Source organism: Streptomyces sp. NPDC055966 (assembly GCF_042269865.1).
GTDB lineage: Bacteria > Actinomycetota > Actinomycetes > Streptomycetales > Streptomycetaceae > Streptomyces.
In genome coordinates, this window is sequence record NZ_JBHJYK010000038.1 from 1 (window position 1) to 55,640 (window position 55,640).

The 55,640-nt window shown below is 71.2% G+C and carries 40 protein-coding genes and 2 pseudogenes; 22 read left to right on the forward strand and 20 right to left on the reverse strand.

Annotated elements, in window-relative coordinates:
- Window positions 1–981 precede the first annotated feature (981 nt).
- The gene (locus tag ACFC8N_RS45365) at window positions 982–2,115 is read right to left on the reverse strand and encodes a nitric oxide synthase oxygenase (RefSeq protein WP_376295513.1); all 1,134 of its coding nucleotides are present in this window, start codon (window positions 2,113–2,115) and stop codon (window positions 982–984) included.
- Window positions 2,116–2,223: 108 nt separating this feature from the next.
- Entirely contained in the window at window positions 2,224–3,366 is a 1,143-nt protein-coding gene (locus ACFC8N_RS45370; RefSeq protein WP_356037634.1) for a globin domain-containing protein, read from the reverse strand.
- Between the two features lie 1,112 nt (window positions 3,367–4,478).
- On the opposite strand from ACFC8N_RS45370, the gene ACFC8N_RS45375 reads away from it, so the two are divergent.
- From ACFC8N_RS45375 to ACFC8N_RS45415, 9 genes are all read left to right on the forward strand, one after another.
- The gene (locus tag ACFC8N_RS45375; RefSeq protein ID WP_376295514.1) at window positions 4,479–5,567 is read left to right on the forward strand and encodes a hypothetical protein; all 1,089 of its coding nucleotides are present in this window, start codon (window positions 4,479–4,481) and stop codon (window positions 5,565–5,567) included.
- Between the two features lie 89 nt (window positions 5,568–5,656).
- Window positions 5,657–6,466 (forward strand): alpha/beta hydrolase, encoded by an 810-nt coding sequence (locus tag ACFC8N_RS45380; protein WP_376295557.1) that lies wholly within the window; start codon window positions 5,657–5,659, stop codon window positions 6,464–6,466.
- A 936-nt stretch (window positions 6,467–7,402) separates the two neighbouring features.
- A complete protein-coding gene (locus ACFC8N_RS45385) occupies window positions 7,403–9,169 on the forward strand; it encodes an asparagine synthetase B family protein (RefSeq protein WP_376295515.1) in 1,767 nt (588 codons plus the stop codon).
- A 205-nt stretch (window positions 9,170–9,374) separates the two neighbouring features.
- Window positions 9,375–11,180 carry an acyl-CoA dehydrogenase family protein gene (locus tag ACFC8N_RS45390; RefSeq protein WP_376295517.1) on the forward strand — a complete coding sequence of 602 codons (1,806 nt, stop codon included), beginning with the start codon at window positions 9,375–9,377 and terminating at the stop codon, window positions 11,178–11,180.
- Window positions 11,177–20,644, forward strand: coding sequence for an amino acid adenylation domain-containing protein (locus ACFC8N_RS45395; RefSeq protein ID WP_376295518.1), 9,468 nt, complete (start codon window positions 11,177–11,179; stop codon window positions 20,642–20,644). Before ACFC8N_RS45390 ends, ACFC8N_RS45395 begins: the two co-directional genes overlap by 4 nt.
- Window positions 20,645–20,646: 2 nt before the next feature.
- Window positions 20,647–21,948 carry an MFS transporter gene (locus tag ACFC8N_RS45400; protein WP_376295520.1) on the forward strand — a complete coding sequence of 434 codons (1,302 nt, stop codon included), beginning with the start codon at window positions 20,647–20,649 and terminating at the stop codon, window positions 21,946–21,948.
- The gene (locus tag ACFC8N_RS45405) at window positions 21,945–24,986 is read left to right on the forward strand and encodes a type I polyketide synthase (RefSeq protein ID WP_376295521.1); all 3,042 of its coding nucleotides are present in this window, start codon (window positions 21,945–21,947) and stop codon (window positions 24,984–24,986) included. Before ACFC8N_RS45400 ends, ACFC8N_RS45405 begins: the two co-directional genes overlap by 4 nt.
- Window positions 24,983–25,738 (forward strand): alpha/beta fold hydrolase, encoded by a 756-nt coding sequence (locus ACFC8N_RS45410; protein ID WP_356037649.1) that lies wholly within the window; start codon window positions 24,983–24,985, stop codon window positions 25,736–25,738. Before ACFC8N_RS45405 ends, ACFC8N_RS45410 begins: the two co-directional genes overlap by 4 nt.
- Window positions 25,739–26,142: 404 nt before the next feature.
- Complete coding sequence (locus ACFC8N_RS45415) at window positions 26,143–27,729, forward strand: Na+/H+ antiporter (RefSeq protein WP_376295523.1); 1,587 nt, start codon at window positions 26,143–26,145, stop codon at window positions 27,727–27,729.
- Between the two features lie 120 nt (window positions 27,730–27,849).
- On the opposite strand, the gene ACFC8N_RS45420 is transcribed toward ACFC8N_RS45415, so the two are convergent.
- Together ACFC8N_RS45420 and ACFC8N_RS45425 are read right to left on the reverse strand one after the other, a co-directional pair.
- Window positions 27,850–28,470 (reverse strand): DinB family protein, encoded by a 621-nt coding sequence (locus ACFC8N_RS45420; protein WP_376295525.1) that lies wholly within the window; start codon window positions 28,468–28,470, stop codon window positions 27,850–27,852.
- A 97-nt stretch (window positions 28,471–28,567) separates the two neighbouring features.
- Window positions 28,568–28,732, reverse strand: a pseudogene (locus ACFC8N_RS45425) (transposase); the annotation flags it as partial.
- Between ACFC8N_RS45425 and ACFC8N_RS45430 the strand changes: the two are divergent.
- Together ACFC8N_RS45430 and ACFC8N_RS45435 are read left to right on the forward strand one after the other, a co-directional pair.
- On the forward strand, window positions 28,674–28,976 hold the full coding sequence (locus tag ACFC8N_RS45430; protein WP_376295559.1) for a hypothetical protein: 303 nt from the start codon (window positions 28,674–28,676) through the stop codon (window positions 28,974–28,976). The pseudogene ACFC8N_RS45425 and the gene ACFC8N_RS45430 overlap by 59 nt on opposite strands.
- Window positions 28,977–29,113: 137 nt before the next feature.
- Window positions 29,114–29,260 carry a hypothetical protein gene (locus ACFC8N_RS45435; protein ID WP_376295526.1) on the forward strand — a complete coding sequence of 49 codons (147 nt, stop codon included), beginning with the start codon at window positions 29,114–29,116 and terminating at the stop codon, window positions 29,258–29,260.
- Here the strand turns inward: ACFC8N_RS45435 and ACFC8N_RS45440 are convergent.
- Together ACFC8N_RS45440 and ACFC8N_RS45445 are read right to left on the reverse strand one after the other, a co-directional pair.
- Window positions 29,242–29,631, reverse strand: a complete 390-nt coding sequence (locus tag ACFC8N_RS45440; RefSeq protein WP_376295527.1) for a hypothetical protein — start codon at window positions 29,629–29,631, stop codon at window positions 29,242–29,244. The two genes, ACFC8N_RS45435 and ACFC8N_RS45440, sit on opposite strands and share 19 nt — an antisense overlap.
- A 228-nt stretch (window positions 29,632–29,859) precedes the next feature.
- Entirely contained in the window at window positions 29,860–30,405 is a 546-nt protein-coding gene (locus ACFC8N_RS45445; protein WP_356040098.1) for a hypothetical protein, read from the reverse strand.
- 702 nt (window positions 30,406–31,107) lie between these two features.
- Between ACFC8N_RS45445 and ACFC8N_RS45450 the strand changes: the two genes are divergently transcribed.
- From ACFC8N_RS45450 to ACFC8N_RS45460, 3 genes are read left to right on the forward strand one after another with little or no spacing between them, the layout of a single operon-like run.
- Window positions 31,108–32,292 carry a sensor histidine kinase gene (locus ACFC8N_RS45450; RefSeq protein ID WP_376295529.1) on the forward strand — a complete coding sequence of 395 codons (1,185 nt, stop codon included), beginning with the start codon at window positions 31,108–31,110 and terminating at the stop codon, window positions 32,290–32,292.
- A complete protein-coding gene (locus ACFC8N_RS45455) occupies window positions 32,289–32,969 on the forward strand; it encodes a response regulator transcription factor (protein WP_356040093.1) in 681 nt (226 codons plus the stop codon). Before ACFC8N_RS45450 ends, ACFC8N_RS45455 begins: the two co-directional genes overlap by 4 nt.
- The gene (locus ACFC8N_RS45460) at window positions 32,966–33,388 is read left to right on the forward strand and encodes a hypothetical protein (RefSeq protein ID WP_356040090.1); all 423 of its coding nucleotides are present in this window, start codon (window positions 32,966–32,968) and stop codon (window positions 33,386–33,388) included. Before ACFC8N_RS45455 ends, ACFC8N_RS45460 begins: the two co-directional genes overlap by 4 nt.
- Window positions 33,389–33,486: 98 nt before the next feature.
- On the opposite strand, the gene ACFC8N_RS45465 is transcribed toward ACFC8N_RS45460, so the two are convergent.
- Both ACFC8N_RS45465 and ACFC8N_RS45470 read right to left on the reverse strand, forming a co-directional pair.
- Window positions 33,487–33,753, reverse strand: coding sequence for a hypothetical protein (locus tag ACFC8N_RS45465; RefSeq protein WP_376295532.1), 267 nt, complete (start codon window positions 33,751–33,753; stop codon window positions 33,487–33,489).
- 183 nt (window positions 33,754–33,936) lie between these two features.
- Window positions 33,937–34,887, reverse strand: coding sequence for a LysR family transcriptional regulator (locus tag ACFC8N_RS45470; RefSeq protein ID WP_356040084.1), 951 nt, complete (start codon window positions 34,885–34,887; stop codon window positions 33,937–33,939).
- Window positions 34,888–35,004: 117 nt separating this feature from the next.
- Here ACFC8N_RS45470 and ACFC8N_RS45475 point away from each other — a divergent pair, with 117 nt between their 5' ends.
- Window positions 35,005–35,817 carry an inositol monophosphatase family protein gene (locus ACFC8N_RS45475; protein ID WP_376295533.1) on the forward strand — a complete coding sequence of 271 codons (813 nt, stop codon included), beginning with the start codon at window positions 35,005–35,007 and terminating at the stop codon, window positions 35,815–35,817.
- 60 nt (window positions 35,818–35,877) lie between these two features.
- On the forward strand, window positions 35,878–36,525 hold the full coding sequence (locus ACFC8N_RS45480; protein WP_356040079.1) for an NAD(P)-binding domain-containing protein: 648 nt from the start codon (window positions 35,878–35,880) through the stop codon (window positions 36,523–36,525).
- On the opposite strand, the gene ACFC8N_RS45485 is transcribed toward ACFC8N_RS45480, so the two are convergent.
- The gene (locus ACFC8N_RS45485) at window positions 36,515–36,898 is read right to left on the reverse strand and encodes a hypothetical protein (protein ID WP_376295534.1); all 384 of its coding nucleotides are present in this window, start codon (window positions 36,896–36,898) and stop codon (window positions 36,515–36,517) included. The two genes, ACFC8N_RS45480 and ACFC8N_RS45485, sit on opposite strands and share 11 nt — an antisense overlap.
- A 26-nt stretch (window positions 36,899–36,924) precedes the next feature.
- Here ACFC8N_RS45485 and ACFC8N_RS45490 point away from each other — a divergent pair, with 26 nt between their 5' ends.
- Window positions 36,925–37,170: a hypothetical protein gene (locus ACFC8N_RS45490; protein ID WP_376295535.1), complete on the forward strand. Its 246-nt coding sequence runs from the start codon at window positions 36,925–36,927 to the stop codon at window positions 37,168–37,170.
- Window positions 37,171–37,691: 521 nt separating this feature from the next.
- Here the strand turns inward: ACFC8N_RS45490 and ACFC8N_RS45495 are convergent.
- From ACFC8N_RS45495 to ACFC8N_RS45505, 3 genes are all read right to left on the reverse strand, one after another.
- The gene (locus ACFC8N_RS45495; RefSeq protein ID WP_376295536.1) at window positions 37,692–39,389 is read right to left on the reverse strand and encodes an alpha-keto acid decarboxylase family protein; all 1,698 of its coding nucleotides are present in this window, start codon (window positions 39,387–39,389) and stop codon (window positions 37,692–37,694) included.
- 260 nt (window positions 39,390–39,649) lie between these two features.
- Window positions 39,650–39,940: a hypothetical protein gene (locus tag ACFC8N_RS45500; protein WP_376295538.1), complete on the reverse strand. Its 291-nt coding sequence runs from the start codon at window positions 39,938–39,940 to the stop codon at window positions 39,650–39,652.
- 558 nt (window positions 39,941–40,498) lie between these two features.
- Window positions 40,499–41,377 (reverse strand): helix-turn-helix transcriptional regulator, encoded by an 879-nt coding sequence (locus tag ACFC8N_RS45505; RefSeq protein WP_376295539.1) that lies wholly within the window; start codon window positions 41,375–41,377, stop codon window positions 40,499–40,501.
- A gap of 144 nt (window positions 41,378–41,521) precedes the next feature.
- Here ACFC8N_RS45505 and ACFC8N_RS45510 point away from each other — a divergent pair, with 144 nt between their 5' ends.
- The gene (locus ACFC8N_RS45510; RefSeq protein ID WP_376295540.1) at window positions 41,522–42,538 is read left to right on the forward strand and encodes an aldo/keto reductase; all 1,017 of its coding nucleotides are present in this window, start codon (window positions 41,522–41,524) and stop codon (window positions 42,536–42,538) included.
- A 382-nt stretch (window positions 42,539–42,920) separates the two neighbouring features.
- Here ACFC8N_RS45510 and ACFC8N_RS45515 read toward each other — a convergent pair whose 3' ends face one another.
- A complete protein-coding gene (locus ACFC8N_RS45515; RefSeq protein WP_376295541.1) occupies window positions 42,921–43,046 on the reverse strand; it encodes a hypothetical protein in 126 nt (41 codons plus the stop codon).
- 44 nt (window positions 43,047–43,090) lie between these two features.
- Between ACFC8N_RS45515 and ACFC8N_RS45520 the strand changes: the two genes are divergently transcribed.
- On the forward strand, window positions 43,091–43,222 hold the full coding sequence (locus ACFC8N_RS45520; RefSeq protein ID WP_376295543.1) for a hypothetical protein: 132 nt from the start codon (window positions 43,091–43,093) through the stop codon (window positions 43,220–43,222).
- 299 nt (window positions 43,223–43,521) lie between these two features.
- On the opposite strand, the gene ACFC8N_RS45525 is transcribed toward ACFC8N_RS45520, so the two are convergent.
- The 3 genes from ACFC8N_RS45525 to ACFC8N_RS45535 form a co-directional block, all read right to left on the reverse strand.
- The gene (locus ACFC8N_RS45525; protein ID WP_376295544.1) at window positions 43,522–44,193 is read right to left on the reverse strand and encodes an enoyl-CoA hydratase-related protein; all 672 of its coding nucleotides are present in this window, start codon (window positions 44,191–44,193) and stop codon (window positions 43,522–43,524) included.
- A 175-nt stretch (window positions 44,194–44,368) separates the two neighbouring features.
- A complete protein-coding gene (locus tag ACFC8N_RS45530; RefSeq protein WP_376295545.1) occupies window positions 44,369–45,412 on the reverse strand; it encodes a hypothetical protein in 1,044 nt (347 codons plus the stop codon).
- 73 nt (window positions 45,413–45,485) lie between these two features.
- Entirely contained in the window at window positions 45,486–46,502 is a 1,017-nt protein-coding gene (locus tag ACFC8N_RS45535; protein ID WP_376295547.1) for an alcohol dehydrogenase catalytic domain-containing protein, read from the reverse strand.
- Window positions 46,503–46,736: 234 nt separating this feature from the next.
- Here ACFC8N_RS45535 and ACFC8N_RS45540 point away from each other — a divergent pair, with 234 nt between their 5' ends.
- Window positions 46,737–47,309 carry a TetR family transcriptional regulator C-terminal domain-containing protein gene (locus ACFC8N_RS45540; RefSeq protein WP_376295549.1) on the forward strand — a complete coding sequence of 191 codons (573 nt, stop codon included), beginning with the start codon at window positions 46,737–46,739 and terminating at the stop codon, window positions 47,307–47,309.
- Between the two features lie 42 nt (window positions 47,310–47,351).
- Here ACFC8N_RS45540 and ACFC8N_RS45545 read toward each other — a convergent pair whose 3' ends face one another.
- On the reverse strand, window positions 47,352–49,703 hold the full coding sequence (locus ACFC8N_RS45545) for a SpoIIE family protein phosphatase (RefSeq protein WP_376295550.1): 2,352 nt from the start codon (window positions 49,701–49,703) through the stop codon (window positions 47,352–47,354).
- Window positions 49,704–50,092: 389 nt separating this feature from the next.
- Window positions 50,093–50,305: a hypothetical protein gene (locus tag ACFC8N_RS45550; RefSeq protein ID WP_362817040.1), complete on the reverse strand. Its 213-nt coding sequence runs from the start codon at window positions 50,303–50,305 to the stop codon at window positions 50,093–50,095.
- Here ACFC8N_RS45550 and ACFC8N_RS45555 point away from each other — a divergent pair.
- A complete protein-coding gene (locus ACFC8N_RS45555; protein ID WP_376295552.1) occupies window positions 50,304–50,471 on the forward strand; it encodes a hypothetical protein in 168 nt (55 codons plus the stop codon). The two genes, ACFC8N_RS45550 and ACFC8N_RS45555, sit on opposite strands and share 2 nt — an antisense overlap.
- Window positions 50,472–50,772: 301 nt before the next feature.
- Here ACFC8N_RS45555 and ACFC8N_RS45560 read toward each other — a convergent pair whose 3' ends face one another.
- Together ACFC8N_RS45560 and ACFC8N_RS45565 are read right to left on the reverse strand one after the other, a co-directional pair.
- Window positions 50,773–51,330 carry a DinB family protein gene (locus tag ACFC8N_RS45560; RefSeq protein WP_376295554.1) on the reverse strand — a complete coding sequence of 186 codons (558 nt, stop codon included), beginning with the start codon at window positions 51,328–51,330 and terminating at the stop codon, window positions 50,773–50,775.
- 743 nt (window positions 51,331–52,073) lie between these two features.
- Window positions 52,074–54,851, reverse strand: coding sequence for an AAA family ATPase (locus ACFC8N_RS45565; RefSeq protein ID WP_376295556.1), 2,778 nt, complete (start codon window positions 54,849–54,851; stop codon window positions 52,074–52,076).
- Window positions 54,852–55,385: 534 nt separating this feature from the next.
- Between ACFC8N_RS45565 and ACFC8N_RS45570 the strand changes: the two are divergent.
- A pseudogene (locus ACFC8N_RS45570) lies at window positions 55,386–55,640 on the forward strand (hypothetical protein); the annotation flags it as partial.

Sequence of the window (55,640 nt, forward strand, 5' to 3'; positions counted from 1 at the left end):
AGGTGATGCCGGTGACGGCGAGTGCCGCGGCGGCTCCGGCTGTGGCGGTCACCATGGTGGAACGAGCGAGCTTCATGTCGCTTCTCCTGTCTGTTCTCACGGAGATGTCGGCTCGTCAGCCGACTGCGACTAAACGTACTCATGGCTGTCATATCAGTCATATCGGGAGTGTGTGGCAGAGGGCCGATCGGGGTATCTGCAGCCCTGTCTGCCCCTCCGTCGGGATGTCAAGTGACCAGAGAAGGAAGGCAGATTGAATGACTATTAGTCCTTCCGGTTGATCTGCTGACGCTTGCTCACCCCAGGCCCCCCGCGTGTCGCTCTGAAATCCGTGCGTTGAACCGTGTTAATGGAACGGCTGGCCGAAGATGGCCCGGCAGGAGTCGCGCAGTGGCGACGAGTCAGCTGTCGCGCGACGCCGACCGCGAGCCCGCGCCCTGATGGAGTTCACCCGGCATCGAGGCGCTGCACTCCGGCCTGACCGGTCCCGGTGTGACGGAGCGGTGCAGTTGGCGAGTGAGCGGTGCGGTTGGCGGGTCCTAGAGGACCTCAGAGGCGGCGACTCGCGGCCGGCGAGATCGCAGCCAGATTCGCGATCAGCGCGCCATCTATGAGGGATCATGAGGCTGCCGCGGCTGTCCAGCGTCGTGGAACACCGGCTTCTGGTGAACTGTCGAGTCGCACCGGTTGCCGCGGCACGCTGCTTCCGGCGAGGTGTTGGCTCAACGCCTGAGCCGGAGGACGCCTCGTCCCCCGGCGTACACGGTCGCACGTCGCCCTGGCGGCAGAGGACGGCGGCACCCGAATGGATGTCACCGTCGAGCTGTCCGCACGACCTGCGAGGCAGCGAGCTCTTCGTCGATGGCGCCGAGGCTTCCCGTTTCTTCCGCAGCGGGGTGATGGGCTATTCGGCCACCAGCTCTGGCCGTCGCCTGGACGGCATGGAACGGCTGACCAACGCCACCTGGATCAGACGCTCCCTCAGGCCGTGCCGTAGGGGCATCCTGTCGGCACTCCTGTGGTCCGGTGTACGAAGGCCGGCCGCAGGTCGGGATCCTCGGGGTCGTAGTAGTGGTGGAACACCGCGGTCGCGCCTCCGGACAGGGGCGGGACGATCCAGCTCCAGTCGGTCGGTACCGGGCGCCCGTGCCGCCTCTCGCGGTCCACGTGGGCGAGGAACCGCCGCGACTCCGTGTGGTGGTCGGCCATGCTCACCCCCGCCTGCTCGTAGGAATGCAGGACGGCCAGGTTGAGCTCGACCAGGGCGCGGTCGCGCCACAGGGTGCGCTCGTTGCGGGTGTCGAGGCCGAACAGTTCGGCGACGGCGGGCAGCAGGTTGTATCGGTCGGTGTCGGCGAGGTTGCGCGAGCCGATCTCCGTGCCCATGTACCAGCCGTTGAAGGGCGCGGCCGGGTACGTGACCCCGCCGATCTCCAGCGACATGTCGCTGACGGCCGGTACCGAGTACCAGCGCAGACCGAGGTCGGCGAATCCGGGATGGTGCGGATGCGTCAACGGCACCTCCAGCACGGCGTCCTCGGGCACCTCGTAGAACTCCGGGGCCAGGCCGGAAGCGGGCTGGACCAGCAGCGGCAGCACCTCGAAGGGGGTCTCGCCGCCCTTCCAGCCCAAGTCCCTGGCCAGCGCCACCCGGTGGGCACTGCGCGGGTCGTCCGCGTAGCGCACCAACTGCTCACCCAGCAGCCTGGCGGCGGGACGGCCGGGGCGATCGGGGGCGAAGACGCTGATGACCGGCCGGATACGGCCTCCGTTGGTCGCGATCCGCAGATGCTCGAAGCACTCACTGGCGATGTCGTCGGGATGCGTGACGTGCCGCAGGTCCCGCACGATCAGGTTGTTCCAGTAGAGCCGGCCTATGCAGCGCGCCGCGTTGCGCCAGGCCACCCGCGCGCCGAACGCCACCTCCGCCGGAGTGTGTTCGTACGTGCCGAAGCGGTCCACCTGCGCGGTGACCTCCGCGAGCCGTCGGCGCGGATCGCCGTCGCCCGGGTTCTCGGCGGCGTACTGGCGGATGAACACCTCGGCGGCCGCCAGAACGGCCTCCTGCGCCGGTGGGCGGCGCCGAGCTGAATAGGGCGAAGGGGGGAGCTGCACTGGATTGTCTCCTGCTCGGGGTCTGGCACTCATACCGGTCCGGCGGGCGGGCGCGGCAAGCGGGTGGCAGCACGGCCGGGGCCGGGTCGGCCGGGTCGGGCCGGGCGCTCAGTCCTCGGGCGGTTCCCGCAACTGCCGGGGCAGCAACGAGGCCTCAAGCGCGGGCACGTCGAAGGGGTCGAAATGGATCCGCTCCGGCGGGATACCCTGCCGGGCCAGGGTGGCTCTGGCCTGCGTGACCATGTCCACCGGCCCGGAGAGGAACGCCTCGTGCCGGTACCACGGCCCGAACTCCTTCAGCACCCGAGGCAGGGTGCCCTCCAGCCCCGCAATACGCTCGTGCGACACCGCGGCCCGCACCGAGAGCCAGTGGTGCCGCTGGGACATCCTGAGCATGTCGTCCAGGCCGTAGAGCTCCTCAGCGGTCCGCGCGCCGACGAAGACGTCGACGTAGCGCTCTGTCCCGGTGCGGGCCGCGTCCTCGACCAGGGCCTTGATGGGGGCCATGCCCGTCCCGCCGGCCACGCACACCAGGTCCCGCTCGGTGCGCGGGTCGAGCGTCATGTCACCCTGAGTGGGTCCGAGCCGCACCACGTCACCGGGCTTGGCGCTGTAGACCAGGCCCTGACTGACCTGGCCCTGGGCGATCGCACGCACGTGGAAGGTCACGGTGTTGTCCGGTCGCGGTGCGTGCGCGGGCGAGTAGTAGCGCCACGCCTTGGGGTGCCAGGGCGTCTCCACGCTCGCGTACTGGCCTGCCGTGTACGGGTAGGGCGCGTCGGGCCGCACGGTGATCTCCGCGATGCCATGGCCGCGGTGCAGGTGGTGGATGATCTCCGCCTCCCACACCGCGGGCGCCGTGCGGGCGTCCTCCCTCGCGGCGTGCATCATCACCTGCGCGACGACGTCGTATCCGTGCGTCCATGCGGCGGCCAGCTCCGGGCTCCACGCCGGGCCGGCGTAGCGGGCCAGGGAGGTGAGCAGGCACTCGCCCACCGCGGGGTAGTGGCCGTCGAGCGCCCCGAACTTGCGGTGGTCGCGGCCCAGCCTGCCGCAGAACCGGATCAGGTTCTCCGGGTCGTCGACGAGGTCGACGATCTGCAGCAGGCCGCGCAGCAGCCGGTCGCGCTGGACGTCCAGATTGTCGGGGAAGAGCCCGCGCACCTCGGGGTGGCGTGCGAACAGAATGGCGTAGAAATACACCGTCATGTCCGCTGCGTACGGACCGACCACGGCCACGCTCGCGCGCATCAGGGCGATTTCCTCCGCGGTCAGCGGCACGAGGTCGGGCAGCGGACTCGGCGTCGGGGGTGAAGGAGTGGACGGAGGCTCTGCTGATTCCGGTGACTGCGCCGCGGCATCCGCTGCGTCACGGCGTTCTCGCGACGCACGGGAGAATATCACCGGGCGCCTCCCGCTTCATATTGAATCGTCATCACCATGAGGGAAATTCAGTTTCAGGGCAGTGGGGAGCGGGGACCGCCGCTACCAGCGCAATCGGTCGCGGCTGCCGGGGACAGGCCGATGGCCGGCACAGGGTTGCGCTGTGCCGGATGCCCACCCAGCACCCAGAAAGGGTCCGCCATTCGGCTGTGACGCCGTCACGATACGACGCCACGGATCAACTCGGCCGCGCGCGGGCGACTTGGGAACGGACGGGGCGGAACTCCCTGGGGCGTCCTGCCGTTCGGTGGTGATCGGCAGGAACGCATTCACCCTAATGCACAATCTTCACCCGTCAACCGGAGGATAGGCACGACCTCGCCGCCACTCGCGTGCCTTCGCCCCGCAAGCTTGCCTGTAACGCGCGCGTTCGGCGCCGAGCAGGGGGAATTGATGCGGAATCGACCGGAGGAAGCGTGTGGAACCGGCCGGAAACAGACCTCCGGCGCGGCGGACGGGCAACTCCCGGTAATCCTTTCCCATTTCTGCTGGTGAGGCGTCGAGCTCGCCCCGAATTGCCACGTGAAACCAGTCGGTTTCGGTAGCTGCTGCGGATTCACAAGGCATGGCTCATGACAGCGTAATACCAGGTGAATTCAACGAGCTGAACGTGATCTCTGTCGGTAAATCCGGATATCCGGGGCACTTCGTCGGGCTTCGCGAGGCTCGATCACGAGCTCGATCGCGAGCTCGACCGGGTGGTGCGGCGTCGGCTGGGGCAGGGCGCGGCGTGGGTGGGGAGCGCGCAGACGAGGGGCCGGAGCCGTTCGTAGACTGATCGTGGGGTCTCGCCGGTTGAGCTCTGCGGTGATGGGAATGCGGCGAGGTGAAACGGGCGCGGGGAACCACGCCTCCGCCCTGTGTACACGCACCCGCGCACCAAGCTGATCATCCACCTCCTTGAGCGCGAAGATAGGCCCATGGAATACATCGTCGCCGCGGGAGGGGTACTGGTCCTGGCGCTGGTCCTGACCAGCATCCTGCGCACGCTCGTGGTACCCCGAGGCCTCTACTCCGCGCTGGTGTTCCGCCTGTGGTGGACACTGCGCAGACTTCTGCGGCTCAAAGCCCTCCGCGGCGGCTACGACGCGATCGACCGCGCCCAGACCTGGCTCGCCCCGCTGATGCTCATCGGCATGCTCGCCAGCTGGCTCGCCGGTGCGCTCCTCGGCTTCGGCCTCCTGCTGTACTCGCTGTCCCCGCTGTCCTGGACCACCGCGTTCCGGGAGGCCGGGTCCAGCCTGTTCACGCTCGGTTTCGCCAGTGGAGCAAGGCTGAAACTGTCGGTGCTCGACTTCGTCGCCGCAGCCACCGGCCCCGTTCTGATCGCCCTGCAGATCGCCTACCTGCCCACCCTCTACGCCGCCTACAACCGTCGCGAATTGGAGGTCACCCTGCTCCAGGCACGGGCCGGCGAGCCCGCCTGGGGGCCGGAGATCCTCGCCCGGCAGTGGCTGGTCGACACCGAGACCGCCCTGCCGGCGCTGTACCGGGCCTGGGAGCGGCTCGCCGCGGACATGGGCGAGAGCCACTCCACGTACCCCATCTTGCTGACCTTCCGGTCGCCGCGTCCGCACCGCAGCTGGCTGGTCGGGCTTGTCGCGGTGATGGACGCGGCGGCGATGCAGCTGGCGCTGGACCCCCGGCTCGCCCCGCCGGAGGCCCGGCTGGTGCTGCGGGCCGGCTTCACCGCTCTGCGTGACATCGCCCGCGCGCTGCGCATCCCTTTCGACATCGACCCGTCGCCGGATGCGACGATCCGGCTCACCTTCGCCGAGTTCGACGCGGCCGTGGACATGCTGGAGTTGGCCGGCTTCCGGGCCGAACGCCCGCCGAAGGAGGCGTGGCCGCACTTTCAGGGCTGGCGGGTCAACTACGAGGCGATCGCCTATGAGCTGTGCCGCCGCTGCGACGCCGTACCCGCGTTGTGGACCGGCCCCCGCGACTTTCCCGGCGGCCCGATCCCGCCCGCGCGCCCGGCGGACCGACGGCCTCGCGGCCTGGCGTAGGACGGCCGGGACCGCCCCTCGCCACCGGCGGTCCCCGGCCTGTGGCGGGAGGTTCCCAATGGCGGACTGAAGCACCCACTGGCTTCCCCATGGAGAGGCCAGTCCGTGAGACATGGCTGCTAAACCCCTTTGGGAGGGTTCGTGATCTCTCCCAGGTTGGCCCGCGTGATGAGCGAGGTGCCCTACCAGTCACGTCCCGCAGGTTCTGGGTTCACGTGCCCGCCCAGTACGACCCCGCACAGCCGGCGTCGCTGATGGTGTTCCAGGACGGACGGTGGTACCTGGACCCCCAAGGAGAGGTCCGTGGCGCGATCGTCCTGGACAACCTCGTCCATCGCGGCGACATCCCGGTCACCATCGGGGTGTTCGTCGACCCCGGCGTCTTCCCCGACGCCGAGGACCCGAAGAATCGCAACACCGAGTACGACGCGTTCGACGACCGGTACGTCAGTTTCCTCCTGGACGAGATCATCCCCGAGGTCACGCGGCGGTACACGATCGCAGAGGACCCTGATCGGTGGGGCATCTGCGGTGGCAGCAGCGGCGGCAACTGCGCCTTTACGGCAGCGTGGCTGCGCCCGGACACGTTCCGCCGTGTCATCGGGTACCTGTCCAGCTTCACGCAGATGCCAGGTGGCAACCCGTACCCCGAACTGATCCCCGGCGTTCCCCGCAAGCCACTGCGCGTCTTCCTGCAGGCGGGCCATCGTGATCTGCGCTGGAACGAGCCCGAAGCGAACTGGCTCGCCGACAACTTGCGTGTCGCGGCCGCGCTCGCGGAAGCCGGTTACGACTTCCGCCTAGTCCTGGGCGACGGCGGCCACAGCCCCAACCACGGTGGGGTCCTGCTCCCTGATGCCTTGCGCTGGTTGTGGCGGTCGGGTGATCCCCCGGACTAGCCGGTCGGCTGGTTCGGGGCTGCGTCGTAGCGGTGCCGGTCTCGGATCTGGGCTCAAGGCCTCGATGACCCGGTCGATCCCGCGAGCTTGTCGTTCAGGATCCGGACCTCCTGGGCGAGTGTCCGAACGAGCCGGGCGATCACAGCCTCACCTGGGGCGGTTGGTGGACCGGGTGCGGTCACGGACGAGATCGTCGCGGCGGTTCGTCAGGAGCCGGAGCTCGATGACGGCCACGTCGCCGGGCGGCCATGTCCACGGCACCGGGGCTCAGCGGTACGAAGCCGCCCCAGTCGGGATCGATCTGCCAGACATCACCGGCGGGCCCTTCAGGATCAGCCGGATGAAGTTGCCGCAGCCCTGCTCGGCCGGCATGAGCGTGCCCCGGGTCATGGCCGGTACTCCGTCGGCAGATCGATGCCGGTCTCAGTGGCGGCTGTGATGCTGACGACGAAGACGTCGGGAGTGCCACGCCCTTTTACCGGAGTTGGCCTCGGAAGATGGCGATCTGCGTTTGCGGTAGGAAAATTGGAGTAGGAAAACAAGACATCGTGGTGGCGTGAAAGTAAACGGCGGTGGGCCGTTGGGGGATTCCGGGGGCGTGGGCATCCTTGCTGGACAGGGCAGTGGGCGGTGTTTCCCGGGCTTCGGCCCGTCGGTGCTCTCCCGGAGCTTGTCGAGGGTGTTCCCGTTCCGGGACCGGTCGGTGAAATGGATCACAGACGTGCGGCGGCGGCGCTCACTAAGATCACGATTGTCGAACGTTCGGCTCCGGTTCCCTGGCCTCTTCGGTCCCCATGAGACGCCACGCAACTTGAGCCATGTGTTCAAGCGTCGACATCCCTGCACTGCCTGAACGTAAGGAAAAGTGTGTCCGGTATTGCCGGTTGGCTCGATCGACGCCGGGATTTAAGGTCTTTCGGCTTGACGGTCGAGCAGATGGCTTCCGATCTCGTCGTCCGTGGCCGCGCAGGCGGCACAGTATGGCAGGAACGACAAGTCGCCCTGATCCAGAGGGACTCGGCGCAGGCCCCGCAGCCACCGCGGTCCCCGCAGTCCTGGCGGGCCGCGGTCGTCACCGATGACCTCGGTGACACCCTCGCCGTCGCGGTGTGCGACGGACATGTGCTGCCCCCCAGCGACCTCGATTTCCCGACGACCGGTTCGGACATGCCGGTCACCGGTGGCAGCACAGCGGCGCGCGCCGTGCTCAAGGCCTACCTGCGGTGGGGCCGTTCCGCCCCGGCTCATCTGGACGGGACGTTCGCCTTCGCCGTCTGGGACGTCCGCACCGGAGAACTGCTCCTCGGCCGCGACCGGTTGGGTGTGAAGCCCCTGAGCTACGCGCTCACCCCCGAAGGGGTCGTGTTCGCCTCCGACGTGGCCACCGTCGTGCGCCATCCGATGGTGCGGGCCGAGCTCGACGGGGCTGGACTGGGTGCCGTCCTCACGCAGTTGCGCAGCCCCGGTCAGGGCGTACTGCGCAGTGTGCGCGAGGTGCGGGCCGGTCATACCCTCTGCATCGCGGCGGAGGGCCGTACCGAGGAGCCGTACTGGCGCCTGGAGGCCCGCCCCCACGAACTCGACCTCGACAGCACCGTGAAGCACCTCAGGGATCTGCTGGAGGACGCGGTGGCCAGGGTCGAGCCCGGCGAGAGAGCAGCCGTGCTGCTGTCGGGCGGGCTCGACTCCAGCGTGCTGACGGGTCTTGTCGCCTCCGGCGGCCGCAGCGCGCCGCAGACCTTCACCGTCCTGTTCGGCGACACGTCCGCGCCCGTCCCGGACCGGCCGTACGCCGAGGAGGTGGTCCGGCTGTGGGGATGCGACCACCGGGAAGTCGCGGTCCGGCCCGATGAGTTGCTGGACCCGGTGACCCTGGCGGAGGTGCTCGCCGCGAAGGATCAGCCGACACCGTTCGGCGACAAGAACATCACCCCCTATCTCTTCAGCGGGCACGTGGCGCGGCATGCGCGGGTCGTGCTCAGCGGGGAGGGCGCGGACGCGCTGTTCGGGGGCCTGGGCGGTGCCATCGACGAGGGCCGGGTCCTCACCTCCTTCCCGTGGATCGAGCGGTCGCGGCGGTTCGGGATGCCGTACGGCATCGGCACCGGGCTCTTCGACCGAGCGCTCCTGGACGACGTCGACGTCGACGGTCATGTCGACCGCATGTTCCGTGAAGCACTCGACGAGGTTCCCCATCTGCCGGGCGCGGCTCCGGTCGACCGGCTCGCGCGTCAGGTGGACTACCTCACCGTCACCCGGCTGCTGGAGCAGACGGTGCTCCACTCCGAGCGGCTGAGTACCGCGGCCGGCCTGGAGGTGCGGTTCCCCTTCACCGACCACCGCCTGCTCTCCGTACTGTTCAACGTGCCGGCGGCGATGAAGTCCTTCGACGGCAGGGAGAAGAGCCTGCTGCGCACGCTGGGACGGGACGTGGTCCCGCCGTCGGTGCTCACCCGGGCCAAGGTCCCCTACCCGATCACCTACGACCCCCACTACAAGGCCGGACTGGTCGGCAGGCTGCGGGATCTCCTCGACGACACCACCGCGCCCGCACGTCCGCTCGTCGACCTGCCGGCGATCCGTCGTACGACCGAGGACCCGGCACTGCTCGACCGCGGAGGCTGGCTGGGCCGCGCCGATGCCGAGATGGTGCTCCAACTCGACGACTGGATGCGGCGCTTGAACGTACGGGCGCGGGTGTAGCCGGCCGTAGAGGACAGTCGGCGGGCGTCCTGAGCGCCCACGCCCGGCCCCCTTCCTGCCGGAAGTCCCTCCTGCCCGAACCTCTCTTCCCCGAACCCTTCATTCTTCTCCACCTCCCACCGCCACGCTCGCCCACCCCTGCTCACACACAGGGTGACTTGGCATGCCCCAATCACGGGCACCGACCTCGATGTGAGGACCTCCTTTGGCAAGTTCACCGTCAAGGACTACACGGAACGCGACCAGCGACCCGGACCGTGTCAGCTTCCTGGAGGAGCTGTACCAGGGACGATTCCGCTGGGACCTCATCCGGGACTTCCCGGTGCAGGACCCGGCCGACGCGCGGACCGGCGACCGGATGACCGAGGAACTGGACGCCCTGCTGCGCGAGCGCGTCGACGCCGACGACGTGGACGCGCTCGCCGCTCTGCCCGAGGGCCTGCTCGACGAACTGGGCGCTCGCGGCTACTTCGCCCTCCAGGCGGACACGTCCCTGGGCGGACATGCACTCTCGCACTACAACACCTTCCGCATGGTGTCGGCGGCCGCGGCGCACTGCACCCCGGTGGCGCTCTCCCTCGCCATCGAGAACGCGCTCGGCGCCGGGGCCTTCCTGTCCGTCGTCCCGGACGGGCCGCTGCGCGAGCTGCTCGGCGACGTGGTGTGCCGCGGCGCCCGGTCCGCCAGTGCCGACAGCGAGCCCCAGGGCGCGGCGAACCAGCGCCGCTTCACCACCGCGACCCGCATCGACGGCACCGACGACTACCTCCTCAACGGGCGCAAGGTCTTCGTCGGACACGCACCCGTCGCCGAGCTGGTCAGCGTCTCGGCCACCGTCCACGAGGACGGGGCCGACCGGGTGCGGATGTTCTTCGTCCGCACCGACAGCCCCGGCGTGACCAGCGGAGACTGGCACACCTACATGGGCATCAAGGGATTTCCCAACGGCTGGCTGGAGTTCCGGGACGTACGGGTCACCGGCGGGCACATGCTGGTCGAGCGTGACGCCGGGCATGTCGTGCGGACGACGCCCGCGACCGCACGCCTGGTCGGCCGGGGCCGGATGCACCTGATCGCGGCGCCCGCGCTGGCCGTCGCCCGGCTGTCCGTGGGGTGGATGCGGGACTTCGCGTCCCGCCGTGTCATCGACGGGCGGTCGCTGTCGGAGTACGACGAGGTGCGGCGCCGGCTGGCCGACAGCCTGGCCGAGACGTTCACGATCGAGACCATGGCCCAGTGGTGCCTGCTCCCGGACGACCAGGACAGAAACCTCAACCTGCGGTTCGAGCAGAACGCCGTCAAGAACGCGGCCTCACTGCTGGCCTGGGACATCGCCGAGCGCGCCATGTCCCTGCTGGCGGCCGAGGGCTACGAGACGGCGGCGAGCAAGCGACTGCGTGGCGCTCCGCCCGTGCCCGTCGAGCGGTACCTGCGCGATCTGCGCAATCTCCGGATCTCGGGCGGTGTCGACTTCCAGATCGACAACTGGATCGGACGGCTGTCGATCCTGTCGTACTACTACCCGGAACCGGAACACGCCGAGGAACTCCTACGGGACGGCGCGGTGCCCCTCGACACCACGGGCACGGTCCTCACGCCCCGCAATCTGGACCACCTGCACTGGGCGGCCGACCGGACCCGGGACTTCGGGCGCACCTGCCTCGAACTCGCCCGGCGCCACCCCGACCGGGAGGAACTCGCCGCCCAGGAAAGGACGTTGATCCTCCTGGCCGGCACCGCCAGGGAACTGCTCGGCATGTCACTGACCCTGGCCCGCGCCTCCACCCTGTCGGCGTCCGGGGACGACGGCGCCCAGCCGCTGGCCGACATCTTCTGCACCGCGGCCAGGCAGCGGATCGACGATCTGCACCGCCGGCTCCAGTGCCCGCCCGCCCCCGACGTCACCGCGGTCACCACCGCCTGGATGTCCGGAGCCGGATTCGGCTTCCTCACCCCCGACGGCACACCCCGCCCGTCGCACGCTGACCGCACCGAAGAGAGCGCCATATGAACACCCCCGCGCAGTGCGTCCCGCTGTCCGTCGGCCAGGAGGCGATGTGGGTCGCCTGGAAGCTGGACCCCGGGCAGTGGAGCCACATCATCCCCACCCCCTTCCGGGTGCGCGGCACCCTGGACCTCGAACGGCTGCGCCTGGCGGTCGCCGAGGTCGGCGAGGCCTTCCCGCAGCTGCGGGCCCGGGTGCGCACCGGACAGGAGGGATCCGTCCTCGACTGGTCGGACGCACCCGAGATCCCCGTCCGCCGCAGCCGCACCGAACTCGGCCAGGACGCCGCGATCCGCCAGGCCTGGCAGACCCCGTTCGACCTGCGCACCGGACCGCTCGCGCGCGTCGACCTCATCGACGGCCCGGACTACACGGTCCTGCTGATCGCCGTGCACCACCTGGTGTACGACGGCGCCTCCATCCTGCTGCTCCTGGACGCCCTGCGCACCGCCTACCAGGGCGACCCGCTGCCCCGCGAGGACCACGCCCCGGCGCTCGCCGCGTTCGCCGCGCACTCGCGCGAACTGGCCGACGGCCCGTCCGGCGAGGCCCACCGCCTCCACTGGAAGGCGGAACTGGGCGACTTCGGCGGCGATTTCGCGCTGCCGGCCGGCTCGGAGGAGCCGCGGTACACCGTCATCAGCGAGAAGCTGCCGGCCGACCTGGCCGCCGCCCTGCGCACCCGCGCCACCGAGGAAGGCATGTCCTTCGCCACCGTGCTCATGGGCGCCTACTTCGCGCTGCTGAGGCGGCACAGCGGCGCGTCGGACGTGCTGTCGTTCCTGCCGTACCACGGCCGCTGCCTGCCCGAACTGACCGGGCGGGTGGGCTACTTCGTCAACGCGCTGCCCGTGCGGGTACCGGTGCGCGACGACGACACCTACACCGACCTGCTCGGCCGTGTCCGCGCGCGGGTCAAGGAGAGCCTGGCGCACGGCGATCTGCCGCTGCCCGCCATCATGCGGTCCGCGGGACTCACCGGCCCCGACGCCCAACGGCGCACCCATCAGACGGTGTTCCAGTACTGGCACGCCGGACTGCGCGACGGCGTCGACGTCCACGACGTGCGGCTGCGTCACGACGGCGCAGAGGCACGGCTGAGCCTGCTGGACATGGAGAGCACCGCCGGCTTCCGCCTCGCGCTCATGGTCCGCGAGGACAGCTGTGGCACGCACCTGCTGTGGAAGGACCCGGCGGGCTCGCTGGGCGCCTCGGTGGTGCGCGCCATGGCCGACGACTATCTGGCCGTGCTGCGCGCGATGGCGGACAACCCGCGGGCCGGGATCGGCGGCGTGGCGGCAGCGGTGGCCGCCGACGCGGGAGGCACCGCACACGACGGAACCGCACACGACGGAACCGCACACGACGGCGGCGACAGCGACCACTCGCCGGCCGCCACCGGCGTCGAGGACGACGCCCGTCTGACGGTGATGGCCGAGGTCTGGCAGTCCGTGCTCGGCACCGGGGCCGTCGCGCCCGGTGACTCGTTCTTCGAGCTGGGCGGCCACTCCCTGCTCGCCGAGATGCTCGTCGGCGCGGTGCGCGAACGGTTCCCGGCCGCCACCGCGACCATCCGGCTGCTCTTCGACCACCCGCGGCTGGCGGAGTTCACCGCCCACGCGCTGCCCTCACCGGCTCCCGCCGACACCCGCCGTTCGGCCGAGGACCCGTCCGACCAGCCCACTGCGGCCGTCACGGCCACGCCCGCCGCCGGGGAAGCCACCGCCGGCCCGGAGACCTCCGCCGCCGGGGACCCGGTCCAAGGCGTCGGAGACGTCTTCCCGGCCTCCAGCTTCCAGCGCCGTATCTGGCTGGCCCAGCGCGTGGGCGGTGACCAGGCCGCCTACAACGTGCCGCTCGCCTGGCGTGTGGAACACCCGCTGGACGCCGTCGGCGTCGGCCGGGCCCTGGCCGCGACGATCGAGCGCCACGAGATCCTGCGCACCGCGTTCCACGAGGTCGACGGCGATCTCATGCAGACCGTGCGCGCTCCGTGGGCTCCCCGAGTCGAGCGGGTCGACCTCGGTGACCGGCCGGACCCCGAGGCCGCGCTGCAGGACTGGATCCGCACCGCGGCCCACGAGCCCTTCGACCTGGCCTCGGGACGGCTGCTGACCGCCGCGCTGATCGAACTCGGGCCGGCCGGCCAAGTGCTCTTCGTGTGCCTGCACCACCTGCTGTGGGACGGCGAGTGCGAGGACATCCTGCTCAGGGAGCTGGACACCCACTACATCGAGGCGAGCGACCCCGAGGCATCCCGCACCGACGGGGACACCCCGGTCGCGGCCGCAGGGGACGTACACCCGACCTCCGCGCACCAGGAACGCATGTGGTTCGTGGACCGCTTCGAGAACGGCCATCTCTACCCGGGCGCGCCCACCTATCACAACCTCCCGCTCTTCCTGCGCCTGGAGAAGCTGCCGGACCGCGCCGAACTGGCGGACCGGGTCGCGGCCGTCGTACGCGCCCATGAGGCACTGCGTACGGAACTGGTCGAGCTGGACGGCCGGGTCGTGCAGCGGGTGCGGCCCGACGCCACCGTCGTGCCCGAGTGGCTGCGGGCCGCGCCCGGTGACGGGGCCGGGGCCGGGGTCGGCGTCGACGTCCCGGACGTCCTGACGGAATGGGCACGCACGCCGTTCGACCTGTCCGCGGGTCCGCTCCTGCGGATCGCGGTCCGGCCCGACGAGGGTTCCTCCGGGGGCTGGATCGCCCTGTGCGGGCACCAGGCCGTGATCGACCGGGTGTCCCTGGAGACGGTGGCCGGGCAGATCCTGGCCGGGCCGGACGCGCGGGCCCCGCGGCCGACCGGCTACCAGGCGTGGCGCGACGCCGACGACGAGGACACCCGCCGGGCACATCTCGCCGCCCGCGCCGCCGTACTACAGCCGCCCGCCGACCCGCTGCGCCTGCCGGAGCGCCGTACCCGTGACGCCGTCCACGTCTACGAGGAGCGGTCGGTGGCGTTCACCGTGCCCGCCGACGTCGCGCTGGGCCGGGTCGCCGAGCGGCTCGGGGCGCAGGTGGCGGACGTCGCCCTCGCCGCCTTCGCTGCCGTGCTCCAGTGGTACTCCGGCCAGGAGGACATGGTGCTCGGACTGTCCCACGCCGGGCGGCGGGAGCAGGACCGGCATGTCGTCGGACCGCTGAGCAACCTCCTGCCGGTGCGCCTGCGCCCGCAGGCGGACCTCTCGTTCGCCGGACTCGTCGAACGCACCGCGGCCGAGACGGCCCACGCCCGTGCCCATGACCGGGCTCCGTTCGACGAGCTGGTCCGCCTGGTCGACCCGTCGAAGGACATGAGCCGTACGGCACTCTTCGACGTCCTGTACAGCTACCTCCCCGCCGCGGCGGCGCTGCCCGCCCCGGAGGGCACCACGGCACGCCTGGTGGACGCCGCCGGGGGACGCGGCAAGTACGACCTGCACCTGTGCCTGCGGCCGGACGGCGACCACGGCCACCGCGCCCATCTCGTGTACAACGGCCGCTACTTCGACCACGACCAGATCACCGCGATGGCCGCCCACTACGTCACGGCACTGCGCGTGCTGAGCGAGCGGCCCGACTCCGGCGTGGCCGACATCGACCTCCTGTCCGAGGCGGAGCGCCACACCCAACTGCGGGTGTGGAACGCCACCGAGGCCCACTACGACGAGACCCCCGCCCACGACCTCATCCGGCGCCGCGCCGAGGCCAGGCCCGCGGACGTGGCACTGACCGACGGCGCGCACTCGGTCGCCTACGGCGCCCTGCTCACCGACGCACAGGCGGTCGCCCGCGGCCTGCTCGCCGCAGGCGTACGACAGGGAGAACTGGTCGCCCTGCTGTTCCCGAGGGGCGCCGACCAGGTGCGTGCGGTCCTGGGCACCCTGCTGGCCGGAGCCGCCTACCTGCCCATCGACCCCGCCATCCCGGACGAGCGCCGGGAGTTCATCCTCTCGGACTCGGGCGTGCGGCTCGCGCTCGCCCCGTCGCACGCGGCGGACGGACACGGCTTCGACGGGCAGGTGCTCGCCCTGGACGAACTGCTCGATCCGGCGCACCGGGACGACGACGGGACACCGCTGCCGTCGGTCCCCCTCGACTCGCCCGCCTACTGCATCTACACCTCGGGCACCACCGGCCGGCCCAAGGGGGTCGTCCTCACCCACCGCAACCTGGTGCGCCTGCTCGTCAACGACCGGCTTCCGTTCAGCTTCGGACCGCAGGACGTGTGGACGATGTTCCACTCCTACGCCTTCGACTTCTCGGTGTGGGAGCTGTTCGGCGGCCTGGTGCACGGCGGCCGGGTCGTGCTCGTCTCCGAGGACGAGACCCGGGACCCCGGGCTCTTCTTCGACCTGCTCCAGCGCGAACGCGTCACCGTGCTCAACCAGACGCCGAGCGCCTTCCGCAGGCTGCTCGGCCTGCGGCCCTCGGCACCGGGCGGACTCGCCGCGCTGCGCTATGTGATCTTCGGCGGTGAGGCGCTGCGACCGGCGATGCTGACCGAGTGGTCCGAGCGGTTCCCGCACGTGCGGCTGGTCAACATGTACGGCATCACGGAGACCACCGTGCACGCGAGCGTGCGTACCGTCTCCCGTGGCGACATGGAGACGGACACGAGCGTCGTGGGCACGCCGATACCGACCACGCGGCTGTATCTCCTGGACCGGCACACCGGCCGCCGGCTGCTGCCCGTCGGCACGGTCGGTGAGATCTACGTCGGCGGCGACGGTGTCGCGGGCGGCTATCTGGGCCGGCCGGAACTGACCGCCGAGCGCTTCGTGCCCTCGCCGTTCGATGACGGCACCCTGTTCCGCAGCGGCGACCTCGCCGCCCAACTGCCCGACGGCAGCCTGCGGTTCATCGGACGCGCCGACTCCCAGGTCCAGCTGCGGGGTTACCGCATCGAGCCGGGCGAGGTGCAGACATGCCTGTGCGAGCACCCGGACGTCTCCGACGCCGTCGTGTTCGCGGAGGACGACCGGCTGATCGCCGTGGTGCAGAGCGAACAGGGGCTGGGCGCGGGGGAGTTGCGCGGCCATCTGGCACGCCGACTGCCCTCGTACATGCTGCCCTCGCTGTTCCACGTGGTGGCGAGCATCCCGCTCACCGTCAACGGCAAGGTCGACGTGGTGTCGCTGCGGGCGCAGACCGCCGCCCTCGCCGCTCCCGCCCGGCGCGAGCCGCGTGCCGGTACCCAGGCCGTGCTGGCGGCCGTGTGGCGCGAGCTGCTCGAAGTGCCGACGGTGAGCGAGGACGACTCGTTCTTCGGGCTGGGCGGGCACTCCATGCTCGCGGTGCGTCTCATCGGCGAGATCGCCGAGCGGTTCGGCGCGGACCTGCCGATCAAGACGCTGTTCGAGACGCCGCGCCTGGGAGACCTGGCGGACCTGATCGACCGGGCCTCGGGCCGGTCGTCCGCCGACGCCGCCCCGCCCACGCCCGGTGCCACGCCCACTGTGGCACCGGAGGCGACGGCCTCGGCGACTGCCGGTCCCGGAGACCGCTCGGCGGCACCCGGCACGGAGCCCGCATCGCCCGCGAGCGCCTTCCAGCGGCGCATGTGGCTGGCGGAACAGACCGGCCAGGGCTCGCCCGCCAACGTCTTCCTCGGCTGGACCGTCGAAGGCCGGCTGGACCCGGCGGTCCTGGAGGACGCGCTCGCCCGCCTCGTCGCCGGGCACGAGATCCTCCGGACCGCGTTCCGCGCACAGGGTGGCACCGTGCGCCAGGTGGTCCAGGCGCCCTGGCGGCCCAGGATCGAGATGTGCGAGCCCACCGGTGCGGAGGGCCCCGAGGAGACGGCCACGCGCTGGCTCGACGGCGCCGCCGGCCGCCAATTCGACCCGGCTTCGGGCCGGTTGCTGCGAGCGGCCGTCGCCGACTGCGGGCCGTGTGGCCAGGCGTTCATGCTCTGCCTGCACCACCTCGTCGTGGACGGCGAGTCCGTGCCCGTCCTGCTGCGCGAGCTCGAACGCTGCTACCGCGACAGCCTCGCCGGGCTGCCGTCGGAGCCGCCCGCACTCCAGTACCGGGAGCACACCGCCGCCGCCGAGCGCTCCGGAGACCCGCACCGCGCCGCCGACCTGGACTTCTGGGCGGACCGGCTGGCCGGCTGGCCGGCCCGGCTGGACCTGCCCGCGCCGGTGCGGACAGAGGCCGACGGAGCAGTCCGCCTCGCACTCCCCGAAGGGCTGCTGGGCCGACTGCGACCGGTGATGGACGAGCACGGAGCGACCTGGTTCATGCTCATGGCGGCGGCGCTCGCCACCGGCCTGCACCGATGGAGCGGCCTGCCGAGGGTGACCTTCGGCGTTCCCGCGAGCACCCGTGACCGCGGCTCCGCCGACCTGCTCGGCCCCTGCCTCAACCACGTCGTCCTGCGCTCCTCGACAGCGGGCGACGCCCCCGCTCGCGAGACGCTGCGCGCGATGCGCACAGAAGTGCTGGACGCCTTCGAGCACGCCCGCACGCCCTTCGACGACGTACTGGCCCGCCTGCGCCCCGAACCGGCAGCGGACCGGCCGCCGTACGGCGACGTCGTGCTCAACATGAACCTGCGCGGCGACCGGCGCGCCGTGCTGGGCGGCGCTGTACTGCGCCCGGTGTTCGCCGAGTCGCTGTGGTCCCACGAGGCCAAGTTCGGCATCACACTGACCGTGGCCGAACAGGACGGCGAACTGGACGCCGTGCTCTCCCACCGGGGCGACCGCGTGTCCGCCGCCGACGCGGCCCGCCTCGCGGACTCCGTCGCCGCGTTCCTCGTGGAACTCGCCGACGGCCGACGGCCCGCCCGGTACCGGGACTTCGTCCACGCCCAGGAGACGGCCCGCGCCGGCGCCCGGCACGAGACGGATCTCGCGTACTGGAGCGAACACCTCGACGGGGCACCCGCGTACGTGGAACTGCCCGCGCCCGAGGAACCCGCACCGCACGGGGTGGTGGACATACCGATGCCCGCGGGTGTGGGCGAGCGGCTGCGCGCCCTCCACGAGCGGCACGGCATCTCCCCGTTCATGGCGGCGGCGACGGCACTGGGCATCCTGCTGCGCCACCGCACCGGTACGGACGACGTGGTGATCAGCAGCCCGATGACCAACCGCGGTTCGGGCGGCCTCGCAGACGTCTTCGGGCCGTGCCTGAACACCGTGGCGCTGCGCTCCCGGCTGCGGCAGGACGCGACCGTGCGCGAGGCGCTGGAAGCGATGCGGGACACGACGCTGGACGCCTTCGCGCACCGCGAGGTGGCCTTCGAGGACGTCGTCGACCGGATCAACCCGCCCCGCAGGCCGGGCCGTACCCCCTACTGCGACGTCTCGCTGGCGTTCAGCACGGCCGCGGTGCGCCCGCCGACGCTCGGCGGACGCGCCCTGCGCGCGGTCGAACTCGACGGCGGCGACGCGGCGTACACCGGAAAGCTCGGGCTGACCGTCGCGCTCGTCCTCGACGGCGGCGAACTGCGCGGCCGCATGGCCTACCACGGCGGCCTCGTCCGGCGCGACGACGTGGCACAGATGGCCGACACCCTGGCCACGCTGCTGGCCCAACTGCCCGAGAACCTGGACGCCCCGGTCACCGGGCTGGAGCTGATCCCGCACGAGCAGCTCGACCGGATACGCACATGGGAGCAGGGCCCGCTGCCGGGTCCCGCGACCACCGTCCCCGAACTGGTGCTGGAGCAGGCGCGCGTGCGGCCCGACGCGACGGCGATCGACAGCAGCCGGGGGGCGCTCCGCTACGCCGGGCTGGTGGCCCGCGCCCGCTCGCTGGCCGGGACACTGCGCCCGCACCTCCCGGCCGACGAGCCCACGGTCGGGCTGCTCCTGGAGCGCGGCGAGGACTTCGTCGTCGGCATGCTCGCCACCTGGTTCGCCGGGGCCGCGTTCTGCCCGCTCGACCCGTCCTGGCCGGCCGCCCGGCAGGAGTTCGTCCTCGACGACGTCCGGGCCGACGTGCTGCTGACCCGAGCTGGGATCACGCTGCCGTCGACCGGCCGGGCCACGGTCGTCGACGTCACGGACGTGACACCGGCCGAGGCGGCCGAGAACGGTGCCGAGGCTCTTCCCGCATGGTCTCCGCAGGCCACGGCCTACGTCATCTACACCTCCGGCACCACCGGAACCCCCAAGGGCGTCGTCGTCCGCCACGGCGGCCTCGCCAACCTCGTACGGTCGGTGGGCAGCACGCAGGACATCGGCCCCGGGGACCGCTGCACCCACCTGCTGAGCGTCAGCTTCGACTCCTCGCAGATGGAGGTGTGGCAGGCCCTCGCCCATGGCGCCTGCCTGGTCCCGCACGAGGAACCCGTCGCCGCGTCCACGCTCGGTGAGTGGCTGGACCGCAAGGGCGCGACCGTGGCGTTCAGCGCCACCGCGCTGGCCGAGGCCATGTGGAGCACCGGCACCGCCCTTCCGCGCGGGCTGCGCTGGCTGGGCATCGGCGGCGCGGCGCTCTCCCAGCGTCCGCCGGCCGGGCTGCCCTACCGGCTGCTCAACTCCTACGGCCCCACCGAGAACACCGTCGCCGCCTCGGAGCACATCGTCGACGGCTCCGGCACCGCGCCGCTGAACTGCATCGGGCGGCCCATCGCCGGCGTGCGGATGCTCGTCCTCGACGCGGCCGGTCGACGCTGCCCGCTCGGCACCACCGGCGAGATCCACCTGGCCGGTCACAGCCTCGCCGTCGGGTACCTGCGGCGTCCGGAACTGACGGCGGACCGCTTCCGCACGATCGAACTGGACGGCGCGCGGCTGCGGGCCTACCGCACCGGCGACCTCGGCCGCCGCCTGAGCGACGGCACCGTGGAGTATCTGGGCCGGGCGGACCGGCAGCTCAAGCTCCGTGGTTACCGCATCGAGCCGGGCGAGATCGAGCACTTCCTGCTGCGCCGGCCCGAAGTGGCCCAGGCCGCCGTGACCGGCGACCCGCAGCGCACCCCGGCCCTCGTCGCCTATGTGACCCCGCAGGGTGCGCACCGCCCCGACAGCGCCGAACTCCTGCGCCGCGCACGGGCGGAGCTGCCCGCCTTCATGGTGCCGGAGGCCGTCGTCGTACTGCCTGCCCTGCCACTGACCACCAGCGGCAAGGTCGACCACGCCGCGCTGCCCAGGCCCGAGCGCACCGACCTGGTCGGGGCGGCCGGTCACGTCGCACCGGGCAACGACACCGAACGGCGTGTGGCCGCCCTCTGGTCGGAGGTCCTGGGGCTCGCCGCGGTCTCGGTCCACGACAACTTCTTCGACCTCGGCGGCAACTCCCTGGCCCTGGCCAAGCTGCACAGCAGGGTCGTCGCCGCCTTCGCCCGGGAGCTGCCCATCACCGCCCTGTTCGAGCACCCGACCGTCGCCGCGCTGGCGAAGGCACTCGACTCGGCGCGTCGGTCCGGCGAGTCCACCGACGGCATCGCCGAGCCCAGGCGTCCGCAGCGCTCCGGCAGGCAGAACCGGCGCGGCCGGCGCCGTCCCGGTACGAAGGAAGGTGCGTGATCATGACGAACGGGACCACACCGGCCTCCCCGGTCACACCCGCGCCCGGCATCCGGCAGCACCGGACCCTGCGCGTGCTCCTCGTCGCCGAGACCATCTCGATGCTCGGCACCCAGCTCAGCGCGGTCGCCATGCCGTGGCTCGTGCTGCAACTCACCGGATCCGCAGGTGACATGGGGCTGGTCATGGCGGCGCAGCTGGCCGCCATTGCGGTGTTCGGCTTCTTCGGAGCCTCCTGGACCGGACGGCTCGGGCCGCGCACCGTCATGCTCGTCGGGGACACCGTCCGCGGCCCGCTGGTGGCACTGCTGCCGGTGCTGTACTTCCTCGACTGCCTGAACACGGCCACGTTCGTGGTGGTGATGTTCGCGATCGGCGCGTTCTACGCCCCGTACGCCGCGAGCCAACAGGCCATCCTGCCGGGCGTCGTCGGTGAGGACGAGCAACTGCTCGGCCGGGCCAACGCCGCCCTGCAGAGCGCGACCCGGCTCAGCGTGCTGCTGGGCCCCGTGCTCGGCGGCGTCCTCATCTCCCTGCTCGGCGCGCCCACGGTGCTGATCGTGGACGCGGTGTCCTTCGCCTGCTCGGCCGTACTGCTGGGACTGTGCCTGCCGCAGACGCCCACGACCGGGAAGGGCACGGGGCGTCGTTCGCCCGCGGCCGGGTTCCGGCTGCTGATGCGGGACCGGCTGCTGGGCAACTGGTCGGTGGCGCTGGCACTCGGGGAGATGGCCTGGCAGGCGCTGTTCGCGCTGCTGCCGGTGATCGCCGTGACGCGGGAGCACGGCTCCTCCGTCGTGGCGGGCGCCCTGCTGACCGCCTTCGGCGGCGGCGCGCTCGCGGGCACCCTGCTGGCCGGACGGCTGCTGCGCCGGGTGCCCGCCAGGACCCTCGCACTGACCGGTCGCGTGGCGCTGGGCGCCGGCTTCCTCGCACTGCCGCTGCCGTTCGGTGTGCCGGGCCTGTTCTGCCTGCTGGTGTGCGTCGGCTTCCTCAACGGCGTGTCCTCCGCGCCGGTCGCCACCGTCCGGGTGCTGCGCATCCCGGAGGAGCACCGCCCCGAGGCACTCACGGTCGCCACCGCGCTGGCCCTGATCGGCGGCACTGCGGGCTGGGTGCTGTCCGGCACGCTCGCCCAGAAGGCCGGACTGACCCCCGCCTTCTGGGGGCTGGCCGCCCTGCAGCTCACGGCCGCCGCCCTGTTCGTCTTCGGCGCCCTGGGCACCGCGTCCCCGCCCACCGCGCCCTCGACCGATGACCCCGCCGAGGTCACCCGCACCGACCCCGCGAAGGACTCCCGATGACGTACGACCAGCAAGAAGACCAGGAAGACCAGGAAGGCCAGGAACACCTCGTCGCCGTGGTGGGCATGGCGGGCCGGTTCCCCGGCGCCCCGGACGTGGAGCGCTTCTGGGAGAACCTGTGCGCCGCCCGCGAGACGATCTCCGTCCTGCCCGACCGCGCCGACCCGGCACACCCCGACTACGTACCGGCCTACGGCGTGCTCGACGGGGTGGGCGAGTTCGACGCCGCCTACTTCGGGCTGTCGGCGCACGACGCGCTCATCACCGACCCGCAGCAGCGGCTGCTCCTGGAGTGCGCCCATGAAGCACTCGAACGGGCCGGGCACGGCGGCGAGGACCGACCCGTGACGGGCGTCTTCGTCGGAGCCGGGAACAACGGGTACGCGGAGGCGGTCCGCGCCCGCATCGACGAGTTGCCCTTCCTCGACGAATGGCGGCTGCGGCAGGCCACCGCGCCCGACTTCGTCAGCACCCGCATCGCCTACCACCTGGACCTGACCGGGCCGGCCCTGACCGTGCAGACGGCCTGCTCGACCTCCCTGGTGGCGGTGCACCTGGCGGTGCAGGCGCTGCTGAACGGCGAATGCGACCTCGCGCTCGCCGGCGGCGCGAGCGTCGTGCCGCACCTGCCCCGCATGCGCTACACCCCGGGCGGCATCGTCGCGGCCGGCGGCCACTGCCGCGCGTTCGACGCCGACAGCGACGGCACGGTCGGTGCCAGCGCGGTGGGCGTGGTCGTCCTGCGGCCGCTGTCGGACGCGCTGGCGGACGGCGACCACGTGCACGCGGTGATCCGGGGTTCCGCGGTGAACAACGACGGCCGGCACAAGGCGGGCTTCACCGCGCCGAGCGTGGTGGGCCAGGCCGAGGTGATCCGTCTCGCCCACGAGGCCGCCGGCGTCGATCCGGACGAGGTGGGCTATGTGGAGGCGCACGGCACGGGCACCGCGCTCGGCGACCCGATCGAAGTGGCCGCGCTCAGCCGGGCCTTCGGGCCCGGAACCGGCCGTGGTGGCGGCCCCTGCCTGCTCGGTTCGGTGAAGACGAACATCGGTCATGCCGACTCCGCGGCGGGCGTGGTGGGCTTCATCAAGACGGTCCTCAGCGTGGAGCACGGCGTCGTCCCGGCCACGCTGCACTACCGAAAGCCGAACCCGGCCATCGACTTCGCCTCGTCCGCCTTCGAGGTGAGCGGCAGCACGCGCGCGTGGCCGACGGACGGCCCGCGGATCGCCGGAGTCAACGCGCTCGGTGTCGGCGGCACCAACGCACACGTGGTGCTGGAACAGGCGCCACCGCCCGCGGCCTCCACACCCGTCCGCCGCAGGCAACTGCTGGTGGTCTCCGGCCGGACCCCGCAGGCCGCCGACACCGCGGCGAGCCGCCTGGCCGACCACCTGGAAGCGCACCCGACGACGCATCTGGCCGACGCGGCATGGACCCTGCAGTCCGGCCGCGCCCACCACGCCCACCGCAGGTTCGTGGTCGCGGGCGACACGCGGGAAGCGGTGAACGCCCTGCGCGGCCGGGCGGCGGCGACGGGCGTCGGCGCGCCGTCCGACGTCGAACAGGTCTTCCTGTTCCCCGGCCAGGGCGGTCAACACGTCGGCATGACCGCGGAGTTGTACGACGCCGAGCCCGAGTTCCGGCGGCACCTGGACGAGGTGGCCGAGGCGGTCACGGGTCCGCTCGGACTGGACCTGCGGGAGGTCCTCTATCCCGGCACGCAGGCGGAGCGGCCGGCCGCCGCCGAGCGGCTGGCGACCATCGGCGTCGGCCAGCCGGCGGTGTTCGCGGTGCAGTACGCCACCGCACGGCTGCTGATGTCGTGGGGTCTGCGACCGAGCGCCGTCACCGGGCACAGTCTCGGCGCGTACGCCGCGGCCTGCGTCGCCGGGGTGTTCTCACCGGTCGACGCGGCCCGGCTGGTGGCCGAGCGCGGCCGGCTCCTCGCCACCGTGCCCGCGGGCGCGATGGCGGCCGTACGCCTGCCCGAGGCCGAGGTCCAGCCGATGCTCCCGGCCGATGTCACGATCGGCGCGGTGAACGGCCCGGGCCAGTGCACCGTCACCGGACCGGCCGCGTCCATCGCCCGTTTCGCGGAGGAACTGACCGGCCGGGGGATCGAGGCGCGGGTCCTGCGGATCGCCACTGCGGGCCACTCGCCGCTCGTCGACCCGATCGCGCACCGCTTCGCCGAGGCGGTCGAGGCACTGCCCCGCGAGCGGCCGGCCCTGCCGGTGCTCTCGGACACCACCGGCTCCTGGGCGGATCCCGAGGAGATCCGCACCGCCGCCCACTGGGTACGGCACCTGCGCCGGCCCGTACGGTTCGGCGAGGTGCTGGACACCCTCTTCGGCACCCCGGACCGCGTCCTCGTCGACGTCGGCCCGGGCCGCACCCTGGCCACGCTTGCCCGCCAGCACGAGCGCTACGACAGCAAGCAGGCCGTCGTCCACGTCGCCCCGCACCCGGCGGAGGAGACGTCGGAGACGGCGACGCTCCTGTCCGGCGTGGGGGAGTTGTGGGTCCGCGGCGCCCGGCCGGACTTCCCGGCTCTGCACGGCGCCCAGCCACGCCGCCGGGTACCGCTGCCGACCTACCCGTTCGAGCGCCGGAACCACCTGGTGCCGGCACCGCCCGAGCCCGGTACGCCCGCGGTGCCGTCCGAACCCCACGGCCGTCCGGTGCCGCCGCCCGCACCCACCGCGCCGCAGGTGGCCGAGGCACCGCGGACGGAGACCGAGGCGGCGACAGCGGCCGGCCGGCCGTCGCAGCACCCGAGCGTGCTGGACGCCGTACTCGGCGCCTTCACACAGGCGCTCGGCCATCCCGACATCGACCCGCACGAGGGTCTCTTCGACCTCGGCGGTGACTCACTGACCGCGACGAAGCTCGCCGCCTGGGCCGCCGCCTCGTTCCACGTCACCCTCAACGCCGGGGACGTCCTTCGCTCCCAGACCCCGTCGGCGATCGCCGCGCTGCTCCAGGAGCGCGGTGCGGCATCCGATTCCGCCAAGGAGACTTCCGCCTCATGACCGCCACCCCGCCGCTGGGTACGGCCACCCGCCGCAGCCCCTGGCTGACCGGCCGCCCCCTGGCCCAGCCCCCCGAGCGCCACCTGTACTGCTTCCCCCACTCCGGCGGGTTCCCCGGCGAGTTCGTCCGCTGGGGCCAGCAGCTGCCCGGCACCCAGGTGTACGGAGTCTGCCTCCCGGGACGCGGCAGCCGCGCCGCCGAACCACCGCTGACCGACCTGGGCACGGTGGTACGCGAGCTGCTCGACGCCACGCAGTTCACACCGCCCTACGATCTCTTCGGGCACAGTCTCGGCGCGCTGGTCGCCTACGAAGTGACACGGGAACTGGTCGCCCGGGGCCGCCCGCTGCCCGAACGGCTCATCGTGTCGGCGTGCCCCGCACCACACCGACCGCGTCACGCGGCACGGGTGTCCGACAAGACGGACGCCGAGCTGGTCGCGGCCCTCGACGAACGCTACGGCGGCATCCCGCCGCAGATCGCCGCGGACGCCGACCTCATGGCCCTGCTCCTCCCGGTGTTCCGCGCGGACCTCACCCTGCTCGACAACTATCGTCACCAGGCGGGCGAGCCGCTCCCGGTGCCCCTCGACGTGCTCGGCGGGGACACGGACGTCGTCACCGGCGAAGCCCTCACGCAGTGGAAGGAGCACAGCACCGAGTCCGTGACGGTGCGCCGGTTCCCCGGCGGTCACTTCTACTTCCGCGACGATCCGGCACCGCTCCTGAGCGTGCTCGCCCGCCGGACCTGACCGCCGGCCGCTTTCGCTCAGGGACGCCACGGCGAGCGGTGGCCGAACGACCTTCGGTCCGGGTGCGGGGCCAGGGACAGCCGCATCAGATGGATCAGTCGTGCTCGATGTGCCGGCTCCGACACGGCCTCGTGCCCGCTGAAGCGCGGCTGTTCCCGCCCCGGCAGCGGACGGATGACGTCGTCCCGCGCGGACGGACCGGCGTCCCCGGGGACGCCAGCCACCGGGAGAAGCGGTGCCTCGAACCAGATGCCGTGGATTTCGCGATGCGGATGGTTCGAGTGGGCGAGAGCGAACTGCCTGAGCGGCCCGACCATCGGCTGCGTCACCGCGGTATGTCGGTTACGTTGATAAAGCACCTGGTCACAGGGGGACCACAAGATGTAACTCACCGGGGACGCTCCATGACCGGCCTGATCGTCGTCCTGCTGCTGGTGGTCCTGGCCACCGCCGTGGCGACAGGTGCCCGGCGCTGGAGCCTGCCCGCCCCCTCGCTCCTCGTGGTCGCGGGCCTGGTCGTGGGACTGATGCCCTGGGTTCCCGAGGTCCGCCTGCCGCCTCACGTGATCAACGTGCTGGTCCTGCCACCGCTGCTCTACGCCTCGGCCGGGGAGATCTCCGTCCGCGACCTGCGTACCGTGTGGCGGCCCGTGACCGGCCTGGTCTTCGGCCTGGTCCTCGTCTCGGCCGTCGCCGTCGGGTACGTGGCTCATGCGATCACCCCGCTCACCGCCGCGACCGCGTTCATCCTCGGCTCCGTCCTGGCCAGCACCGACCCCGTGGCCGTGACCGCGCTCGGCCGGCGTCTGTCTCTCCCACCGCGTGTGCAGGCCATGGTGCAGGCGGAAAGCCTGTTCAACGACGCCACCTCCCTGGTCCTGTACAAGGTCGCCGTGGCCACCGCGGTGTCCGGCAGCGCCATCAGCGTGCCCGGGACCGCCCTGCAGTTCCTCATCCTGGCAGGCGGAGGAGCCCTCATCGGGGCGGCGCTCGCCGCAGTTGTGACCCTGATCCGCAGACGGACCGACGACCCCATGCTGGAGACCGTCATCGCATTGGTCAGCCCTTACGCCTCCTACGTCATCGCGGAGCAGTCGCACACGTCCGGCGTGACCGCCGTCATCGTGTCGGGGGTCGTCCTCGGCAGCACGCGCCACAAGCTCGGCGACGCCTCCGTCCGCCTCCAGGTCCGCGCCGTCTACGACACCGTGACCTTCCTGCTGGAGAGCGTCGTCTTCGCCCTGATCGGCCTTGAGCTCCCCTCGGCCGTCCGTCATCTCGCGCGCGACGAGCACGGCTGGCCGCTGTGGGTGCCGGTGATCGCCTTCACCCTGCTGGCGATCCGCCTGCTGTGGATCTTCCCGCTGTCCGCCCTGATCCACCACCGGCACGGGCAGGGCGACAACCGCCTGTCGTGGCGGGTCCCGGCCGTCCTGTCCTGGGCGGGCACCCGAGGCGTCATGCCGCTGGCAGCCGCGCTGTCCATCCCGCTGGCCACGCACACGGGGGCGCCGCTGCCGCACCGGGCGCTCATCCTCACGCTCACCACGGGCACCGTCGCGGTCACTCTCGTCTTCCAGGGCTTCACCCTGGCCCCCGTCGTCCGCCGCTCCGGCATCGCACTGGAACCCGAGCACACCGCCCGCGAGGAGGCCCGGACCCGCCGGCACATCGCCCGCGCCGCTCTCGACGAGCTCAAACTGCTCGGCGATCCGGAACACCTCGCCGATCTGGGCACCGCCGCACAGGGCGCGCTCAAACAGGCCCGTCGTCATCTGGAAGCCCGCATCCACCAGGTCGAAGACGCCCACTACAGCGACCCGGACGCCCGCCCCGCCGACGCCTACCGCGAGATACGCCGCACACTCATCGCCATCGAGGCGGCCGAACTCCAGCGCCTCTACCAAGCGAACAAGATCAGCCACGACACCCGGCGCCGGATCCAGTACGAACTCGACCTCGAAGAAGCCAGCCTCCGCCCCCGCGACTGACTGCCGGCTTCAGCAGCCCCCCTCATACGTTGGTGCGGAACCGGACAAGACCTCGGCAGCGGCCACGGCGTCGTACAGCGCGCGGAACAGGATCTGATCACGGCCCCTGCGCATCACGCGCTAAAGATCCGCCGACGCGTTGGCGGAACCGACGCGGTCGGCCCTGGCGACGGCTGCTGCGGCGGCTCGCTCGATCTTCGCGCAGTGGGCTTCCCAGAAGGCCGGATCGTCCTGCGGGAGCGCGTATTCAGCTGTCGTCCCTGTCGAGTTGTCGAGCCGCTCGCGCAGGATGTCGGCGTGTCCGGCGTGCCGGCTGGTCTCGGTGAGCATGTGGACCAGGACGTTGAACAGCTTCACGTCGGGGCGTGGCCACCAGGGCACGTGGCCGGGGGAGTCGATGGCGAGGGCCGTGATCGTCGCGTCCGCGTGCTCCCATACACGACGGTAGCGATCGATGATCTCCTCACGCGTCTCGTGCTCGGTCGCCCACATGTCGGCGCCGCGTTCCCCGGCGTCGTCCCACCGGGGCAGCGGTTCGGCGAACGGCCGGTCGAAGGCTTCGCCGAAGTACCTGGACTCCCAGACCGACAGGTGCTTGACCAGGCCGAGAAGGTTGGTACCCGTGGAGGCCAGAGGGCGGCGGACGTCGTACTCGCCGAGCCCGTCGAGCTTCCAGAGCATCGCTTCGCGCAACACTCGGAGTTCGCCGTGGAGGTAGTCCTTCATCAATGCATCGATCACGGAGCACGAGCCTGCCATGCGGCCCCGACGGGCTCAAGGGCTCCGATCTTGTTCAGCGACCCGGCACGTATGCGGACACCGAAGGTCTTGCACCCTGATGGTCCGTGCCCTTGGGGACTCCGGCTCTGCGGCAGCGGTCCGGCTCGTCCGTCCACTCCCGGGGCAGATGCAACTGCCGGTCCGGCGGACACGATGCCGTGTCGGTGGCGGCATGGACACTGTCCGCGACCTGGCAGTTCGCCCGCTTCCCCACAGCCGCGCAGCCCCGCAGCACTGGGGGCCACCCCGGCATCGCCGCGGACAAGCTGCGATGCACGTTCGCCGCGGCCGGCCGGCAGGTCATCGTCCTCAAGAACGCCACCCGCCACAGGAGTTGTTCGCGCGACCGGACGGGGAGGCACTGCGTGCGAAGCCACGCCGACCTCGGTGTGAGCAGCCATGCCTCCGACGACACGCGCGACGCCTTGTTGTCCGGCACCGTCATGACCAGGTGCCGGTCGCGGTGACGCGCCGGCCGCCGGTTCCGAGCTTGCTGCCGGGGGAGACCGGAGGAGGCTTGCACAGCCGCGCTGGAGAGGATGCTTCCGTCGGCCCGTGGCCTCGGGCAAGTCGGGCGAGAGCCGTCGCGGGAGGGCCGCGCGTCGTGCCGCGCCCGCAGACGGCGGAAGTCCTCGTCCGCCTTCAGCTCGGCGACGAGCCGCGCGGTCCCGGTCTCACGCGGGTCGGCATCCTCGCGCAGGGCCGCGTCGCGGTCTGCGCGGCGATCTCCGGTCATTCCGCGAGCAGTTGACGGACCTCAGAGGAAAGGAACATGTCCCGGGCCAGGTTGTGCCCGGGTTCATACATCGGGGCAAGTGCGCGGGCCCGCTTGTTCACGGCCAGCATGTCGAACCGCCGGTTGCGCACGTACGCCGGGCCGTCCACCCACGTGTCGAGCAGTTGGTGCACGTCCGGGGCGACCTCGGTCTCCGAACGCCGTACGGGATCCAGGGCGGCGAGCGCGCTCATGCATGCCGAGGCGTCGGCGTCCAGCTCCAGCGATTGCCCGAGCGCGTCCCCGGTACCTGCGGTGAGGGATGCCGGTCGACGCCCTGTGCCAGCCGGGTCGTCCCGGCGCCGACCGGAGGCGGGCAGCTCCGCGGTCATCGACGAAGAAGTCACCCAGGAGATGGGTGACGCGGTGTTTCCGCACCGTGTGGATGATCCCCTCACACATCAGCGCCGGCCCTGTCTCGCAATGCCTTGCCCCTGGCCGGGTCTCTCGCATAGGCGATGTCACGCAGGCGCAGTCGCTGGGGCTCCTTGCCTTGGCTCTCGCTCGCGCCTTGTCGGTCGCGCGGAGGGCGGGGACGGTGCCCCGCCGGGGACCGGCGTGTGTGCCGTGCGGCGTCAGGCCGCGTCGTACTGCTGGGTGGGCGCGCTGGTGGTGTCAGTGAGGTGGGCGCGGGTGGCGCGGGTGCCCTTGGCGAGGAGGGCGGTGGTGCGGGCGACCAGCATGCCGATGGCCAGGAAGATCAGCGCGTCGGTGAGGGCGTCGCCGGTGATGCGGTGCGTGAGCATCCAGCGGCCGAGCTGGGCGGGGAAGATGTGCACGGAGGCGTACGCGAACAGCAGCCGGGCGCCGATGACGACGGTCCACAGCGCGGCGTAGGGGGCGCGGCCGGTGGAGAAGGGGGCCTTGTGGTCTTCGTCGTAGCGGACCTTGAGCAGTGCGGCGGCGAGCAGACCGAGCAGCAGGCCGGCGGCCAGGCCGATGATCTCCAGGGTGAGGCCGTTGCCGTGGGTGGCGATGTTCTTGGCGAAGATCGGCACGACCGCCGCGGCGAGCAGGATCGGGCGGGCGAGGCGGAGCCAGGCGATCTTCTTGTAGCCGAGGTCGGCGTGGAGCACGGTGGTCAGGACGGCGAGGTTGACGATCCAGACGCTGGCGTTCATGGCGGGTCCTTCGCGGTGTGGTGGTGCCGGGGACGGGCTGACGTCTTCGACGCTACGAGCGGGGGCGGGGTCGGTTCGTCGGTCTGTGGGTGGGTGCCGGGTGGAGTCCGGGTTGATGCCGCTGAGCTGCGTGAATGCCCTCTCGGTTGGGTGGTGGCGCATACGCGAGCGCCCCTGGGAGCGGATCCCGGGGGCGCTGGGTGTGGTGGTCCGAGGGCGGTCGCTCAACCACGGGAGGTGAGGCGCTTGACGAGACGGACGACGAGGCCGATCAGCATGGCGTTTCTCCCTTCACAGCATGGAAAGTCCGGGACGGGTACGGGCGGGGCGGAGCGGGGATCAGCCGCGGCGCTTGAGTGCCTTGACGAGACGGACGAGGAGACCGATCAGCATTGCTGAACTCGCTTTCGGTGGGCGTTGTTTGGGGTGCCTGACTGGTTTCCACGCTAGGTACGCGGCCGGGGCGGTCGCGTCAGCCTGGTGGTGGAGCGCGGGTGGAGACCGGGTTGACGCCGCCGGTGGTCGCCGGGTGCGTGGACGGCAGGCGCCACCGTCTTTTCCCCGTGCCGGGTGGTGCCCCTGCGGCCCGGCACCAGCACTGATGGCATTGATGCGGGGCGCGGTAGGGTCCGTTTATCGCGTCAGGCCCAACCCGAGCTGTCCGGCCCGGCCGGCGCTCGCCTGCCTGTTCCGGGAGTCCGCATGCCCGCCGCCGTCCCCGCGCTTCGCGACCGGCCTGCCTATCTGTGGGGCATCCGCGTCATGCGGCTCGCCGGTCTGGCGGCCCTGCTCGCCGCCACCGCGCACGCTCATCCACCCGCCGGCTGGCGCGGCCGGGGACTGGCGATCTCCTGCGCGCTGGGAGTGACGGCGGGCGGGTGGCTGCTGTGGATCGCCGCGGAGCACCGGCAGCGACTGCTGACCACGGCGCTCGCCGCGACGGCGCTGGGCGGGGGTGCCCTGGGCGGACTGTCCCCGCACTCGCCCGGCATCGCCGCGGCGCCCGTGGGGGCGATGGTCGCGGCGGCGGCCCTGGCCCCCGAGACATCCATCGCGATCGCCGTGGCCGCGTCACTCGCCCTCGCCGTGACCACCATCGTGGTCGGCGGGGGTACGGCGGTGATGCTCGGCTACCTGGTGCTCATCGGTGCCGGTCTGGGGACGGGCTTCATCCGTCTCGGCTACGTCGAGCGCGCCGACCAGGCCGAAGCCCTGCTGGAACAGACCCGCCGCGCCCAACAGGCCGAGGCCCAGGCCGCCGTCCTGCACGAGCGCACCCGGATCGCCCGCGAGATCCACGACATCCTCGCCCACTCCCTCGGTGCCCTGTCCATGCAACTCGAAGCCGCGCAGGCACTGCTGCAGAAAAGCCCGGCAACCAGCGAGGACCCCGCCCTGGGCAAGGCCCTCGGATGTGTCGGCCGGGCCGGCGACCTCGCCCGCGCGGGGCTGACCGAGACCCGCCGCGCCGTCCATGCCCTGCGCGAGGACAGCGCACTCCTGCCTGAGCTACTGGCCCGCCTGACCACCGGGCCCGAGCAGGACGGCACCGCCCCGGCCGTGCGCCTCCAGGTCCAGGGCACCGTCCGCCGACTGGAGCCGGACGCCACCCTCGCAGTGCTGCGCACCGCACAGGAGGCGGTCACCAACGCGGCCAAACACGCCCCCGGCCAGCCCGTCACGCTCACCCTCGTCTATGCCGAGGACCACACCACGCTCACCGCCGCCAACCCACTGCCCGACGCCGCCGCTCCCCGGCCCCTCGGCGCCAGCGGAGCCGGCTACGGACTGACCGGGCTGCGCGAGCGCGCCCTGCTGGCAGGCGGCACCCTTCACACCGAAGTCATGGACAACACCTGGCGGGTGTGCGTCACAATTCCCAGGTGACCGGTACCACCTCGCCCATTCGAGTCCTCGTCGTCGACGACCAGGCCGCCGTCCGGGAAGGACTGGCGCTGCTGCTGGACACTCTCCCGGGTGTCGAGGTCGTCGGCCAGGCCGAGGACGGCAACGCCGCCGCCGCGCTCGCCCGCGACCTCCAGCCGGACGTGGTGCTCATGGACCTCAACATGCCGCACTGCGACGGCATCGAAGCCACCACCCGCATCCTCGCCGACCGTCCGGACATCCGCGTCGTGGTGCTGACCACCTACGAGGACGACACCTCCATCCTCGGCGCCCTCCAGGCCGGCGCCCTCGGCTACCTGACCAAGGCCGCCACCCGCGCCGACATCGAACGTGCCGTCAAGGCCGCCGCAGCGGGTCAGGCCGTCCTCGACCCCGCCGTACAGCGCACCCTGCTCGCCGCCGCCACCGGCACACCCGCCCCGGCCACACCCGCCGACTCCGCCCCGGACGATCTCACCGCCCGCGAGGCGGACGTACTGCGCCTGATCGCCGAAGGCCGCTCCAACCGGGAGATCGCCCGCCAACTCGTCGTCAGCGAAGCCACCGTCAAGACCCACATCAACCGCATCTTCACCAAGACCGGAAGCCGCGACCGCGCCCAGGCCATCCGCTACGCCTACACCCACGGCTACGCCGAGCCCGGAACGAGCACGTGACCACCCACCCGACGACACCACCGACGACACCCCCGACGCCGACCCGCTCCGGGCTCCCACGCTGGGTCGGACCGCTCTATCTGGCCCTGAGCGCGATCCTTCTGCCCTGGATCGTCTACCTCTCCCTCTCCCTGCCGGGACGCCAGCTCTCCGAGCACTACCGCATGGCCTGGGTCGGCTTCGACGTCTTCCTCCTCGGCCAGCTCGCCCGTACCGGTGCCTACGCCCTGCGTCCCCGCCGGCGCGACCGCGTCCCTCCGCACGCCGCTGCCAGCGCCGCCATGCTCTGCGTCGACGCATGGTTCGACGTCACCACCAGCACCTCGCACGACCTGCCGCTCTCCCTCCTCCTCGCCGCGGCCGTCGAACTCCCCCTCGCCGGCCTGTGCTGGTGGCTCGCCAGCCGCCCCCGCACCTGAGCACCCAGTCCAACGTCCTGCCTCTACGCGCATCGCCGCACAGTGCAGGCACAGCCGCCGATCACGCACTGCGATATTCGCGGCCAAGTGACTGCCCGTCAGCTGGTCGCGAGCGGCGAGCGTGAGGCGGCCGACGGCGCGAGGCCGCGGCGCTCGGGCGGAATCGCGGTCGCGGGCGAGGACAGTACCTGTCGCTGCCCGAGGAGTTCGTCCTGCTCTCGTACCGGAGTTCCGGCACGGTGCACGAGGTCCGGCGGACGGAGACGGGCTGTGCGGTGGCCGAGCTCGGTGAACTCGGCTCCCACACGGCCCCCCCACTGCACCGTGACGCTCTTGTCGAGCACGGTCTGCCGAGCCCCGGACACGACACGATTCTCAGGAGGCCGAGCCACCACCCGAACTCACGCGTCGGCGCTGCTCTGATGGGCCACCTGCGGGCCGTCTGCCACGGCGAGAGCCCGCCGGATGCGCACACGCTGTTGCTGCTCGACCTCGTGAAGGCGCCCAGTCGAGTGAACGGAACGATCCGCGGTTGACCGATCGGGAGTTCATCGGCCCGGCTTGCCGTGGGCTCCCGCCGGCCGGGAGGCGGGCGGCGGTGGCGTGAAGAGTGCCCGGACGGTTTCGGCGGCCAGGTCGCGCAGCCAGGTGTGGGCGCGGTCGTCGTCGTAGCGCTGGTGCCACAGCAGGTACAGCGGGACGTCGGGCAGTTGGAGCGGCAGCGGCAGGGTGATCAGGCCGAGCTGCTCCCGTGCCGTGCGGGTGACCGCCTCGGGAAGGGTGACCACCAGGTCTGTGTCGAGGGCGAGTTGCAGTGCGAGCGCGGCGGTGGGCCCGGCGGCGACGACGTGGCGTTCGTGGCCGAGCGTGGTCAGGGCGTCGTCGATCGGGTCGCGCAGGCGTCCACGGCGCGAGACGGTGAGGTGTTCGGCGGCCGCGTAGCGCTCGACGCTCAGCGGGCCTTCGGTGAGCGGATGTCCGGGACGGACGGCGACGACCAGGTGGTCCCGGCCGACGAGGCGGTGGCGGATGTCGGGGAGCGTCGGCCGGCTGGAGCTCGATTCGAGGTCGACCTCGCCCCGGCGCAGCTCGGGGGTGTCTGTGCCGGGCTCGGCGGGCAGGCGCAGCTGGACGCCGGGGGCCTGGTGGTGGACGGCGGTGATCAGGGCGCTTGCGCAGGCGGCGGTGAGGGCGTCGTGCCAGCGCACCGTGAACACCCGCTCCAGAGCCGACAGATCGAGTTCCGCTTGCTCGGCCAGAAGGTGGTGGGCTTGCTGGACGAGGGCGTGGACTTGGGCTCGCATGGCCAGTGCGCGGGTGGTGGGGACCATGCTGCGGCCGGTGCGGACCAGGATCTGGTCACCGGTGGCCTTGCGGATGCGGCCCAGGGAGCGGCTCATCGCCGGTGCGGTGACATGGAGGCGGGCCGCTGCCCCGGCGACACTGCCCTCCTCCAGCAGCGCGTCCAGGGCCGTGAGCAGGTTCAGATCCAGTTGCATGAGAGTAACTCTACGAGTGAAAAGCATGCACTTGTTGTTAATCATCGGGCCGCCTACCTTCGAAGTGCGGGCGCGGGCCAAGCCGCCCCGTTACCGACCGAACCCCAGGAGCCCGTCATGAGCACAGCCATGCCGTTCGACGCCGACGCGCCGCTCATGTCCGACGTGACCGCCGCGGTGAAGACCGCCGGCCGCACGCTGCGCGACCGTTACACCACGCACGCCCGAGGCGTGAGTCTGAACGAGGTCGTCGACGAGATCCACGCCAACGACGACGCGGTGCTCGACGTGCTGCGCGAACCGCTCCTGCGGGCCCGGCGAGGATCGCACTGGGCCGACGACGAACTGGCCGGAGGCGCGCTCCCGGCCGGGGAATGGTGGGTCGTCGACCCGGCCGAGGGCAACATCAACCACGTCCACGGCATGCCGGACTGGGCCGTCACGGCCACTCTGGTCCGCGACAACCAGCCGGTCCTCACCGTCGTCCACCTGCCGCTGACCGGCGACACCTACACCGCCGTCGCGGGCCACGGCGCCCAGCTCAACGACCGGCCCCTCAAGGTGTCCGCCAAGACCGAGTTGGCCGCCGCACTCGTGGGCACCGGCCAGGCCAAGCCCGGCGAGGACATGGACACCTTCCGCCGCATCGGCGAGTCGGTCACCGCCATGCTCGTCAACGGCCTTGTCGTACGGGTGTCCGTGCCCGCCACGATGCAGCTCATCCACGTCGCCGCCGGACGCATGGACGCCTTCTGGCAGTTCTCCGACGTCCGCTCCGGCCTGGTCGCCGGCGCCCTGCTGGTCCTGGAAGCCGGAGGCACCGTCACCGACCTGGCGGGCGAACCCTGGAGCACCGGCAGCCGCGACTTCCTGGCCGCCGCCCCCGGCATCCACACCCCCGCCCTCACGGTTCTCAAGCCGATCGCCTGACCGCGCAGCGGCCTGCATCCCTCCCTTCGTGCCACCCGACACCGCAAGGAGCATCGCCTCATGACCAGCATCGGCATCCTGGGCGCCGGCCGCGTCGGCGCCAACCTCGCCGGCAAACTCGCCGCGACCGGACACCACGTCGTGCTCGGCCGCCGGAGCCAGAAGGAGGAGACCGCACAGCCCGCCGAAGACGCGGGCCCCCGCGTCTCCTTCGCCGACCAGCGCACCGCTGTCCGCACCGCGGACGTCGTCATCAACGCGACACCCGGCGACAGCACTCTGGACCGTCTCACCGACCTGCGAGCCGAACTCGCCGGAAAGATCCTCGTCGACGTCTCCAACGCCACCCGCGACGCCGACGACGGCCTGCCCGGCGACCTCGTCTACCCCGGCAGCAGCCTCGCCGAGCAACTCCAGGCCGCCCTGCCCGACACCCGCGTGGTCAAGACCCTCAACACCATGCTGTTCATGGTCATGACCGCCCCCGAAACCCTGGCCACCCCGCCGACCGTCTACGTCTCGGGCGACGACGAGGACGCGAAGAAGACCGTCACCGGTCTGCTCGGCGACCTCGGCTGGCAGAGCACATGGATCGAGGACCTCGGCGGCATCACCACGGCCCGCGCCACCGAGGCCATGGTCCTGGTGGTGCCCCACGTCCTGCGCCGGCACGGCTTTGCGCCCTTCGCCGTCTCCCTCACCCGCTGACCTCACCGGGGCCAGGCGGGAAACCGTCCGCGACGTCGTTCGCGCCGCAGACCCAACTCGCCGTCCGTGCGGCAGCCCTGGGCCCCGCCGCCTGCACGCACATGTCGTACGACAACGGCGGTGTTCCGCGCGGGCGAGGTTTCAGCCGCTCCATCGGTCCGCTGGGCAGCTTCGCTGTGGCCGCGAACGTCCAGACCAGGAAGGTGGCGAGCACAGGCGCGGCCGCGGGGTGAACCGCGGCCGCGCCGAAGCCGGTTCGCGCGACTGAGGCAGGGGCGAGCAGGAACAGGAACACCGCCCACACGACTTCCGCCAGGAACGCGAGGGACAGCCAGGTACCCGCAGAGCCGCCCGGCCGGGAGGGGTAGGCCACGCTCCAGCAATCGAGCCAGTACGACGATGAGCAGCAACGTGCCGACGAACAAGCCGAGTTGGCGCAATGGAGCACGCACGGCGGCCCACATCGTGGGGTGGCGGCCGGGAGACGCACTCCAGACGAAGACCGTGAAGACGACCGGCGCGCTGACGATGAGCAGCCACGGTGTGGACTGGAGCGCGCCCCAGCGGTCCGTGATCGAGTCGCGTATGTCCTGCGCCGAGCCGAAGGCCACGACATCCGCGAGTGACACCGCGATCGCCGCGTAGGTTCGGAGCCTCTCGACGCGCGCCACGTCCGGATCGCGCACCGAGTCGGAGCCTGCGCCACGGAGGAACAGGCGCCAGGCGACGCGGCGGGCGCTGCGGGCGAGGCGGTACAGCCCCATCACGGGAGTCAGCAACAGCAGAACCGGTGACAGGAGAAGCAGTACGCCGCCGGGCAGACGGCCGAGGAGCCCGAGCAGCGCGGGCCAGTCCCGGAACTGTTCCGGGCCGCCGGGGCCGGGGGACGGAGGAACGGGCACCCCGTTCTGCGCCCGGGCCGGAAGTGGGCCACTTCCCGGTCGGATGGAGATCAAATTCTGCACACCTCGACCTCGGGCACCGCTATGCCTTCAACGCGTCACCGGCAAGACGCGCGTGCCCTGCGAAGCGGTTCCCGCATGATCGGCCACCCACCGCGTCCGGCGACCTGCGCTTGCGTTTGACGGCTCGGATGATCTGGCGGAGGTCGGCCGCTGTGAGGTTTCCCAGATGCCGCTTCACGAGCGACCGCGCCTGGTTGCGGGTTACAGGAGCTGGGCGCCGTCGCGGTGGTGCGGGCCGCGGGGCCCGTAGTCGACGTCGGCTCCGTGGTTGCTGCTGGCAGCGATCGGGGCGGGGATGTCGTGGGGGTCCATGACCGACTCGATGAAGATCATCTTGTCGTTGGGTGCGCTCATGGCTTTGCGCAGGTCGTCGGGGGTCTTCACGACGAAGGAGCGCGCCGTGGTGTCCGGGCACAGCACCTTGGGCAGTTCCGCGTACGCCCAGGCGGCGATGTCGTTGTAGCGCTCGTCCCGACCGAGGTAGCCGCGCTCGATGGTGTATCCGCCGTTGTTGATCAGCAGAACCACGGGCTTGTGGTCGTGTCGCATGATGGTCGACAGCTCCTGCGCGGCCTCCTGGAAGGAGCCGTCGCCCACGAACAGCAGGTGGCGGCGCTGCGGCGCAGCGGTCAGCGTGCCGAGCAGCGCCCCGACCGAGAAGCCGATGGAACCCCAGTTGACCGAGCCGACGAACGTGCAGCTCTCCGGCAGTTCGACGCCGAACAGCGCGTACGAGGTGCCGTTGTCGACCAGGAGTACGTCGCCGGGCTTGACGTACTCCTGCACCGCCTTCCAGTACGCCGTCTGGGTGAGCTTCGCGGAGCCGTCTGCCGCATGCGGCTTCGGCGCCGCGGGCTTGCGGATGGTGCGCTCGGCGACCGGCGAGACGGCGTCGATGACACCGCGCAGAACGTCCTTGAGGTTCACCGCCTGGAAGTTCGCGACGCCGACGTCGGCCGAGTGGCTGCGCAGGTGGATGGACTCGGCGGGCAGCTTGGCCGAGAAGTCGCCGGTGGTCACCTCGATCGGCCGATAGCCGATGGTCAGCAGGCGCTCGCTGCCCTCGACCGCCTCGATCGTCTCCGGCGCGCTCGCCCTGCCGTTGTAAATGCCCACGTAGTTGGGCAAGGTCTCGTTGATCACCGCCTTGGCAGTGCTGCACGCCGCGATCGGCAGCCTCAGCTTCTCGGCCAGCTCCGTCACCTCCGCCGCGACACCGAACCGGTCGACGTCCAGGTCCACGAGCATCGCCGCCGACTTCGCCCCGGACAGGAAGCTCGCGACCGTGGCGACACAGGAGCGCAGCCGCTCGGGATCGCTCGGCGGCTGCTCAAGTACCAGCGGTTCGGTCGGGACCTCGATCTCCAGGTAGGCGATGTCGGAGGGCACCTCCATGTAGACCGGGAGCTTCTCCCGCCACGCGGTCGAGATCAACCGGTCGATCTCCATCGCCGCATTGCGCGGCGTCAGCCTGACCTGGGCCGCCGTAACCTGCGAGAAGGCGCTGAGGAAACGGTCCCAGGTGCCGTCGGCCATCGTGTGGTGCATGCCCAGATTCCGCTCGATCGACCTGAGCGGGATCGATCCGCAGACGGCGACGACCGGGACGTGCTCGGCGTAGCATCCGGCGACCCCGTTGATCGCGCTCATCGCGCCCACGGCGTTGGTGACCAGGAACGCGCCCATGCCCTTGAGTCGCGCGTATCCGTCAGCCGCGTAGGACGCGTTGAGCTCGTTGCAGTTGCCGACCCACTCCATCGCGCCGCCATCGTGCATCTGCTGGAGCAGTTCGAGGTTGTAGTCACCCGGGACGCCGAACACGTGGCCGATCCCGGCCTCCGCCATGCGGCGGAGCAGGAAGTCGCCGATCGTCATCCGTTTGGTCTGGGACGAAGGCATCGCAGTGGTCTCCTGATCGAAAAGGTCATGATGGGGCTGGCCACGCCCCCCTGGCTCGGATCAGCGGGTACTACTCCGTGACATGTCCTTCAGACAGCCGGCCGATGGCTTTCCCATACTCCCCGCCGTGCCGGACCGACGCGCGCGGACCAATCCGGCCGAGTGAACCGGCTCGTGCGGTCGCACAACACCGTCCAGGCTCATCCGGCCATCTGGTCAGCTTTCGAGGGTGAGGCCGGTGCCGGCGAGGCGAACGTCGATCAGGTGCGGCCGCTGTGACCCGGATCCTGCTTCACGAGCGACCACACTCTGTCCTGCGGACTCAAGGCAGGTGCGTGGCTGGAGAGTTGGAGGACGGTGAGCCAGTCGACGTGCGTGCCGAAGAACGTGCACAGCGGATCAGCCGGGTGCAGGCGCAGGTTGTCCCAGACCAGCACGATCGAGCCACCCAGCTGGATGTGCTCCCGTACCAGCAGATCGCGCGGGTCCCGCCAGCCGATCCCTTTCGGCGGCTCTGACGCCTCCCGGTACTCGCGGACCGGACAGAACAACCGGGACCATTCCCTCGCTTTGGAGCACGTCGTCCGGCCATGGACACCCGACCTGGGCCCCGGCCGCGCCCCCGCACCACCGGCGTACAGCCTCCGCGACCCCAGCTCCTCGCACGCGGCGGGATCATCGACTGCCCGGCCTGATCCTCGAAGACCACCCGGGCGTCGCGCTCCGCCGCGATGATCTCACCCGCGGCCACACCTCCTGCTCCCACACCTCCACCCCTCCCTTGTCGCGCTCGATCGCCCGCCGGGCCGGCTGCTGCCACGACCAACCGCTGCTGCCGCAGCAGCCGCCGGGTGCCCTCCACCGTGTAAGAGACGTGCAACGACCGGCCGATCACCGTCTTGATCCGCGCGAGCGTCCACCACTGATCCGCCCACCCGTGTACCAGCGGCCAGCGCTTCAACTCCTGCTCGAACCGGGCCATCTGCGTCCCGCTCAGCCGCGGCCTACCCGAGTAGCCCTGCGCGGCGCCCCCGGCCGCGCCGCCCTGACGGCACGCACGAGGACTGAGTGTGACGACTATGCGATGCTCGGGCGCCAGGTGTCCGAGCTCAGCCATTCGGCGGAACCTGGGAGTGGCCAGACTGGTGCGCGGGAGCGCTCCAGCTGGCGAGGAGCCTCAGGCGGTCTGCGGAGGGGGAGCCCGGTTCGGCGGTGTAGATGCCGAGGGTCTGGTCGGGGTCGTCGGTGGCGGTGAAGGACTCGTAGCCCAGGACGAGGTCGCCGACGAGGGCGTGGTGGTAGTGCTTGGTGCCGTGAGTGCGCTGGAAGACGTCGTGATCGGCCCACCAGCGGCGGAAGTCGGGGTCGCGGAGGGAGAGTTCACCGACGAGGTCGGCCAGGGCGGGATCGTGAGGGTAGCGTCCGGCGTACAGGCGCAGGGACGCCACCGCTCCGCGGGCGCCGTCCTCCCAGTCGGCGTGGAGCGTGCGCACCTGCTCGTCGAGGAAGATGAGCCGGGCCATGTTGCGTCCGCGTGCGGGCAGTGTCTCGAAGTCGGTATAGAGGGCGCGGGCGAGGTGGTTGCTGGCCAGCACGTCCAGACGCCGCCCCAGGACCAGGACCGGGACGTCCGTGAGCGTGTCCACCAGCAGCCGCAGGCCGGGACGGACACGCTGCGGCGGCAGCGGGCGCGGACGGGAACGGGACGGGCGCGCGATCCGGAAGAGGTGCGCGCGCTCAAGATCGTTCAGTCGAAGGGCGCGCGCGATAGCGGCGAGGACCGCCTCCGAGACGCCGGCGTGGCGCCCGCGCTCAAGGCGGATGTAGTAGTCCACGCTTACGCCGGCGAGCTGGGCGACCTCCTCGCGCCGCAGTCCGGGCACCCGCCGGGTGCCGGGATGCGGCGGCAGGCCCGCCTCCTCGGGGGTGATCTTCGCACGGCGTGAGCGAAGGAATTCCCGTAGCTCCGCATTCAGCTCCTGACCCATGGCACCACGGTAGATCCGGCAGACCCCGGCGCGGAGCCGCGAGGGGGGCCCTGCTGGACCCCTGGTCGGATCAGGCTTCTCACCTCGGCCGACGGCCGTGTTTGGCTGGCAGCACAGCACCACAAATCCAGGAGGCGATCTGCGATGAAGCGCAGGATTCTCGGCGGCACCGGCATGTCGGTGAGTGAGTACGCACTCGGCGCGATGATGTTCGGCGCCATGGGCAACACCGACCACGACATGTGCATCGGCATGATCCACACCGCGCTCGACGCCGGCATCAACCTCATCGACACCGCGGATGTCTACTCCGGCGGGGAGTCGGAGGTGATCGTGGGCAAGGCGCTCAAGGGCCGCCGCGAAGAGGTCGTGCTGGCCACCAAGTTCGGGCTGCCCATGGGAGACGACGCCAACCGGCGCGGCGGCTCGGCCCGCTGGATCCGGCGCGCGGTCGAGGACAGCCTGCGCCGACTGGACACCGACCACATCGACCTCTACCAGATGCACCGCCCGGACCCCGACACCGACATCGACGAAACCCTCGCCACCCTGTCGGACCTGGTCCGTGCGGGGAAGGTCCGGGCCATCGGCGGCTCCTTCTTCGCGCCCGAGGAAACCGTGGAGGCCCAGTGGACGGCCCAGCGCCGCGGCCACCACCGCTTGCGCACCGAGCAGTCCCCGTACTCCATCCTCACCCGCGGCATCGAGAGCCGCGTGCTGCCCACCGCCCAGCGGCACGGCATGGGTGTGCTGACCTTCGGCCCGCTCAACTCCGGCTGGCTCTCCGGCCGCACCGACCCCACCACGGGGCACCGCAACGCAGGGCTCGGGGCGAAGATGTTCGACCTCTCCCAGCCCGGCGTGCAGGCCAAGGCAGACGCCGTCCAGAAGCTCACCGCACTGGCCGCCGAAGCCGGACTGCCGCTCGCCCACCTCGCCGTCGCCTTCGTCCGCTCCCACCCCGCGGTCACTTCCGTACTGATCGGCCCCCGCCGCCCCGAGCAACTCGCCGATCTCCTCACCGGCGCCGACGTGGAACTCGGCGACGACATCCTCGACCAGATCGACGACATCGTTCCGCCCGGCGTCGACGTGAACCCGGACGACTTCTACATCGACCCCACCCCGCCCATCACCGACAAGCGGCTGCGCCGCCGATGACGCAGGGCAGTGCGACTGCTGACGACATGCACCTCGTTGTACCACCGGCCCTGACCAGCAGACACGCCCTTTCCAGAGGAGCCCAGTCGCCTGATCGGTCCCGCCATGACGTCCTGTGCCGGGCAGTCCGCCTATGCAGCGCGCCCGCATGGCGCAGCCTGGCCCGGGCCTTGACCGGCTGCGGGACGTCAGCGCGCAGATCAGGAATGGTTGACCGTTTCAACTGCCCTTCCCGGTCGTCGAACCAGAGGTCGCTGTCCATGGCCAGCTCCCGGATCATCCGCTTGACCAGGGGCCGCGCCGCTCGCAGCCGCTTGTTGTAGCCCGACTGTTGAGGGAGGTAGGGGACCATGCCGGTCAGGTGCTTGCGGGCGAAGCGCAGTCAGCGCGCCTCGGAGCGGTGGCCGAGCAGGGCTTGCGCCACGGCAAGGCGGACGAGCCCGGAGTCGGTCAGCAGCGGCGGCCGTCCCGTCCACCGGGTCCCTCCGATCGCGTCGTCGAATTCCACCTCCAACGCGGTCAAGAGCCGCCTGCGATGCCAACGCCGCGAAAATGTTCGGCCGCTGCGAAGAACGCACTGGCATCACCCCGTTCACGAACCTGGTCACCCAGGTCATGAGCACCGAACCCGATGCCAGCGCCAAGCGCGTCTTCTGGATCGTCGACAACGGCTCCTCCCATTGAGGTAACACGGCTCCGACCGGCTGGCTGCAGCGTTCCCGAACACGGTCATGGACCACACCCCCGTGCACGCCCTGGCTGAACCAAATCGAGATCTACCGGGCTCGACAGCCACACCGTCGGTCACCACGAAGAATCCTCCGTCGCACTGGCAGCGTGATCAACCCCCGAAGGACTTCCAGAGCCGACCACTGTGAAGCAGTTCTGCCGGTCGGCCTCACCGGCGGTGGCGATCACCGGCCGGGAGGTGGCTTGGCCGTCTTCGTGCCCCGCCCGGTCCGGCGACTTCCCCCGGTACGGCGTCAGCCCAGCGGGTTGGTCGTGTCGCGGAGCATGGTGAGGACGGGGGCGTACATGCGCGTCTTGATGGTTCCGAGGCTGTCGCCGGCCTTGCTCGCGTGAGCCTCGGCGAGTTCGAGGGCGGCGGTGCGCAGGGCGTCCTCGTCCACGGCCTGATCGACGATTCCGGCGGCGGCTGCTTCCTGGGCGCCGAAACGACGGGCGGAGACCATGGCGTGCTGGGCCGTCTGCGGGGTCAGCCGGGACTGGATGAGGGCGGACATGCCCGGAGTGAAGGGGATGTTGATCTCTGCCTCGGGCAGGCACCAGAAGCCCCGGTCGGCGCGCATGAGACGGAAGTCGTGGGCCAGGGAGAGCATCGCTCCGGCGGCGAACGTGTGTCCCTGCAGTGCGGCAACGCTGATCAGCGGGAGGGACAGGAACCTCGCGAACAGACCGTGGACCGAATTGACGTAGTCCACGCGCTCGTCGCTGTGTGCGGCGAGCCACTCGAGATCCAGACCGTTGGAGTAGAACTTCCCGGTCGCAGCGGTCACCAGGGCGCGGGGACCTTCCGACTTCTCCACCTCGTCGAGAGCTGCGTCGACCGAGGCGATCCAGTCGGGGTGGAAGCGGTTCTCCCCGTCACCGAGGTCGAGAACGAAGACGGCGTCCTGGCGGTCGAGGGTTGGCATGAGGGCTCCTTGGGGACGTTTCGGTGGGGCAGGGCACATGGGTCGGGTGGAGTTGGGTTCTGCTGGGCCGCACGCCGGTGCCGCAGGCTGGCACCTGCCGGTGGACCGGGCCGGTGGGCGCTGGAGGAACGAGGCGATGCCTCCGGCATGCGTCTCTCCGCCGCCGGAGCGGAGGTCAGCTGAGAAGCGTTCGCCGGGCCCGGTGACGCAGGGTGGCTGCGGCCAGCAGGCCCAGCGCCGAGGTCGCACCGGTGAGGAGGATGGCGGTGAGGGCCGGCACTCCGGGGAGCGCGGACGCGTGGATCCAGCGGATGGTGAAGTTGGTGGATGCCGCCACCGGGAAGCTGAAGATCCACAGGCCCGGATGGAACGCGGGCTGGCGCAGCTCGGGCAGGAGGAAGACGACGAGGAGGACGGTGAAGAGCAGGGTTCCGGCGAAGCCGTAGCCGACGGTGTCGAAGACGCCCTTGTGAGCGGCGGTCCAGGCGATTCCGCCGGTCGCCGGTGGGATGGTCAGGACGGTGAGGGCCGGGCGGGCGGGCCCGGGCAGGGGGCCACCGGTGACGAGGCTGCCGAGGATGACGGTGCCGAAGGCGAGCCAGTACAGCAGCCCCACCGCGAAGGCGGCGTCGGCGACGCCGGGCAGCCTGAGCGTGGAGGCGACGGCACTCGCCACGAAGGGTGCGGAGGAGAGGGGCAGCAGATAGCCCGGGTGCAGGGCGGTGGTGCTCAGGGCACCTGTGAGCCAGTGGGCCAGAAGGCGTGCGGCGAGCAGGGCGGCCACGGTGAGGAACATCGCGTAGACCCAGCGTGCCCCCGTGAGCCCGAAACGGGAGAAGTGGCCCGCGATCAGCATGCCGATGAGGGGGACGTACGCGAGGGCGAAGCCGTCGCCGGGATGACGCATGTCGTGGCGCAGGTTGCGCCACCGGGTCCCGCCATGGCGCAGGTACTGGGCCAGCAGCACCAACCAGATGAGACCGCTGACGGTGAACAGCGCGTCGCTGACCTGCAGAGCGGACGGAAAAGTGGTTGCCGCAGCCTGCCAGGCCCCGCCGAGGCCGGCGGCGCCGAGGGAGACGGACAGCAGCCTGATCCGTGCGGCGCGGGTCGCTTGGGAACCGTAGGCGTCGGAGACGATGTCGGCGGCTGGACGCGCGGGCCCGCTGCCGCGCGGGGCCGTGCTGGTGTGCTCTGTCGTGTCGACCATGTCGGTCATGGGGGAACCTCAGGGGGATTGCCAGGGGCGCGGGCCCGGACTCGCCGGCCCGGCGGCGCAGGTCGTGGCGTGGTCAGGCGTCCATGTTCAGGACGACGCGGAAGCGTGCCTTGCCCGAGAGCATCCGTTCGTAGGCGTCCATGGCCCGGGTGAAGGGCATGGTCTCGGTGGCGGGGCGGATGCCGTGGGCGAGGCTGAAGGCGAGGTTGTCCTCGTTCTGGATCGACGATCCGGTCAGGCTGCCGACGATGCGGCGGGTGCCGAAGATCAGGTCGGCTGTGGCGACCGTCAGCGGGTCGGGGCCGGCGCCGACGACCACCAGCGTGCCGCCCGGGGCCAGCCCGCGGACCAGGGGGTTCATGGACGTACCGCTGGATGCCGTGGCGACGATGACCGAGGCGCCGCCCAGGTCGGCCAGTGCCGTGCCGGGGTCGGTGCCGGTGCTGTCGATGTACTCGTGGGCGCCCAGTTCCCTGGCGAGCTTTTCCTTCTCCTGACCGCGGGCGACGGCGGCCACACGGTGTCCGAGGCTGCGGGCGTACTGCAGGGCCAGGTGACCCAGTCCGCCGATCCCCTGCACGGCGACCAGGGCGCCCGCGGGGGTGGGGGTCTGCTGGAGCGCGGTGAGGGTGGTCAGTCCGGCGCACAGCAGCGGGGCCGCCTCGATGGCCGGCATGCCGTCGGGGACGCGGACCAGTCCGCTCGCGCGGGCGTACGTCACCTCCGCGTATCCGCCGTCGACGGTCGTGCCGGTCTGTTCCTGGTTGCGGCAGTTGACGAAGTCGCCGCGGCGGCACGGTTCGCACTCCCAGCAGTGCCCGTTGAGGAAGCCCACGCCGACGCGGTCGCCGGGCCGCCAGGCCGTGACGCCCGCGCCCACGGCATCGATCACGCCGACGATCTCGTGGCCGGGGACGACGGGGCGTGAGGGGTCGGGGCGCAGTCCTTCCACGGCCAGTACGTCGGAGTGGCAGACACCGCATGCCTCCACCCTGAGGCGGACGTGTCCGGGCTCCGGTTCGACCAGCTCGCGCTCGACGAGCCGGAGCTGGTGGACACCGGTCGCCTCGAATGCTCGGTAGGCGGACATGACGTTTCTCCTCGGTGCTGCCTCTGCCGACACAGGGAGGGCGGGGCTGGGGGCGGGAACCGGCATCCAATATGACCGGTCGCTTCAATATGACCGGTCGCTTTAAAATTAGTCAAGCAGGTCCGGGGACAGAGCCGGGCCACGATGCCGTCGTGGGCGGGAGTCACTCCCCGCGGCCTGGGTTTGACCTGCGGTAAGGCGACCGGACATATTGAACCCGAGGTGGTGGTGAGGATGGCACGCGCGTCCAAGCGCGAGGAGATCGCGCAGGCAGCCCTGGAGCAGTTCCGCACACGGGGCTTCAATGCCACCGGCATCAGCGACATCACGTCGGCTGCCGGGGCTCCCAAGGGCTCGTTCTACAACCACTTCGCCAGCAAGGAGGAGAGCGCTCTCGAAGCACTGAGCCGCTACGCCGCCGGGCTGCGGTTCGACCTGCTCGACACGCCTGGACGCCCCGCGCTGGAGCGGCTGCGGGCGCACTTCGAGTTCCTGGGCGCGGACACGGTCGCCAGCGGCTTCGCCCGCGGATGCCTGGTGGGCAACCTCGGCGCCGAGGTGGCGGACCACTCCGCGGAGATCCGCTCCGCCGTCCAGGGCGGCTTCCAGCGGTGGGCCGCGCACATCCGGCGGGTGCTCACCGAAGCCCACGAGGCAGGTGAGCTGGACGCCGCTCTCGACGTCGAGGAGGCCGCGCTGTTCATCCTCAGCGCCTGGGAGGGCACGCTGATCGCGGCGCGGGCCGACAAGTCCTCCGCTCCCTTCGACGCCTTCTTCCACATGGTCTTCGGCGTCCTCCTGCGGTGATCAGGACCGGCCGCTCCGTACACGATTCGTCGCCGCAGCGGCCTATAGGCGCTGTTGGGGGAGGCATTGCTCGGTCCAGACCGTCTTCGCGTCGTTGGTGTAGCGGATGCCCCAGTTGTGTGCGAGCTGGGCGCAGATGAACAGGCCGCGGCCGCCCTCGTCGACCGACCGTGCGTGGCGCAGCCGCGGGGCGGAGGTGCCGCGGTCCTGGACCTCACAGGTGAGGGCGCGGTCGTGGATGAGGCGCAGCAGTACGGGTGGGGCGCCGTACCGCAGGGCATTGGTGACCAGCTCGCTGACGATTTCCTGTGTGTCGTAGGCGGTGTCCTCGTCCAGGCCCCAGGCCGCGAGTTGGTGCCGGGCGTGCCGCCGTGCGAGGGCAGGGGCGGTGGGCTCCGCGTCCAGCGCCCAGGTGGCTACGCGGTCGGCGGGGAAGGGGCGGGTGCGGGCGAGGAGGAGGACGGCGTCGCCGGGCAGGGTGTCGGCGCGCAGCCGGTACAGGACGTCGTCGCACAGGTCCTGGAGGGGCCGATCGGTGTCGGCGAGCATGCGCCGGAGCGACTGCGGGTCGCTTGTGCCGTCCTCGCCCCGTACGGCGGACAGGAGCGAGGTCGTGTAGAGGGCGAGTACGTCTCCGTCGGCCAGGGCGACGGTGGTGGTGGCGTACGGGGGCCCTTCTCCGACGCCGAGGGCACCACCGGTGGCCGGCTCGACCACTTGGGTGCTGGGACCGGGGCCGACGATGACGGGCGGCGGGTGTCCGGCGGAGGTTATGGCGCACGTGTGAGTGAACGGATCGTAGAGCACACACAGGCAGGTCGCGCTGAGGGGCTGCGTGCGCAGGGGATCGCCCCGAGGCAGCGCCCTGCGCTCGCGCACGAGACGCGCCGTGGCGTCGTCGAGCCGGGCGAGGAGCTCGTCGGGTTCGAGGTCCAGTGCGGCGAGCGAGGCCATGGCGGTCCGCAGCTGCCCCATCGTGACGGCGGTGTGGATGCCGTGCCCTGCGACCTCCCCGACCACCAGGAGCGTTCGGGCGCCGGACAGGGCGCAGGCGTTCGACCAGCCGCCCGCACCCCGTTCGTCGGCCACATGCAGGTTGGCGGTCTCGATCGCGGTCTGCGACGGAGGTGCGGGAGGCAGCAGATGGCGCTGCAGTGCCGCCGCGATGGTGTGCTCGCGGGTGTAGCGGCGGGCGTTGTCGATGCCCAGGGCGGTGTGTGTGGCCAGTTCCAGTGTGAGGGCGAGTTCCTTCTCGTCGAAACCGTCGGATCGCTTGGTGCGATAGAGGCTCAGCAGCCCGAGCACCTTTCCACGCAGTGTCAGTGGTGCGACGAGCAGGGCGTGCGCGCCGGATGCGCGAATTGCCTCGGCCCGCGTCGGATCGGCCGCCAGCCAGGGCGTGTCGGGGCCCAGGGCAATCGTGCGGGGCCTGAGGTCGGCCAGGGCCTGCGCGTACGGGGTCGGGAACGGCAGTGCGCGGACGTCTCCCACCGGATGCGCCCGGGCCTGCCGGTCACCGCCGCTGTTCCCGAAGGCGGCCCGGCGTAGCGGCACATCCCGTCCCAGAGGACTCAGCGGTGGCTCCTCTCCCCGCACCACAGGCTCCACCACTTCCACCACGGCGACATCGGCGAACCCAGGAACCAGCGCGTCGACCAGCCCCTGGCAGGTGGCCACCACATCCAGGGTCTGTCCCACCCGCTCCCGGACGGCATACAGGGCCTGGACTCCGCGGTGTGCCTTCTCCTGACCGGTCACGTCGTGTGCCACGACCACCGCCCCCGGTGCATCGTGCAGGGGCAGCACCGAGACGGTGTGCGTGTGCTGGGGCACGCTCTTCGGTTCAGCCCGCATCACGTGGTCCGTCATCGACGTACCGTCCGTCATGGCCTGGCGCAGGATGTGCGCCAGTTCGCCGGGGGATGAAAGGGGCCACACATCGGGCAGGGGGCGTCCTTGGATCTGCCGTGCGCTCGCGCCGGACAGGGCCTGCGCGGGATCGTTCGCCGACACGACGTGCAGCTCTTCGTCCACCACGAACAGAGCCCCTGCCATGTGGGTGGACACCGCATCGAGCACCGCGCTCTCGATGCCGGGAGCCATCCCGTCCGCAGGTAGGAGGAAGATCCTCCACGTCACCGAACCGTCCTCGCTCAGCACCGGCTGCACGCGCAGGCCACCGTCGGCGACTCCCGCTGCGCCATCACGCAGGGCGTCGTGCCCGCCGCGCTCCGCGGCATCACCGCCCGGTGCGGCGACAGGGCTGACCAGGTCGGTCACCGGCCGCCCGATCACCTCGCCCGCCGGGTGCCCCAGCAACTCCTCCGCCTGGTGGCTCCACGGCACGACCACGCCTTTACCGTCCACGATCATCAGCGGCGTCTCACCGGCCACGGCAACCACCTCCGTCTTCCAGCTTGCCCGGTGGCCAAGGGCTGCGCCGCCGCAGATCGACTCCCAGCTGCGGCTCTGCACGAAGGGCGCTACGAGAGAACCGTTACGACCGCCACCGCCGGACCGCATCGAAGCGCGGGCGCCGACGACACGGGGCTGACCGGCGGATGCTTGCGGCCCACGCCGGTTCCGGCTTGGCTTACGGCGTCCCCAGGATCAGCGCCCGGGTGCGTGACGCCGATGAACCAGTGAACGATGAGAGAGCCGCTCGGCTGATGAGGTCACCGCGGATCGCCCGGCCGCGGCGGAGGCTGCGTCGCCGACGCCGGGCCGCCCCAGCATCGTCAGCCGTGGCGACATGGTCGTCATCAACGACATGAGGTCCGGTCTCATGGGCTGGGTGTCATGCGCAGTTCGACCCAGACGAGTTTGCCGGCGGGTGGCCGGTCCTGGCCATCGGCCTTGAACGCATCGGCGTCAAGATCGCACATACTCTGGGTGCCGACGTCACTGGTTTCAGCCACAGCGAGAACAAGCGGGAGGGCGCCGAGCGGCTCGGCGCGGACCACTTCCACTCCACCGACGACTTTGGTCGGCTCCATGATGGGCGGCAGCCGGGAGGCCCAGGAGATTCTCGACTTCTGCGCGGCCCACGCGCTCGACTCAGGCATCGAGTTGGTCAGTGCAGCGGAGATCAGCGAGGCCTTTAACAGGGGGGTGGAGAACGATGTCCGCTACCGCTCCGTGATCGACGCCTCGACCGTCTGAAGCGGCTTTAGGTTGTACGGCGTGGGGCGAGCGTGCCATCCGTAGGCCGCACCAGCTCGGCGTGCCGTGTCGGTGGGCAGCGGCGGGTCCTGTTCGGAGCCCGCCGCTGCGCCGTGCCCGGCGTGAGGGCCGCTCCCATCCACGCCCTGTCCTGTGACGCCGGTTCACGGCGTGGGCCGAGCTACGCCGTGGGTGTTGTGAGGGATTTGGGGGGACAGGTCGGGTGGAAGCAGGGGAGGTGTCGCGATCCGGCCGTGGTCCTGTTGACGGCCCGCCTGACAGCCCTTCACCGCGCCGTCGGTCAGCCCATGCTCTTGGCGCCGTCCAGGGACTCGCGGATGATGTCGGCGTGGCCGGCGTGCTGAGCGGTCTCGGCGATGATGTGCATCAGCACCCGGCGGGCCGACCACTGCGCGCCGGGCTCGAACCACGGGGCTTTCGGCAACGGCTGCGCGGTCTCCAGGTCGGGCAGAGTGGCGACCAGGTCGTCTGTCCGGCGGGCCACCTCGGCGTAGTCGGCCAGCACACCAGCCAGCGTCTCACCGGGCAGCAGCCGGAACTCGTCGGCCCGCCGGGCCCAGTCGGCCTCGGTCATGGCCGTGAAGTCTCCCAAAGCCGACGGGCCGTTGAGGATGAACTCTCCCCAGTTCCGCTCGACCGCGGCGACGTGCTTGATCAAGCCGCCCAGGCAGAGCTCGCTGGCGGTGGTCCGCAGCCCCGCCTGCTCATCGGTGAGGTCACGGGTGGTGAAGCGCAGGTAGTGCCGGTGCTTGGCCAGCATCTCCAGCAATTCGGCGCGCTCACCGGTGACGGCCGGCTCCCCAGCCAGGTCGCGGGTGGTCAGCTCGTTGGAGGTCATGGTCTCCGCCTTCCGGTGTTCCTGTTCCGTCGGTCAAGGCCCACACTAGGAGCCATTGCGGTCAGATGCTGTCCTAAATTGCCAGTTGCCAAGGACAAAGGACGGACCGCAGTGACGACCAACTCTCGGCACTCGTACTGCCGCAGGCTGCCGCCCGGGCCGAGAAGACAGCTCATCTGGTTGGTCGGCGGCAGGGAACGAGCATCGAGCGATGCCGGGCGACGGACTGTACCGGCCTATCGGCGCCGCATTCTGCATGTCGAAACACGGCCCGCCGCCATCACGCTCTGGTGGGACTGGTGTGATCAATGTCGATGAGAAGCGATGTCACTGCATCGCGAACTCGTCGGCCGGCCGACGTGGCTTTGTAGGGCCCGGCCCCGTTGGCGGAGGTGGGGCTCGGGTCGGTGGGGTGATCGGTCCGCGAGTCTTGATCGCCGCAGGGCGCCGGGAGTGAGGTCGAGACGCGAGTTGCGCAGGGAACGTCCGGCAGCGCAGCTCACTCACCGGTCAGGCCCGCTGCTGCCTGAGTGCACCGACCGCCGAGCCATCACGCACGAACGGCATCTGTGCGTCGCCTTGGACACCTGCACGGACCACGACCGTCGGCTCCGCCCCGCCCCACCCATCCCCGCACCAGCGGCCTCCTCACTCCGTGGCGGCAGGAAAGACAGCCCGGGAGACCCCGCTGCCCGGGATGTCACTCTGTCGCGACCCGGGCGACTTACGTGTGCTGGGCGGTGTCAGTGCCGTAGTTCCCCGGTGTCCGCATGGTGCGGCTCTGCTGTCCGCTCTTCCCACTGCGCAGTGGTGCGCGGTTCATTCGGCCGCAGGCCCGCTGCGGCGATCTCCGCGCGCGCCCGCGCCGCGAGGCCTTCTGCGCCGCACCGATCCGCCACATCAGCACCCTCGAAGAGGAGTTCCGCCGCTCGCTCGGCACGGCCGCAGCGTCTGAGGGCGATGGCGAAGTCAACCAGTGCCTCGGCGTACAGGTACTGGTTCGGGGACTTGCTGAGCGTCTCCACCGCGCGCGCCAGCAGCACGAGGGCGTCCCCGTCCTCGGACACCGCCGCGCTGAAGCGCAACGCCTCACCTTTGGCGGTGGGCGTGCCGTAACGCTCCGCTCGGCGCAGTGACTGCGCTGCGAGAGCGCGGGCGCTCGTGGGCTCGTCCGGGGCGAGGGCGAGGGCGAGGTGTCCCGCCCAGGGACACCAGGTCGGGTTGAGTATGCCCTTGGCCTCCAGTCGTTCCCCAGCGGCGGTGAGTTGGGCGATGGCTTCCTCACGACGGCCACGGGCGAGCAGCAGGCGCCCGTACAGCGCCTGGGGGTCCGGGAAGACCACCGCGTTGGGGTAAGGGGGCGCGAAGTCGTGCATCTCGGCGACGCTCAGCGCTTCCTCGCTGTGGCCGCGGGCCAGCAGGACGTCGAGCAGCAGACCGACCGCGTACCACTTGGCGGGCAACCTGGGGCCGACGCGGTCGGCCAGCCGGACCGCCTCACGCGCGCAGCGCTCGGCCTCGGCGAGCATTCCGCGCCGGAAGTGGACCAGGCCGAGGAGGTTGAAGCCGAAAGAGAGGTGAGCTCCGCTCCAACCGACCTGCTGGCATTCGGCGATGGCGGAGCTGAACAGTTCCTCCGCACGGTCGCACTGGTCGGCGTACATGTATCCGAGCGCGGTGATGCTGGGCAGTTCGAAGCCCCAGTCGGGGTCGGTGTAGCTGAGCCCCACGGCGCGTGTGGCGACGGCCAGCGCGCGTTCGGCCGGCTCACCGCGCAGCGTGGCGTCCCAGGTACGCAGGCACAACAAGGCCTTCTCTCCGACGTTCTGCCCGGACAGATGCTCGGCGAGCCGCGCGAGTCGACGGGAACGTACAGGCGCCTGTACCTCCTGCGCGTCGAAGACCCGCCACAGGTGGTGCGCGGCCTGCAGGCGCAGCCGCGCCCCGTACGACCGTGTGTGGGCGGCCTCGGCCCCCACCACAGCGGCTGCCTCGCCGAGCTGGTCGTTGTGGGCGAGGGCCTGGGCCAATCGGAAAGTGGCGTCCTCTCTGAGCGCGGGGTCGAGGTCGGGAAGCTCCAAGGCCGCAGAGAGGTGGTTGACCGTGGTGGCCGGGGAGGTGAGCAGAGCAGAGCAGCCGAGCTCGTAGAGCACCGCCGCGCGCTCCTCGGCCGGGGGCGGTTCGCGCAGCGCACGCTCCAGGCAGCGATGAGCGGCGTCCGGGGCGCCTTGGCGAAGGTTCTCCCGCGCGGCCGCGCGCAGTTGCTCGACGGTCTGTGGGTCGTTGCCCGGATGGGTCTCCAGCAGGTGCCGGGCGGCGACAGTGATGTTCAGGCCCGCGTCGATCACCGCACAGGCGGCCTGCCCGTGAATGGCGGTGCGCATCGCCGAAGGAATGGCCCGGTACACGGCAGTGGCGATGAGGGGGTGGACGAACTCAAGCGTCCTGGTGCCGGTCAGGATACGAGCGACGCGCAGTGTGTCCGTGGCGTCCTGAGCCTCGGCCGGTGGCAGCCCGGCCACCGAAGCCACCAGTTCGGGGGAGATCTCGGTACCGAGTACCGCTGCCGCCCAGGCAAGCCGCACGGCCCGGTTGCCGAGCTTCTCCAGTCGCTTGACCAGTCCGGTGCCGCGGGAGGACGCACCAAGGACTCGCAGCAGATGGGCCGACTCCTCGGAGGGGGTGAGACCTCGGTCCTGGACCTTGGCGACGAGTTCGACGGTCTCGTAGGGGTTACCGCCGGTGACGGCCCAGCACTCGCGGCAGAACGGATCGTCCGCCTCCGGCCCGAGTGCGCCGCGCACCAGCTTTGCGACCGACTCCGGGCTGAGAGCGCGCACGGTGATCGGATGCGAGCCGCGGCCGCCGACCAGTTCACGGAACGCCTCGGCCTCGGCGGGCAGTTCGTCCGGGCGGTACCCCAGGACGATCAGGACGGGAAGTTCCTGCACTCGCACGGCGAACGTGGCCAGCCAGGTGAGGGACTCCGCATCACCCCAGTGAGCATCGTCGACGACCATGACGATCGGCGCCCTGCGCACGGCGAGTTGGGTGAGCACCCAGTCCAGCCCGTCCCGGACGCCCTGTGGATCCGGCACGGCGCTACCGGCCTGCTGCGCGAAGAGGCCGACGGCCGGCCCCGCGATCTCGTACCAGCCCCCGAAGATCTCGCGACGCTCGGCCTCGGCGCAGGACGCCAGGACAGGCTGCAACAACTGCCGGACGACGTGGAAGGGAACCGTAAGCTCCTGCTCGCTGCCGCGCGCGGACAGGACCGTGCACCCGTGGGCGGCGGCCATGCCTCGGATCTCCGCCAGCAAAGTCGTCTTGCCCAGCCCCGCGGCGCCGCTCAAGAACAGCAGCCCGCCACCTGAACCACCGCCGTCCGCCGAGCGGTTGCACAGCGCCTCAACTGCCGCCCGCGCGGCGGCAACTTCAACGTCACGCTCGTACAGGGGCGTTCCGGCCCGGCTGGGGCCTGCCGAACCAACTCGCCTCTCGCTGCGCTCCTGCTCCGGCACCCTATTCCCCTCGCTCCCCAGCCTGTTGGCCAGCCTAGCGAAGTGGGGCGCTCCGTGGCCGAAATGTGCAGGAATCGTGTCGATGGCCTTCCCGGCGGGGAGGAGAAGTGGTATGCCGTGTGTGCCGCCGCAGGGGGTACCGGTCGAGTCGCAATCCCGACGCGCCGCCTGCTCGGTGACCACACAAGTCCGCGGCAGGACGGGGCGGTTCGGGTCTTCAACCGCGCGGACAAGCTGCCGATGCGACGTGCTCGGGCCAGTGCTCGTAGCGGCGATGGCGACGCCGGCGTTCGATGAGCCGTGCGATGGCGCGTTCGACGATCCGGCGATGAAGGTCCCGGCGCGTCTGACGGGAACTTTCACCGCCTCTCCTCCGTTCGCCCGCGACTCCCCAGGCATAGTGGGGTGTCGCACGTGAGAGGCCTCCAAAAACATGAGTCCTTCCTCTTGTGCGCGCAGCGCGTGACCGCGCTCAGTATCGGCCTGCGTGGACACGGCCGAGCAAGTACACGTTCCAACGGGGGATATCGCACCATGCGTTCCATATCTGTGCCCTTCGCACGTCGACGCGGACGGCAGCGCACCGTTCTCGCCACCACCGGGCTCGCCGCGGCCCTCGCACTCACCGCGACCGCCTGCGGCGGCTCCGGTTCGCACACGGCGAACGCCGCCGCAGGTGCCACCGCTTCCCAGCCGGCCGACGGCGCCGACGGCAAGGTCCAGGTTCCGGCCGGCCTCGCGAACAAGCTGAAGGAGCACGGGATCGACGTCTCCCAGTGGGAGAACGGC

Bases quoted from the DNA above. Each gene is read 5' to 3' on its own strand.
- ACFC8N_RS45540 (WP_376295549.1), top strand. From the start codon at position 46,737: ATGGCACGCGCGTCCAAGCGCGAGGAGATCGCGCAGGCAGCCCTGGAG.
- ACFC8N_RS45370 (WP_356037634.1), bottom strand. From the start codon at position 3,366: ATGCGCGCGAGCGTGGCCGTGGTCGGTCCGTACGCAGCGGACATGACG.
- ACFC8N_RS45535 (WP_376295547.1), bottom strand. From the start codon at position 46,502: ATGTCCGCCTACCGAGCATTCGAGGCGACCGGTGTCCACCAGCTCCGG.
- ACFC8N_RS45415 (WP_376295523.1), top strand. From the start codon at position 26,143: ATGACCGGCCTGATCGTCGTCCTGCTGCTGGTGGTCCTGGCCACCGCC.
- ACFC8N_RS45395 (WP_376295518.1), top strand. From the start codon at position 11,177: ATGAACACCCCCGCGCAGTGCGTCCCGCTGTCCGTCGGCCAGGAGGCG.
- ACFC8N_RS45495 (WP_376295536.1), bottom strand. From the start codon at position 39,389: ATGCCTTCGTCCCAGACCAAACGGATGACGATCGGCGACTTCCTGCTC.
- ACFC8N_RS45400 (WP_376295520.1), top strand. From the start codon at position 20,647: ATGACGAACGGGACCACACCGGCCTCCCCGGTCACACCCGCGCCCGGC.
- ACFC8N_RS45560 (WP_376295554.1), bottom strand. From the start codon at position 51,330: ATGACCTCCAACGAGCTGACCACCCGCGACCTGGCTGGGGAGCCGGCC.
- ACFC8N_RS45475 (WP_376295533.1), top strand. From the start codon at position 35,005: ATGAGCACAGCCATGCCGTTCGACGCCGACGCGCCGCTCATGTCCGAC.
- ACFC8N_RS45505 (WP_376295539.1), bottom strand. From the start codon at position 41,377: ATGGGTCAGGAGCTGAATGCGGAGCTACGGGAATTCCTTCGCTCACGC.
- ACFC8N_RS45450 (WP_376295529.1), top strand. From the start codon at position 31,108: ATGCCCGCCGCCGTCCCCGCGCTTCGCGACCGGCCTGCCTATCTGTGG.
- ACFC8N_RS45550 (WP_362817040.1), bottom strand. From the start codon at position 50,305: ATGGAGCCGACCAAAGTCGTCGGTGGAGTGGAAGTGGTCCGCGCCGAG.
- ACFC8N_RS45555 (WP_376295552.1), top strand. From the start codon at position 50,304: ATGATGGGCGGCAGCCGGGAGGCCCAGGAGATTCTCGACTTCTGCGCG.
- ACFC8N_RS45385 (WP_376295515.1), top strand. From the start codon at position 7,403: ATGGCTTCCGATCTCGTCGTCCGTGGCCGCGCAGGCGGCACAGTATGG.
- ACFC8N_RS45490 (WP_376295535.1), top strand. From the start codon at position 36,925: ATGAGCAGCAACGTGCCGACGAACAAGCCGAGTTGGCGCAATGGAGCA.
- ACFC8N_RS45380 (WP_376295557.1), top strand. From the start codon at position 5,657: ATGGAGAGGCCAGTCCGTGAGACATGGCTGCTAAACCCCTTTGGGAGG.
- ACFC8N_RS45520 (WP_376295543.1), top strand. From the start codon at position 43,091: ATGTTCGGCCGCTGCGAAGAACGCACTGGCATCACCCCGTTCACGAAC.
- ACFC8N_RS45525 (WP_376295544.1), bottom strand. From the start codon at position 44,193: ATGCCAACCCTCGACCGCCAGGACGCCGTCTTCGTTCTCGACCTCGGT.
- ACFC8N_RS45480 (WP_356040079.1), top strand. From the start codon at position 35,878: ATGACCAGCATCGGCATCCTGGGCGCCGGCCGCGTCGGCGCCAACCTC.
- ACFC8N_RS45405 (WP_376295521.1), top strand. From the start codon at position 21,945: ATGACGTACGACCAGCAAGAAGACCAGGAAGACCAGGAAGGCCAGGAA.
- ACFC8N_RS45470 (WP_356040084.1), bottom strand. From the start codon at position 34,887: ATGCAACTGGATCTGAACCTGCTCACGGCCCTGGACGCGCTGCTGGAG.
- ACFC8N_RS45510 (WP_376295540.1), top strand. From the start codon at position 41,522: ATGAAGCGCAGGATTCTCGGCGGCACCGGCATGTCGGTGAGTGAGTAC.
- ACFC8N_RS45375 (WP_376295514.1), top strand. From the start codon at position 4,479: ATGGAATACATCGTCGCCGCGGGAGGGGTACTGGTCCTGGCGCTGGTC.
- ACFC8N_RS45410 (WP_356037649.1), top strand. From the start codon at position 24,983: ATGACCGCCACCCCGCCGCTGGGTACGGCCACCCGCCGCAGCCCCTGG.
- ACFC8N_RS45445 (WP_356040098.1), bottom strand. From the start codon at position 30,405: ATGAACGCCAGCGTCTGGATCGTCAACCTCGCCGTCCTGACCACCGTG.
- ACFC8N_RS45530 (WP_376295545.1), bottom strand. From the start codon at position 45,412: ATGACCGACATGGTCGACACGACAGAGCACACCAGCACGGCCCCGCGC.